This is a genomic window from Polaribacter aestuariivivens (genome assembly GCF_005885675.1).
In the GTDB taxonomy this organism is placed as follows: domain Bacteria; phylum Bacteroidota; class Bacteroidia; order Flavobacteriales; family Flavobacteriaceae; genus Polaribacter; species Polaribacter aestuariivivens.
Map to the genome: position 1 here is coordinate 1 of NZ_VANR01000007.1, position 57,671 is coordinate 57,671.

Genomic DNA, 57,671 nt, shown 5'->3' on the forward strand with positions numbered 1-57,671 from the left:
CCATAGACTTATGTACGCTTCTCCCGTTAGTAATAACGGGAGAGAAACTCTTTTTTTTGTTTTGATTTTTATCATATTATTTTACCATATGTCAACTTTTACAGTTATATTTTAACTGAAAATTTTAGGGTGGTTATAGCATTAGGGCTCACCTCTTCCCATCTCGAACAGAGAAGTTAAGCCTAATAGCGCCGATGGTACTGCATTTATGTGGGAGAGTAGGTCGCTGCCTTTCTTAAATACTGAATCTATTTCAGTATCTATAAGCCTCATATCAAAAGATATGAGGCTTTTTTATTTAATCTATAATTATTTTATTTATAAATTTTAATAAAGTAAAAATTATTTTGTAAAATATTTATCTTAATTTTCGTTATTAGCTTTATACTTCGTTTATTTACAAATATGAAATTATTTATTAGTTTTTTTTTCTTTGTTTTTTTTTCATTTAATTTGAAAGCACAAATTGGAGGAGAGAATGTTTATGAATTTTTGAATTTAGCTACCTCTTCGAGACAAGTTGCTTTGGGAGGAGAAGTTTTAACTTTGTTAGATGACGTAAATCAACCAATTTGGAACCCGAGTACTATTAATTCTAATTTAGATAATCAGCTTTCTGTAAATTATTCTAGTTATTTAGCTGGTATAAATATTGGATCAGTATCTTATGCAAGAGAAATTTCGAAACGCTTTGGAACTATACAAAGTAATATTTCATACTTGAATTATGGAACATTTATTGAAGCCGATGAACAAGGAAATGAAACAGGTACTTTTAATGCAAGTGATATTGCAGTTTCAATTGGATATTCTTATAATATCCCCTATACTAATTTTTTTTTAGGAGCAAATATTAAATTTATTAATTCAAATATTAGTAATTTTTCATCTTTTGGAATTGCTTCAGATTTTGGTATACTTTATTACAGTGCATATAAACCCTTTTCTGTCACCTTAGTTGTAAGAAATTTAGGAACACAAATTAAATCTTTTAATGGACAAAATGAACGCCTTCCATTTTCTGTAGCTCTTGGAGGTTCGTATCAATTAGAATATGTACCTTTAAAGTGGTATGGAACAATAACTAATTTACAGCAATGGAATATTTCTGTTGAAAACCCTTCAAATCAAACCACAGATTTAGAAGGAAATGTAACTAATGAAAATATTGGTTTCTTGGATAATGCCCTCAGACACTTTGTTATTGGTGCGGAATTATTTCCAGAAAGTCTTATTAATTTACGAGTAGGGTATAATTTTAGAAGAGCTGCAGAGTTAAAATTACAAAATGTTAGAACTTTTAGCGGAATATCAATAGGGTTTGGAATAAAAATGAATAGATTTAAATTTAATTATGCATATTCTAAATATCATTCTGCTGCAAATGCAAGTACGTTTAGTTTAGAGATAGATTTGAATAGTGATAGAAGATAATTATTATGAATAATAATATAACAATTGCTGTTGATGGTTTTTCATCAACAGGAAAAAGTACCGTAGCAAAATTAATTGCTAAAAAATATAATTTTATTTATGTTGATACAGGAGCAATGTATAGAGCTGTAACTCTATTTGCAAAACAAAATAATTTTGTTGGTAAGGGGTTTTTAGAGGAAACTAAAATCATTTCTTCTTTAAAAGACATTTCTCTCTCATTTAAATTTAATGAAAAATTAGGATTTGCTGAAATGTATTTAAACAATGTTAATGTAGAAAAAGAAATAAGAACATTAGAGATTTCACAATTAGTAAGTAAAGTTGCTGCAATTTCTGAAGTAAGAAAAAAATTGGTTTCTGAACAGCAAGAAATGGGAAAAAAAGGAGGCGTTATTATGGATGGACGAGATATTGGTACTGTTGTTTTTCCAAATGCAGATTTAAAATTATTTATGACTGCTTCAGCAGAAAAAAGAGCGAAAAGACGTTATAAGGAATTGATAGATAGAGGTGATAAAATTTCTTATGAAGATATTCTTTTAAATGTAAAAGAAAGAGATAGAATAGATTCTACAAGAGATGATTCTCCTTTAATAAAAGCTGATGATGCAATTGAATTTGATAATTCGAATATGGGTATTGAAGAACAGTTTAAAGAAATTTGTACTTTAATTGATAACAAACTTAAAGAAATAAAATAGTTTACAAACAGGTATAGCCCTGATTGAAACGACATCCTTTTTGCTTTTTTAGCAAAAAGATACAGTGAAAAGCAGGAAAAAGCTTCAAACAAAAATTTAAGGAATGTTTAAATACTTATGTGTTTGTAATGAAATTTTCCACTTTGGGTTTTTCATAACATAATTTACAATTTCCTCAGTCATTTTTTCTTTTTTACTCCATTCTGGCTGTAAAAAAAGTTGACATTTTTTACCCACTTTAGCAGCTTCCTGTTCCGCAAAATCAAAGTCTGATTTATTGTGGATAATCATTTTTAATTCATCTGCCTCTCTGTAATTTTCACTTAAAGGCAGTTTTGTTTTTTTTGGCGAAAGACAAAACCAATCCCATTTTCCAGAGAAAGAATACGCACCAGATGTTTCAATATGTGTTTTTATATGGTTTTCTTGAAGCAATTTTGTAATATAATCCATAGACCACATTAACGGCTCACCTCCAGTAATTACAACCGTATTTGCGTGCTTTTTTACATTTTGTACAATTGTATCTGCTAGTGTTGGTGGGTGTAAATCTGCATTCCAACTTTCTTTTACATCGCACCAATGGCAACCCACATCACAACCACCAACTCTTATAAAATAAGCAGCTGTTCCTGTATGTGATCCTTCACCTTGTATTGTATAAAATTCTTCCATTAATGGAAGCATAATTCCTTTGTCTACTAAATCTTGCGTCTTTTTATCCATCTTACTTCTTTGCGGCAATAACTTCAATTTCAATATTTGCGCCACCAACTAAATCGGCTGCAAAGGTAGTTCTTGCAGGTAAATTATCAGTAAAAAAAGTTCGATAAATTGTATTCATTTTATTAAAATCATCAATATTTGCTAAAATTACAGTACATTTTACAACATCATTTAATGTTAAGTTGTGATGTTTAAGAACAGCCTGAATATTTTTGATGGTTTGCTTAGTTTCGGCTTCTATACCACCTTCCGCTATTTTGCCTGTTTTATGATTTTTGCCAATTTGCCCTGTTAAAAAAAATAAATTACCAACTTGAACAGCATCAGAAAAAGGTGTGTTTTGTCTGCTTTTTTCATGAGATTTGTGGTGTTTTACTATTGTTTTTGAATTGTTTTTGCACGAAATATTTATTACTAATAAAAGAAGAAATAAAATTTTTATAATATTTTTCATAAAGTTTTGATTTTCAATCACAAATATAAAAACAATTAATGTAAATTATTTTGGTTGTAAGTACTTAAAAATCAAATGAATTTTGTAAATTTGCACTCCTTTTTACGAGAACAGATTTATAAAAGGAATATAAAATAAAAATTTATAAAAACATCTCTTGTCGTTTTTATCGTTAAAAATCTGAATAACAGCAAGATACAAATTTTATTTTCAGAAATGTCTGAAGAAACAAAAAACACTGAAGAGCAAGTAGAAGCTACTGAAGTACAGAAAACAGAAGCAACTGCTCCAGTTGTTGAAGAAAAACAAGATCCAAAACAATTTTTAGCTGATTTTAACTGGCACAAATACGAACAAGGTATTGAGGCTGTAGATGAACAAAAATTACAAGATTTTGAAAAAGCGTTGGAAGGAACTGTAGGTTTCGTAAATGAACGTGATGTTATTGAAGGAACTGTAATCAGAATTACAGATAGAGATGCAATTATCGATATCAATTCTAAATCTGAAGGAGTTATTTCTTTAAACGAATTTCGTTACAACCAAAGTTTAAAAGAAGGAGATACTGTTGAAGTATTAGTTGATAAAAGAGAAGATTCTTCTGGTCAGTTAGTATTATCTCACAAAAAAGCAAGAGTAATTAAAGCTTGGGAAAGAGTAAACAATGCTCACGAAACTGGTGAAGTAGTAAACGGTTTTGTGAAGTGTAGAACTCGTGGTGGTATGATTGTAGATGTTTTCGGAATTGAAGCATTTTTACCAGGTTCTCAAATTGATGTAAAGCCAATTAGAGATTACGACCAGTATGTAGAAAAAACAATGGAGTTTAAAGTTGTAAAAATCAACCACGAATTTAAAAACGTTGTAGTTTCTCATAAAGCATTAATCGAGGCTGATATTGAATTACAGAAAAAAGAAATCATTGGTCAACTAGAAAAAGGACAAGTATTAGAAGGTGTTGTTAAAAACATTACTTCTTATGGTGTGTTCGTAGATTTAGGTGGTGTAGATGGTTTAGTACATATTACAGATTTATCTTGGTCTAGAATCAATCACCCTAATGAGGTTGTTGAGTTAGATCAAAAATTAAACGTTGTAATTTTAGACTTTGATGATAACAAATCTAGAATTCAATTAGGTTTAAAACAATTATCAGCTCATCCTTGGGAAGCTTTAGATAACGACTTAAAAGTTGGAGATAAAGTAACTGGTGAAGTTGTAGTAATTGCTGACTATGGTGCATTTGTTGAAGTAGAGCAAGGTGTAGAAGGGTTAATTCACGTATCTGAAATGTCTTGGTCAACTCACTTACGTTCTGCACAAGATTTCGTAAAAGTTGGTGATAAAGTAGAGGCTCAAGTGTTAACTTTAGATAGAGAAGACCGTAAAATGTCTCTTGGTATGAAGCAATTACATCCAGATCCTTGGACAGATATTACAACTAAATACCCTGTAGGATCTACTCACACTGGTACTGTAAGAAATTACACAAACTTTGGTGTTTTTGTAGAGTTAGAAGAAGGTATTGATGGTTTAGTATACATTTCTGACTTATCTTGGACTAAGAAAATTAAGCACCCATCAGATTTTGTAACTGTTGGTGACAAATTAGAAGTACAAGTATTAGAATTAGATGTAGAGAACAGAAAATTAAACTTAGGTCATAAGCAAACTCAAGATAATCCTTGGGATGCACATGAAGCTACTTATACAATAGGTTCTACTCACGAAGGTACTATTAAAGAAAAGAATGATAAAGGAGCTGTAGTTACTTTTGCTGATGGCGTTGAAGGTTTTGCACCAACACGTTTCTTAGAAAAAGAAGACGGTTCTAAATTAGAAAAAGGAGATACAGTAGATTTTATTGTAATGGAATTTTCTAAAGAATACAGAAGAGTAGTTGTTTCTCATACTTCAATTTTTAAAGAAGAAGAAAAGAGAAATATTAAAGCTGCTGCTAAAAAATCTGCAGATGTAGAAAAAACTACATTAGGAGATATTGGTGGTTTAGCTGCTCTTAAAGAAAAAATGGAAGCTGGTGCAAAAAAGAAGAAAAAGTAATTTTTCTCTTTTAGTAAAAAGCTAAAATTTAAAATATCTAAAAGCCGATACAAATTGTATCGGCTTTTTTTATGCATTAAAAATTAATCATAATGATTTACGTCTTCGTAAGTTAGCCCTAAATATTTATCAATTATTGCAGTTAAACCAATACCACCTTCTAAAGTTTCTTTAGCAATGTCTAAATGAATTTTTTGGATAGTTGTTTGTGTTTTTAAAGCGTTTAACAACGCTAAAATATTTGCTGGTTTTTGTAATTCTTCTTTCAAATAGTCATTAATAATTATATCATTATCAATTGTAATTTCTTGCTTGCTAAATTCATCAAAAGAACGATTGTTTTGAGATAAAGTATTTAATATTGGATACACTTCTTTAAAATATAGGTTATCATTATTATTTTTGACTTCAATAAAATTATCTTCACAGAAAAGATAAAAATCAATCAACTCAAGGCTTAACTCTTTATTTTTAATTAAAGATTGTTGTCCAGAAGAAACCAATTCTTGATATGTATTGTTTGTATTTGGAAAATTATGTGTAAAAGTTAAAATGTTCAATTTTTCGTTTAAGCTATCAATTTTAATAAAACTCTTTAATCGATTATAATCATTTAAAAGCTTGTTGGCTACATTTATACTGTATTCATAATCTTTAATTTGATCTTTTAAAGCTCCTTTTTGATACTCAATATCTTCAACAACATTTATTAAATACCATTCTTCTTTCTTTGTGTTTTCTTTTTCTTGATTCCAGTTGTTAAACTGTAATGCCAGTAAAATACCAATCATTACCAAGGCAATTTCACCTAAAGCATACAGAGCATATTTCTTAAATTTATTATTATGTATTAAGTGATGTCTAACTTTTCTAAAAATATGAATCATAATTTTTAAATTTAATAATTGAGAGTTTGTTAGGTGTTTTTCAGTTTATATGTATCTGTAAATTTTACAAATTATTGATTTTTATAAACTTACAATTAATAATTATCATCTTCAAAAATATTTCAGCATCCCATCAAATAAAATTATCTTTGTAATTCTTAAAAAACACATATTAATGACATTAATTAAATCTATATCAGGAATTAGAGGAACCATTGGAGGAGAAACAGCCAATAATTTAACACCAATAGACGCTGTAAAATTTGCATCAGCTTATGGCGCTTTTATAAAAAACAGAAACAGTAATAAAAAAAATATTAAAGTTGTTATTGGTAGAGATGCTCGTATTTCCGGAAAAATGATTTCGAGTTTGGTTGCCAATACATTAGTTGGTTTAGGAATTGATGTTGTTGATTTAGGACTATCAACCACACCAACAGTAGAAGTTGCAGTGCCTTTAGAGAATGCAGATGGAGGTATTATCTTAACAGCATCTCATAATCCTAAACAATGGAATGCGTTAAAATTATTAAGCGAAAAAGGTGAGTTTTTAAATGGAGCTGAAGGAGAAAAAATTCTTGAATTAGCTGAAAGTGAAGATTTTGAATTTGCAGAAGTTGATGACTTAGGTACTTACACAAAAAACAATTCTTATTTAGAAAAACATATAAAAGAAGTTTTAAACTTAGAGTTAGTAGATGTAGAGGCGATTAAAAAAGCAAACTTTAAAGTAGTTGTAGATGGTGTAAATTCTACAGGTGGTGTTTTTATACCTGCACTATTAAAAGAATTAAATGTTGAATGTGTTGAATTATATTGTACACCAAATGGACAATTTCCTCACAATCCAGAACCGTTAAAAGAGCATTTAACAGATATTTCTGAATTAGTTGTAAAAGAAAAAGCTGATTTTGGAATTGTGGTAGACCCAGATGTAGATCGTTTGGCATTAATTTGCGAAGATGGTTCTATGTTTGGAGAAGAATATACTTTAGTTGCTTGTGCAGATTATGTTTTAGGAAAATTAGGAGGAGGAAATACAGTTTCCAACCTGTCGTCTTCAAGAGCCTTAAGAGATATTACAGAAAAGCATGGAGGAACATATACAGCCTCTGCAGTTGGAGAAGTAAACGTGGTAATTAAAATGAAAGAAACCAATACTGTAATTGGAGGAGAAGGAAATGGAGGAATCATTTACCCAGCTTCACATTATGGTCGTGATTCTTTAGTGGGTGTTGCTTTGTTTTTATCACATTTAGCAAATCATAACATGTCTTGCAAAGAATTAAGAGATTCTTATCCAAGCTATTTTATGAGTAAAAATAAAATTCAATTAACACCAGAAATTAATGTTGACAAGATTTTAGAAACCATGGCATCTAAATACGCAAATGAAGATGTAAATACAATAGATGGTGTAAAAATTGATTTTCCAGAAGAATGGATTCATTTAAGAAAATCGAATACAGAACCAATTATAAGAATTTATACAGAAGCAAAATCACAACAAGCAGCTGACGATTTAGCAGTTCGTTTCATAAATGAAATTAAAGAAATTATAGCTTAGAAATGTTGAAAACAAATTTAATTTTTATCGTTTTTTTACTAACTTCTCTAACCTTTTTATCACAAGAAAAAGAAGTGAAAAAAACATCAAATAAAGGAAAATTATTTTTTTATTGGGGATGGAACAGAGCAAGTTTTTCAAATTCTGACATTCGATTTCAAGGAAATAATTACGATTTTACATTACAAGATGTAAGAGCAAAAGATAGGCCTACAGATTTTACTTTTGATTATTTTCATCCAACCAAAATAACACTACCTCAAACAAATGTAAGAGTGGGTTATTTTCTTAGTGATAATTATACCATTTCAGTTGGAGTTGATCATATGAAATATGTAGTTGAATCATATCAAAACGTAAAAATTAATGGTGAAATAAATGCAGGAACTCCTTTTGACGGAGTTTATAATAATGATGACATTCAACTTACACACGATTTTTTACGATTTGAACATACAGATGGTTTAAATTATGTAAATGTAGAATTAAAAAGGTTTGATGAAATTGGGCATTTCATTGGAATAAATCATAAAGATTTCCAATTAAACATTACAGAAGGTTTTGGAGCAGGTGTATTATTTCCAAGAACAAACTCAAAGCTTTTTAATCAAAAACGATGGGATGAATTTCATGTTTCTGGTTGGGGAATTTCGGCAGGAGCAGGTTTAAATTTAACATTTTTTAAATACTTTTTTGTACAATCAGATTTAAAGTATGGCTATATAAAAATGCCGAATATAAGAACCACAGAGAACACAGAAGACAAAGCTTCACAAAGTTTTACATTTTTTCAAAAAACAATTGTATTCGGAGCAAAATTCAATATTTAAAATCAAAGTAATGGATTTAGAAAAGTATTTTAGTCAGTTTAGAAAAAACATTGTAGGTATCAATCAAAAATTTAAATCGCCTTATGGAGAACAAGATTTAATTTACACAGATTGGACTGCAAGTGGAAGACTATACCTTCCAATTGAAGAAAAAATGCTCTATAAATTTGGGCCTTTTGTTGCAAATACACACACTGAAACCTCTACATCAGGAGCTGCAATGACATTGGCTTATCACGAAGCAAGAAAAATCATCAAACGTCATGTAAACGCTAATGATAATGATGTATTAATTACGTCAGGATCTGGAATGACAGGAGTTGTAAATAAGTTTCAACGTATTTTAGGTTTAAAAGTTTCAGAAAATTTAAAAGACCATACCACTATTCCAGAAGAAATAAGACCTATCGTTTTTGTTTCTCATATGGAACATCATTCGAACCAAACATCTTGGTTAGAAACCATTGCAGATGTAGAAGTAGTACCTTGTAATGATGAAGGTTTGGTGTGTTTAGAAAGTTTTGAAAAATGCATTAAAAAACACGAACATCGTACTATAAAAATTGCATCTATAACGTCTTGTTCAAATGTTACAGGAATAAAAACAGCCTATCATAAAGTTGCAAAATTAATTCACAGTTATAATGGTTTATGTTTTGTAGATTTTGCTTGTTGTGCACCTTATGTTGATATTAATATGCATCCATCAGAAGAAGATGAATACTTAGATGCAATTTTCTTTTCTCCACATAAATTTTTAGGTGGTCCAGGTTCATCAGGAGTTTTAATTTTTAATAAGAAACTATACAAAAACACCATTCCAGACAATCCTGGAGGTGGAACTGTAAGTTATACAAATCCTTGGGGAGAACATGATTATTTTGATGATGTAGAAATTAGAGAAGATGGTGGTACACCTGCTTTTTTGCAAACGATAAGAGTTGCTTTAGCAATTCAGTTGAAAGAACAAATGGGTGTTGAAAATATTAAGAAAAGAGAAGATGAAATTAATAAAGTTATTTTTAAAACTTTAGAGAGTCTTGATGGAGTAAAAATATTAGCACCAAATCATAAAGAAAGATTGAGTATTTTTTCTTTTTATTTTGAAAAGTATCATTTTAATTTAGTGGTAAAATTATTAAACGATCGTTTTGGAATTCAAACAAGAGGAGGCTGTTCTTGTGCAGGAACTTACGGACATTTTTTATTAAATGTAGATCAAGAAACTTCCAACAGAATTAAAGATCAAATTTTACATGGCTGTAATACCGAAAAACCAGGTTGGGTTCGTTTATCAGTTCATCCTACAATTACAAATAAAGAACTAGAATTTGTTTGTAATGCATTAAAAGAACTCTCTGAAAATATTGAAAACTGGTCAAAAGATTACGAATATCATCCAATTAAAAACGATTATGCCCACAAATCTGTTGCTCCAATTGAGCATCAGTTGGTAAATGATTGGTTTAATTTGTAATATTATTTATTTTATTTAAACTCAGCAGGTACTTTATCTCTATGCTTAAATCTTTTGTGAGACCATAAATAATATTCGGGTTGAGCTAAAATATTTTTTTCTGTCAATTCAGTATATAAATCGGTAATTTTATAATCTTCAAAATCTTTTGGAGTTTCAGTTATTAGTTGAAACTCTATTTCATAATAACCTCTTTTTACTTTTTTTGCAACGTAGTTTATTACTACCAAATCAAATCTTTTAGAAAGCATTTCTGCACCTGTATGCACAGGTACTTTTATATTGAAAAATTCACGCCAATAATAAGTTTTATGAGGTTGTGGAGATTGATCACTCAATAAAATATAAGCACCTCTTTTGTCTTCTGAAAATCTTTTTTGCATTCCCTTAACCATTTCAGAAGTTTTATAACCTCTTACACCAAATTTTTCTCTAGAAGATCTTACGTATTTCTCAAAATATTTATTATTCAATTTGGTATATGCACCATACACATCTATATCTATTACTTTTGCTAGACTTGTAGACCATTCCCAGTTTGCTTGATGTGCACCAACCAAAGCAATATCTCTACCTTGTTTTGTAAATTTATTTACTAACTCTGGATTTTTGTATCTATAACGTTTTAAAATTTCTTTTTCAGAAATTGAAAAAGCTTTTACGCTTTCCATCATCAAATCCATTAAATGTTTAAAGAATTTTTTTCTAATTTTTAATAATTCTTGTTCAGGTTTTTCTGGAAAAGCAAGCTGTAAATTTTCCAACACAACACTTTTTCTGTAGCCAATAACGTAATAAATTAGAAAGAAAAAAAAGTCAGATTTTATATATAAAATTCTCATAGGAAGTTTAGATAAAACCCAAATTATTGGATATGTAATCGCAAATACAATAAACTGCATAATATAGTTTTAGAACTGCAAATATCGTATATAAATTTAAATTGAAAACAGATATTAGTAATCGGTTTTTAGTATGTTTGTAATATGATAGGAAATATGAATCAAGCAGTTTTGTTAATAATCGTAGCAAATGTTTTAGTTTCTATGAAAGGCTTTAATGATTATGCCTTTTTAAATAAATATAAATTTCAAGTAGGTAGTATTTTATCTGGTGAAAAAGTTAGAATGTTAACTTCTGGTTTTTTACATGTAGATTGGATTCATCTTGGTTTTAATATGTATGCTCTGTATTTATTTGGAGGTATAGTTGCAGGCATGTTAAGTACTCCATATTTTTTAATAATTTACTTTGGTAGTTTGTTAACAGGAAGTTTATATTCGTTAATGTTTCATAAAAAAGAACCCTATTACAGTGCTGTTGGAGCTTCTGGAGCAGTATCAGGAATCATATATTCTTCGATATTGTTATATCCAGATATGAGTTTGTATTTACTATTTATTCCAATTCCAATACCAGGTTATATTTTCGGAATTGGTTATTTATTATATTCCATTTACGGAATGAAAAAACAAGTTGGTAATATTGGACATGCTGCTCATTTAGGCGGTTTGATGGGAGGTTTTGGTTTAACATTACTATTGTTTCCATCTTTGTTTTTTGTCAATAAACTAATGGTAGTTTTATTGGCAATTCCAATTTTACTTTTATTAATTTTTGGAGATAAACTTAAAAAGATATAACATAAAAGCTTTTTTATTTTTTTTGAGTTAATCTAATTTTATCTGTTTAGACAAATATTTTTCAATAAATTTTTAGCATAAAAAAAACTCTGTTATTTCTAACAGAGTTTTTTTGAGCGAAAGACCAGGTTCGAACTGGCGACATTCAGCTTGGAAGGCTGACGCTCTACCAACTGAGCTACTTTCGCATGGTAAAGGACTGCAAATATAAAATCATTTTTTATTTCTACAATGTTTTTTTCAAGAAAAAACATAATATTTTTAATAACGTTAAAAATGAAATAGTTAGCAAAAATAGTGGTCTAATAATTATTATTTTAAAGACTTATACATTTATGTGATTAATAAAACTTTGTATCTTAGAAATTTAAAACTACTAAACATTATGAAAAATTTACACCTTTCTTTTTTATTGCTATTTGTTTTCTTTTCAGCATTTTCTCAAAAAAATGACGTTAAAATTACTACAGAAAAATTGACTGAAAGTATTTATATTTTAAAAGGTCAAGGAGGTAACATTGGGCTTTTTGTTGGAGAGGAAAGTGTATTTATGATTGATGATCAGTTTGCACCTTTAACACCTAAAATATTAAGCGCAATTAAAAAAATCACAACAAAACCAGTAAAATATTTGGTGAATTCTCATTGGCATGGAGATCATACAGGAGGAAATGAAAACATGCAAAAAGCAGGTGCGTTAATTATTGCTCAAGAAAATGTTAGAAAAAGAATGAATACAGAATCTCAAGTAAGAGGTAAAGTTAAAAAAGCTTCACCAAAAGAGGCTTTACCAGTAATTACTTTTTCAGATAATATGATGTTACATATAAATAACGATGATATTTTAATTTCACATGTTCATAATGCACATACAGATGGAGATGCAATTATTTATTTTACAGCAAACAATGTAGTGCACATGGGTGATACTTATTTTCAAGGAAAATTTCCATATATAGATTTAAATTCTGGTGGAAATGTAAATGGTGTAATTGCAGCAGCAGAAAAAGTTATTTTATTATCAGATGAAAATACAAAAATAATACCTGGACATGGAAATGTTTCGAATAGAAAAGAATTAATTGAGTACAAAAACATGTTAGTTGATTTGAAAAATAAAATTCAATTAGAAATTAATAAAGAAAAATCTTTAGAGGAGGTATTAAAAAATAAAGAAATAACGAAAGGTTATGATATGTTTAGTGGTTGGATTAACGAAGAAAGAATTAAAACAGCTATTTATAAAAGTTTAGAAGAATAGTAATGTAGTAACTATGAATTTTTATTTTTTTTAAAGGAAGAAGGATTCATTTTTTTTATGTTTTTAAACTGTCTGTTAAAATTAGAAATATTATTAAAGCCAGATTTGTAAGCAATTTCCGCTAGTGTCAAATCGGTATTTGAAATCATTAATTTACTAGCGTTTTCTACTCTTAGCTCATTTAAAAACCTGAAATAACTTTTATTGGTTCGTTTTTTAAAATACTTACAAAAAGCATTTTTTGTCATATTTGCAATTCGGCTAACTTCATCAAGGGTGATTTCGTGGGAAAAGTTATTCATTGTAAACTCAAAAACATTTCGCATTCTATTTCCTTCATTTTTCGTATATTTTTTTTCATAAATAAAAGAAGATAAACTTTCATAATTTGAAGAAGCAGTTTTTTTTAAGATTTGTAATAAAGAGATGAATCTTTCTAATTTAGTAGCTGTTTTTAACTTTAAAAATAGTTTTGCGATACTTTCATCAGAAACTATTTTAAAGCCATGTTTAGCTTGTTTAAAAAAAAGGTTTATTTCATTAAGTTCTTGAAGTTCAAAGAAATGTTCACCAAAAGAATCTTCTGTAAAAAAAAGAGTAATCATGTGAGATTTTTCTGCAAAGTTTTCTAAACTTTCAAAAACGTGTGGTAAATTGCTACCCAAAATAATAATATTTCCTGCTTTGTAATTATTAATAGTATCACCAACAATTAAAGTTCCTTCACCTTTTACAATTAAACTTATTTGAATCTCCTTATGCTGATGGAGTTTGTTGTAAAAAGCAAATTCAATATTCTCTTGAAAAACAAGTGCATCGTTTTTAGGTTTTGGAATTTGAAATGGCAATATCTTCACTTTACAAATATATGCAAATAATAGCCATAAAATATTTTTTATATAATTTTATGGATAATATTGTATCTTATTTGGATAAAAGAAGATTAACTTCTCTTTTTATTTCTAATGTAAATTTGTAAAAATAATTTACAAATACACAAACTATAATAATTATGAGTACACAATGGGATGGCGTAATGCCTGCAGTGTTTACATGGCTAAAAGAATCAAAATCTGGCACTCTTGAAATAGACTTTGATACAACACAAAAACAGGCCGCAGGTATTTTAAAAACTCAAGGAAAAGGTGGAACTAGAATGAGCGGACTTGTAGGTTCTGGTACTTTAGGTGAGAATAGCTACTTGAGCAATAATCAGCGTCTTTCTTTACTTGATTCCCTTTCCGAGGTTGCTAAAGAATATAACGTTCCATTAATTAGTGGAGCTGCAGCAGAAACCAAAGAAGAACTTGCTAAAATCGTTGAAGGACTTGCAACAGTTGGAGTTGATACAGTTATGGTGATGCCACCAAAAACAAAGGCAGTTCCATCTGAAAAAGAAATGTACGAATATTATGCACTTGCAGAAGCAACTGCAAAAGATGTTGGTGTAACAATGATGCCTTATAACAATCCTGATGCAGCTGGTTATCATCCACTCTCAACTGACCTTCTTCTTAAACTTTCTGTACTTCCTAAAGTAACAGCTCTAAAAATATCAACTATAGATGTTTCTATTATTGAAACCTTGATGTTAGAGAACAAAGATTTAAAAGTATTGGCAGGAGTAGATACAGTAACTGTTTTTGCAGGACTTGCTGGAGCAAGTGGTGGAATTACAGGTGTAGGTACTATCTTCCCAAAAGCAAGTGTTACTATGCAAGAATATGTTGTAAATGGAAATTGGGCTGAGGCAAATAAAATTTCTCAGGCTTTAAATTCTTTATCATATCTAGATGCTCAGCCATTACTTATGGAATATCTTAAACTAGCTATGGGAATACATCATAATGATGTTGCAGGAGGACTACGTACTTTTGGTAAAAAATTAACGCAACAGCAAATTGATGATGTGAATGCAAGATATATTTTAGCAAAAGAAAGACTTGAAGCTTTAGACTTAATAAGTTAATCCTTTCAAATACTCAAAAATGGAAAAAGCTTTTTCTATTTAAAGTATTATTGCTAAAGATCTATCATCAAAAAAATAGTTTACAAATGATTAAATTTGAAATAAAACATAAAGAAAATAAGTAATTATGATTACAGGAAAAAACTATATAGGAAATACAACAACAGCAAACGGAAACAAAACATTTAAAACTTTTAATCCGCAAAAAAATACAGAAAATGAGTGGATTTTTACAGAGGCAACTTCTGCAGATGTAAATAAGGCTTGTGAATTGGCAGCAAATGCTTTTAAAGCCTATTCTAAAGTTTCTGGTGCAAAAAAAGCTGAATTTTTAAGAGCAATAGCCACAGAAATAGAAAATTTAGGTGAAGAGCTGCTAAACGTTTATTGTTTAGAAAGTGGTTTGCCAGCAGGAAGAGCAGCAGGAGAAAGAGGTAGAACTTTGGGTCAATTACGAGCATTTGCAAATCATGTAGAAGAGGGGAATTGGGTAGAAGCTACTATAGATACTGCACAGCCAGATCGTGAGCCATTGCCAAAAGTAGATTTAAGAAAAATGAACGTTTCTTTAGGACCAGTCGTGGTTTTTGGAGCTTCTAATTTTCCATTGGCATTTTCTACAGCTGGCGGAGATACTGCAGCAGCTTTAGCAGCAGGTTGTCCTGTAATTGTAAAATCACATCCAATGCATGCAGGAACTGGAGAATTAGTTTCTTCAGCAATTATAAAAGCAGCAGAAAAAACAGGAATGCCCAATGGCGTTTTTTCAAATTTAAATAGTAGTGGAATTGAAGTAGGACAAGAATTAGCTCAAAATCCAAACGTAAAAGCAGTTGCATTTACAGGAAGTTTAAATGGAGGAAGAGCATTGTATGATTTGGCAGCAAAAAGAGACGAACCAATTCCGGTTTTCGCAGAAATGGGAAGTATAAATCCTGTGGTTATTTTACCAAAAGCGTTAGAAAATAGAGCATCAGACATTGCAAAAACCTATGCAGGATCTATCACTTTAGGAACTGGACAATTCTGTACAAATCCTGGTTTAATTTTAGCCATAAAATCAGCAGGACTAACCAATTTTGTAAATACATTAGCAGAAGAAATTGTGAACATAGAACCTTCTTGTATGCTACATCCAAATATTGCAGGAGCTTACGAAAAAAATAAAGAAAAAGCTCTATCTCAAAACGGAATTGACGTTTTAGCTGAACGTTCAGAAAATGTGCAACCTAACTTCGCGAAACAAGTAGTTACTACTGTAGAAGGGAAAACTTTTTTAGAAAACGAAACGTTACATCATGAAGTTTTTGGCCCATATTCTTTAGTGGTTCAATGTGAAAACGAAGCAGAATTAAAGGAAATAACTTCTAAATTAGAAGGTCAATTAACAGGAACTGTAATTTCTGATGATAACGAAATTAGTAATTATGTTGATGTAATTCACGAATTAGAAAATAGAGTAGGTCGTATTATTTTTAATGGAGTTCCAACAGGTGTAGAGGTTTGTCCTTCTATGTTGCATGGTGGTCCTTACCCAGCCTCTACAGATAGTAGATTTACTGCAGTAGGAGTAGATTCAATCAAACGATTTGTAAGACCTTTTAGTTTTCAAGACTGGCCAAACGAATTGTTACCAGCAGCACTTAAAAACGAAAATCCATTGGGAATTTTAAGAATTGTAGATGGAAAATCAACAACAAATAAAATTTAACATATGGATAGTTATAAATTTCTTGCAATCTTTTTATTTTTTGGATTTTTATCCTGTAAAGATGAATCGTCAAGCGAAGTTTTAACGAAGATTATTTCTAAGTACGAAACAAAAATTGACTACGATTTTGATCCCTATACATCTTTAGAAAACACCAATAAATTTCATCAATTAGAAGCAGAAAATGCTCAAAAGTTAATTGATGAATTACAGCAAGTTGAAACTATAGGTTTATCTGAAAACGAAAAGATTTCAAGAGATTTACTACTATTTGTTTTACAAGATAAAATAGATAGAAACACATACAAAATGCACCTAAATCCTATGACAAATGAAATTGCTTTTCATTTGAATTTAGGAAATATGGGTGATAAAACATTAAAAAACAAAGAAGAAGTAAAAGACTATTTACAACAGTTAGAAAACTTACCAGAAAAAATTGATTACAATTTAAGTATTTTAAAAGCTGGAGTAGAAGCAGGTATCTCACAACCAAAACAAGCATATCCAAACTATGCTTTTACGTATGATAAGCATATTGTTTCAGACATTACAAAAAGTGATTTTTACAAACCATTTATAAATTTACCCGAAAATTTATCAGAAGCATTTAAAGATTCTGTTTTGGCGGTTGCAAATGTTAGTGTTCAAAAGAATGCAATCAATCAATATAAAAAAATAAAAACTTTTTTTGAAGAAGAATACTTTCCAAACACCAGAAAAGGGTTAGGAGTAGGAACTATTAAAAATGGGAAAGCATTTTATCAAAATAGAATAAATTTTTACACTACAAGTACACAATATACAGCAGACGATATTCATAATATTGGCTTAAAAGAAGTTGCTCGTATTAAAGCAGAAATGCAAAAAATTATTGACGAATTAGGTTTTGAAGGTTCTTTCGAAGATTTTGTTCAGTTTTTAAGAACAGATGAACAATTTTATCCAAAAACAGCAAAAGAACTATTAATGTTTGCAAGAGATATTTCTAAAAGAATTGATGCAGAATTGCCAAAATACTTTAAAACATTACCACGAAAACCCTATGGTGTTGTTCCTGTTCCAGCAGCAATTGCACCTAATTATACAGGAGGAAGATATTCTGGCTCCAGAAGTGAAACCACTGCAGGTTTTTATTGGGTAAACACCTACAATTTACCAAGCAGAACGTTGTATACAATTCCTGCTTTAACAGCTCATGAAGCAGTTCCAGGACATCATTTGCAAATCTCGTTAAATAACGAATTACCAAAAGACAAAATTCCACAATTTAGAAGAAATTTATATTTATCGGCTTATGGAGAAGGTTGGGGTTTATATGCAGAATCTTTAGCAGATGAAATGGGTATTTATACAACACCTTATGAAAAATTTGGTAAATATACATACGAAATGTGGCGTGCTTGTAGATTGGTGGTAGATACAGGAATACATGCAAAAGGTTGGTCTAGACAACAAGTAATAGATTATATGGCGTCAAATACAGCACTGTCAATTCATGAAGTTACTACAGAAACAGATAGGTATATCACTTGGCCTGGGCAAGCAATTTCTTACAAAATAGGAGAGATTAAAATTCGTGAATTACGTAAACAAGCAGAAAATGAATTAAAAGAAAAATTTGACATAAGAGAATTTCATGAAGTTATTTTAGGAGCAGGAACAGTAACTTTAGCTATTCTAGAAAATCGTGTAAACAATTACATAAAGCAAACATTAAATGAGTAAAAAAACTTTTTTTTGTGTGGATGCACATACGTGTGGAAACCCTGTAAGAGTTGTTGCTGGTGGAGCCCCTAATTTAGTGGGCAAAAATATGAGCGAAAAGCGCCAGCATTTTTTAAAAGAGTATGATTGGATTCGAAAAGGATTAATGTTTGAACCACGAGGTCATGACATGATGAGTGGTTCTATTTTATTTCCACCTCACAATCCAGAAAACGATTTTTCCATTTTATTTATTGAAACTTCTGGCTGTTTGCCAATGTGTGGTCATGGTACAATTGGAACTATTACTATTGCTATAGAAGAAGGTTTGGTAACCCCAAAAATTCCTGGAAAAATAAAGATGGAAGCACCTGCAGGTTTGGTAGAAATCGAATACCAACAAACAGGTAAAAAAGTAGATTGGGTAAAGCTGGTTAATGTAAAAAGCTATTTAGCTGCAGAAAATTTAACGGTAAATTGTCCAGAATTAGGAGAATTAACTTTTGATGTTGCTTACGGAGGAAACTTTTATGCAATTGTAGATCCACAAAAAAATTTTGGAGGAGTTCATAATTTTACCGCTGCAAAAATTGTTCAATATTCACAGATTGTAAGAGAGAATATTAATTTAAAATATCCTAATTTATTTATTCATCCAGAAAATGATACGATTAGAGATGTTTCTCACATGTTGTGGACAGGAGATCCTCTAGACCCAACTTCTTCTGGAAGAAATGCGGTTTTTTATGGAGATAAAGCAATTGATAGAAGTCCATGTGGCACAGGAACTTCTGCAAGATTAGCACAATTATATGCAAAAGGTAAATTAAATGTTGGAGAAGAATTTATTCATGAAAGCTTTATTGGTTCTAAATTTACAGGTAAAGTAGAAGAAGCAACTACGTTGAATGGTAAACCTGCAATTATACCAAGTGTAAAAGGTTGGGCTAAAATTTATGGATATAATACGATTATTATTGATGATGAAGATGATCCTTACGCACATGGTTTTCAAGTAATTTAATATGAGTAAAAATATAGTTGTTATTGGTGGTGGAATTATTGGTGTTTCCACAGCGTATTATCTTCAAAAAGAAGGGTATAATGTAACAGTAATAGATAAATCTAACATGGATTCTGGAGCGTCTTATGTAAACGCTGGGTATATCACTCCAAGCCATTTTATTCCTTTAGCTGCACCAGGAATGATTACAAAAGGCATCAAATGGATGTTTAATGCTTCAAGTCCTTTTTACGTAAAACCAAGATTAGATATCGATTTTTTAAAATGGAGTTTGGCATTTAAAAAATCTGCAACAAAAGCAAAAGTGGAAAAAGCCATTCAGCCTATTTTAGACATTAATTTATTAGGACGAGATTTATATGAAGATTTAAAAAAATCAAACGATTTCAATTTTCATTATGATCATAAAGGGTTATTAATGTTATATAAATCTGATAAAGTGGGCGAAGAAGAATGGGAAGTTGGTAAAAAAGGAATTCAGCAAGGACTAAAAGTCGAACATTTATCTGCAAATGAAGTAGAGCAATTGCAACCTAACACCAACTTAAATATTAAAGGAGGTGTATATTATCATTCAGATGCACACATGACTCCAGGTGTATTTATGAAAGAAATGATTTCATATTTAGAAAAAAACGGAGTTGTATTTTATAAAAATGAAACAGTAACAGATTTAGATGTTTCATCAGAAAAAATTACTAAAATAGTAACAGATAAAAGAGAAATAGAAGTAGATGAGGTGGTTTTAGCAGCAGGAAGTTGGAGCCCACAAATCACAAAAAAATTAGGGTTAAAAACACCAATTCAAGCAGGAAAAGGCTATAGTATTAATGTGAAAAACAATACAAATATTACCATTCCAGCCATTTTATGTGAGGCAAAAGTAGCGGTAACTCCTATGGAAGGTTTCACACGCTTTGCAGGAACTATGGAAATTTCAGGAATTAATAATACCATAAACTCGAAACGAGTTGATGCTATTGCAAACGCCGCACAAAACTATTACCAAAATGTTACAATTTCTAATCAAGAAAAAGAAAACGCAACATGTGGGTTAAGACCTTGTTCTCCTGATGGATTACCTTATATTGGAAAGTCAAATTCTTGTAAAAATTTAACAGTTGCAACAGGTCATGCAATGATGGGTTGGAGTTTAGGTCCTGCAACAGGTAAATTGGTTTCAGAAATTATTGCTGATAAAAAATTATCTTTAGACATTGCATCATTTCACCCAGATAGAAAGTTTTAAAACATGAACAAATTCGGAATTGGAGGTTCTACTCCAGAAATAGAACTAGCTAAAATTAAGCCATTAGCTAATACAGTACAACCTATTCAAAAAGAAGAATACAAGCAAAGAATACAAAAAGTTTGTAAGCTAATGAAGCTAAACAATGTAAAAGCAATGTACTTAAATGCAGGTGCAAATTTATTATATTTTACAGGCACACATTGGAATGCAAGTGAAAGAATGGTTGGTGCTATTGTATTACCAAATGAAGAAGTGCATTACATCGCTCCAGTATTTGAAATAGGAACCATTCAAGATTTTCTTGAAATAGAAGGCAAAATTCATGGTTGGGAAGAGCACGAAAATCCGCAAGAATTATTTTTCAAAATTTTAAAAGAAAATAACGTTACAGAAGGTGAAATTCAGTTAGATGAAATGACTCCGTTTTCAATTTTAGAAGAATTACTAAAGCAAAAGCAATCCATAAAAATTACTACTGCTACCAATTTAATTTCTGAATGTAGAATGATAAAATCATCCGCAGAAATTGCAATTATACAACATGTAATGGACATTACATTAGAAGTTCAAAAAGCAGCAGCAAGAATTTTAAGGGTAGGAATTACAACCAAAGAGGTAGAAAACTTTATTCACGAAGCGCATAAAAAATACGGAGTTTCTTCTGGATCTTACTTTTGTATTGTGCTTTTTGGTGTAGATTCTTCATTTCCTCATGGTGTAAAAAATCCGAAGAATTTAGGAAAAAATGATATTGTTTTAGTTGATACAGGGTGTCAGTTGTACGACTACATTTCTGATATTACAAGAACCTATATTTTTGGTGAAGCTAATGAGTTACAACGTACTATTTGGAACATAGAAAAAGAAACACAACAAGCCGCTTTTGATGCTTCAATTTTAGGAAACATTTGTGGGTCTATAGACGATGCTTCAAGAAAAATTTTAGAAAAACACAATTTAGGTCCAGATTATAAATTACCAGGTTTGCCACATAGAACAGGTCATGGAATTGGACTTCAAATACACGAATATCCTTACATTTTAAGAGGAAATACTACAGCATTAGAAGTTGGAATGACCTTTAGCAACGAACCTATGATATGTGTTCCAAATAAATTTGGTGTTCGTTTAGAAGATCATATTTATATGACAGAAAATGGTGCAAAATGGTTTACAAAACCTGCACATTCTATCGAAAATCCTTTTGGAGTTTAGGTTGGCTATTTCCTGTCAAGATAAAAGATTAATTGTATTTTTATGCAATGGATTTATTCTCTTCAGAAAAAATAAAAAACATACTTCCATTTGATGGCGTTACCAATTATCATGGAATTATTTTAGATAAAAATCAGTGTGATTTTTTCTACCAAAAGTTGCTAGAAACCATTGATTGGAAAAATGACGAAGCCATCATTTTTGGTAAAAAAATAATCACCAAACGTAAAGTAGCTTGGTATGGAGCGTCAGAATTCTCTTATAAATATTCTGGTATTACCAAAACAGCAAATATCTTTACCAAAGAACTTTTAGTACTTAAAAACATTGTAGAAAAAGAAAGTGGTGAGACCTACAATTCATGCTTACTAAACTTATATCATTCAGGAGAAGAAGGTATGGCATATCATTCAGATGGAGAAAAAATGTTAAAGAAAAACGGAGCTATTGCTTCACTTTCTTTGGGTGCTGAACGTAAATTTTCTTTTAAACATAAAGAGACAAAACAACGTGTAGATATTGTTTTAGAAAGAGGAAGTTTGTTAGTTATGAAAGAATTTACACAAACCAATTGGCTACACAGATTACCACCCACAAAAAAGGTTTTTACACCAAGAATAAATTTAACTTTTAGAACCATAGAATTGTAATGTAATCTTTACTTTTGTAGTCAAATAATTTATCCTTGGAAAACAACAATCAACAAACCATAAACCTTAATAAATACATCAGCTCTTCAGGAATTTGTTCTAGAAGAGAAGCTGAAAAATTTATTAATGAAGGTAGAGTCACCATCAACGGAAAACCTACGCAATTGGGCAATAGAGTTGGTAAAAAAGACGTGGTAAAATTAGATGGTAGATTGGTTACACCCAAAAATAAAACGCTATATATTGCCTTAAACAAACCTGTAGGAATTGTTTCTACAACAGATGATAGAGAACCCAATAACATTGTAAAACACATTAATTATCCTGAAAGATTGTTTCCAATAGGTCGTTTGGATAAACCTTCAGAAGGTTTAATTTTCTTGACAAATGATGGTGATATTGTAAACAAAATTTTGAGAGCAGGAAACAATCATGAAAAAGAATATTTTGTTACTGTAAACAAATCTATTACTCCAGACTTCATAGATAAAATGGGGAATGGAATCCCAATTTTAGGAACTGTAACACAAAAATGTTTTGTAGAAAAAGTAGCAGATAAAATCTTTAAAATTGTATTAACGCAAGGTTTAAATCGTCAAATTCGCAGAATGTGTGAGTATTTAGGTTACGAAGTGACCAAGCTAAAACGAACTCGAATTATGAATGTTGAGTTGGGTTATTTGCAAACTGGAGATTGGCGAGAATTAACAGACGAAGAAATGAAAGAAATCAATACAATGATTTCAACATCTTCTAAAACAGAAGAAGCGTCTAAGGTTAAAACCGTTCCAAAAGCATCTAAACCAAAAAGAAAATTGGCACCTTCTAAAAATGATTTTAACAGAAAAAGTGCTTCTTTTAGAAAATCTTCCCCAAAAAATAAGAAAAAAAATAGTTCTTTTTCATCAAAAAAGAAAAGAAGATTTTAGGATTCATCTTTAAGAATCTTTTAGTCTTTCACTTCTTACAATAATAGTATATTTGCCAATAATGACATTCGATTTAAAAATTACCGACCCAAAAAGCAAGGCTAGAGCAGGAGTTATTACTACTGATCATGGAGTAATAGAAACTCCAATATTTATGCCTGTAGGAACTGTAGGAACCGTAAAAGGAGTTCATCAAACAGAACTAAAAGAACAAGTAAATCCAGATATTATTTTAGGAAATACCTATCACCTTTATTTAAGACCAGGTTTAGATATTTTAGAAAAAGCAGGAGGTTTGCATAAGTTTATGAATTGGGATAGAAATATTTTAACTGATTCTGGAGGTTACCAAGTATATTCACTTTCTGGTAGAAGAAAAATTAATGAAGAAGGTGTAAAATTTAAAAGTCATATAGATGGTTCTATGCATTTTTTTACACCGGAAAATGTCATGGAAACACAACGCACAATTGGTGCAGATATTATTATGGCATTTGATGAGTGTACACCATATCCTTGTGAATACAATTATGCAAAACGTTCTATGCATATGACACATAGATGGTTGGATAGATGTATAAACCATTTAGAAAAATTACCTTTTAAATATGGTTTTGAACAAACATTTATGCCAATTGTACAAGGGAGTACTTATAAAGACTTGAGAAGGCAATCTGCAGAATATATTGCAAATTCTGGTCAACAAGCAAATGCAATTGGAGGACTTTCTGTAGGTGAACCTGCAGAAGAAATGTATGCAATGACAGAAGTTGTAACAGAAATTTTACCAGAAGAAAAACCAAGATATTTAATGGGTGTTGGTACACCTATTAATATTTTAGAAAATATTGCTTTGGGTATAGATATGTTTGACTGTGTAATGCCAACTAGAAATGCTAGAAATGGTATGTTATTTACGGCACATGGTTCAATAAATATTAAAAATAAAAAATGGGAGGACGATTTCTCTCCAATTGATGAAATGGGAATAACTCATGTAGATTTATTATACTCTAAAGCCTATTTACGTCATTTATTTGTAGCAAAAGAAATGTTAGGTAAACAAATTGCCTCAATACATAATTTAGGTTTTTATGTTTGGTTAACACGTGAAGCTAGAAAACATATTTTAGCTGGAGATTTTAGAGAGTGGAAAGACAAAATGGTAAAACAAATGGACAATAGACTTTAAATTTAAAAGAATTGAGTAAGTTTATAAAAAATCAAATTACTAAGTGAAAATCATAGATTGGTACATATTAAAAAGATATTTGGTAACATTTGTATTTACCTTGCTAATCTTAATTCCTATTGCAATTGCAATTGATATTTCTGAAAAAATAGATAATTTTTTAGAACATCCAAATTTAGGATTTTACGAAATTTTAGATTCTTATTATAAGAACTTTATAATATACTACACCAATACTTTTATGCCTTTGGCGTTGTTTATTGCAGTTATTTTATTTACCTCTAAACTATCTAACAATACCGAAATCATTGCAATTACAAATGCAAAAGTATCGTTTACTCGTTTTTTATATCCTTATTTTATTGGTGCAACATTAATTACGGTCATTTCTTTAGGAATGAATCATTTTGTAGTTCCAAATAGTAGTAAGGTAAGAAGAGCTTTTGAGAAAGAATATATTAGTAATGCACGTCAAAAAAACGATTTAAAATTCATTTCCGATTTTAGTTTACAACTTACAGATAGTACTTATATTTATTTAAGAAGTTTCAATACAGAAACAAGTGTAGGTTCCTATTTTACCTCAGAAACTTATGATGGTTTAAAATTAAAATCAAAACTGTCTGCAGATAATTTAAGATACAATTCTAAAGACTCAACCTTTAAATTAACAAACTGGAGAAAACGACTGATATTTAATGACAGAGATAGTATTTTTGAAGGAAAAAAAATAGATACAGTTTTTAGTTTTACACCTAGAGATTTAATTTATAAATCAGCTTTATCACAAGAAATGCCTTCAGATGAACTTGTAAGATTTATAAATCTATCTAAAAAAAGAGGTGTAAAAAACTTAAATGCTTATTTGGTTGAGTTGCATAAAAGAACAAGTTTACCAATAGCATCTTACATTCTTACTATAATCGCTGTCGCACTTGCATTTAGAAAAAAAAGAGGAGGTACAGGAGTAAACTTAGCAATTGGAATTGGAATAATGTTTTTGTACGTATTTTTCATGAAAATTGGTGAGGTTCTAGGTTCTGTAGCAGGAGTAAATTCTTTTTTATATGTGTGGATTCCCAATATAATTTTTGGAATTATAGCCATTTATCTCTACATAAATGCAAGAAAGTAGGCTAAAAAACTATTTGCTTTTACACCTTATTGTTTTTATTTGGGGTTTTACTGCCATTTTAGGTGCTTTAATTAGTATTGATGCAATTCCTTTGGTTTGGTATCGTATGTTATTAGCTGTACTATTTATTTTTATCTACTTTTTGTTCAAAAAAAAATCAATAAAAATTGATAAAAGAACCGTTCTAAAATTTTTTTTCACAGGAGTGGTTATTGCATCTCATTGGATTTTCTTTTTCAAAGCTATAAAAGTATCTAACGTTTCAGTTGCTTTAGTAACAATGAGCACAGGAGCTTTTTTTACTTCATTAATAGAACCTATTTTTTTTAAACGAAAATTAAAAGCTATTGAAACCATTTTAGGGCTTTTAGTTATTGCAGGTTTGTATATTATTTTCAATTTTGAGAGCCAATATAAATTAGGAATAATTTATGCATTAATCGCCTCTTTTTTAGGTTCACTATTTGCAGTTTTAAATGGTTTGTTTATTAAAAAGCACGAAGCAGATACCATTTCATTTTATCAACTATTTTTTGGAACAGTTTTCATTACCATATACTTGTTTTTTACAAATGGATTTTCCGTAAGTTTTTTTCAAATTCCAAATTTAGACTGGTTGTACTTAATATTGTTAAGTAGTATTTGTACAGCTTATGCATTTATAGCCTCCGTAAAAGTGATGAAATACTTGTCACCTTACACAGTTATGCTTACAATTAATTTAGAGCCTATTTATGCTATAATTTTAGCATTAATTATTTTCGGAGACAAAGAGCAAATGAGTACAACTTTTTATTTAGGTGCATTTATTGTTTTATTTGTAGTATTATTAAACGGAATTATAAAAAACAGAACCGTATTAAAAGGGAAGTTTAAACAGAAATTGAATAGAAAAAAGTAGTAGGTTTTTGCCTTAAAAAGCAAATTTTATAGTATGTTTGCTATTACAAATAACTAAAATCAAATAACTACAAAATGGAATATTTAGATTTTGAAATGCCAATAAAAGAGCTTGAAGATCAGCTTCAGAAGTGCCAAATTATTGGAGAAGAAAGCGAAGTTGACGTTACAGCAACTTGCAAGAAGATTGAAAAAAAATTAGAAAATGCCAGAAAAGATATATATAAAAATCTAACGCCTTGGCAAAGAGTTCAACTATCTAGGCATCCAAACAGACCTTATACTTTAGATTATATAAGAGCCATTTGCGGAAATACTTTTATGGAATTACATGGTGACAGATCTGTAAAAGATGATAAAGCAATGATTGGTGGTTTAGGTAAAATTGGTGATCAATCATACATGTTTATTGGTCAGCAAAAAGGGTACAATACCAAAACACGCCAATACAGAAATTTCGGAATGGCAAACCCTGAAGGATATAGAAAAGCCTTACGTTTAATGAAAATGGCAGAAAAATTTGGAATTCCTGTAGTTACTTTGTTAGACACTCCAGGTGCATATCCAGGTTTAGAAGCAGAAGAACGTGGTCAAGGTGAAGCAATTGCTAGAAATATTTTTGAAATGACTCGTTTAAAAACACCAATTATTACTATTGTTATTGGTGAAGGAGCTTCAGGAGGTGCTTTAGGTATTGGAGTAGGAGATAGAGTTTACATGATGGAAAATACATGGTATACTGTAATATCACCTGAGTCTTGTTCTTCTATATTATGGAGAAGTTGGGAATTTAAAGAACAAGCTGCAGAAGCACTAAAGTTAACTGGAACAGATATGAAAAAGTTAAAGTTAATTGATGGTATTATTAAAGAACCTGTAGGAGGTGCTCATTCAGATAGAGAAGGAGCTTTTAAAGCAGTTCAAGAGCAAATTATAAGTGCTTTTGATGAATTAAAAGATTTATCTGATGCTGATTTGGTTTCTAAAAGAATGGATAAATATGCAAATATGGGTGTTTATAAAGAGTAAATTTCACTCAGAATAAATAAGTTAAATAAAAAAGCGAAATTCTAAATGAATTTCGCTTTTTTATTTTATTAAAATTTAAAAGAAATATTTAAATACCTAAAGAGGTAAACATTTCTTTTAACCTTGGATCAGAAGGTCTAGGTGCGTTTGGATTTACAATATTTCCATCAGGATCTACCAAAATAAATCTTGGAATTCCTGTGATTTGATATGCTTGTTGAAAAGAATAATCTTCACCAGACCATAACTGTACACCACTCAAATCTTTTTCTTTTACAAAGTTTCTCCATTTTTTTTCAGCAGCTTCCCAAGAACCCCCATTTCTTCTTGCTTCGTCAGTAGAAATACTAACAAATTCAATGTTTTTATTACGATACTCTTTTTCTAGTGATTTTAAATAAGGAATTTGTTGAATACAAGGTCCACACCAAGTTGCCCAAACATCTATGTAAACATATTTTCCTTTGAAAGAGTCAAGTGATTTTTTTCCACCTTTAAAATCTACATAATCTGTAAATTTAGGTGAAGGAGTTCCTTTTGCTGTAGCTTTATTTCTTGCATAAGTTGTATTAAAAAAGTTAACCATTTGCTCAGTTTGTTGGTTTGCCATAATAGTTAAAGAGCTATCAACATCTGAATAAGAATTTAAAATACTATCAAATTTACTTTTGATGTTGGCTACTTTAGTTTTAAAAGCTTCTTCTTCTAACTCTAAAATCAAAGCAGGGTTTCCTAATTTTTGACTTTCTTCAACTTGAGCAATTATAAAGTTACTATTATCAGCACCTTTTCCAGAAAATTGAAAGCTAGTCATAAATTTTTCTGAATCACCATTTAACTTTATATCAAAACCATTTTTTAAGTAAATTGGCGCTCTTTTTGTAGGGTCTGTACTAATAACATATATAGCAGGTTCTGTTACTTTTAAAGTATCGCTAAAAGTGCCATCTTCATTAATAGAAATTGTTTTTACAAGTCCTTTTTGGCTAGAAATTGTAAGGATAGAGTCTTTGTTGTTTTCTAGTTTTCCTGAGAATGATAAGTAGTTTTTTGGGTGTTCTGAAGTGCAAGAAACTATGGCTAATATAGCACAAAATAGAATGCTTATTTTTTTCATTTTAATGTTTTATAATTTGACGCAAATATAGAAATTTAATTAAAGCATATTTTGTAAGTTTTTTTGATTTTAGAAAGATTTAACTTTAAAAATATTATGCTAAAGTTATAGTAAAAAAAAATCCCAAATTTTGTAATTTGGGATTTTCTTTTTTTATGACTCTGTTTCTGTTCTAGTTTCAGGTTTTTTTTCGCCTTTTTCAATATTAATGGTGAGTATGTTTTTGTCCTCATCTAAATCCATAGCTATTGTATCACCTTCAGAAAGTTTGGAGTTTACAATTTCTTCTGCCAAAGCATCTTCTATATATTTCTGTATGGCTCTTTTTAATGGTCTTGCTCCATATTTTTTATCGAAACCTTTGTCAGCAATATAATCTTTTGCTTTTTCGCTTAAGTTTAAAGTATACCCTAAATCAGAAATTCTATGTAATAGTTTGTCTAACTCTATGTCAATAATTGAATGAATATCTTCTCTTTCTAATGCATTAAATACAATAACATCGTCAATTCTATTTAAAAATTCCGGTGCGAAAGATTTTTTTAAGGCATCTTCAATTACAGATTTTGCGTGTGCATCTGCTTGTGCAGTTTTTGTAGCTGTTCCAAAACCAACACCACCTCCAAAATCTTTTAATTGACGTGCACCAATGTTAGAAGTCATAATGATGATAGTATTTCTAAAATCTATTTTACGTCCTAAACTGTCTGTGATATGTCCATCATCTAAAATTTGAAGTAACATATTAAATACATCTGGATGCGCTTTTTCAATTTCATCTAATAAAACTACAGAATATGGTTTTCTACGAACTTTTTCAGTTAATTGCCCTCCTTCTTCATAACCAACATATCCTGGAGGAGCACCAATTAAACGAGAAATGGCGAATTTTTCCATATATTCACTCATGTCAATTCTAATTAAGGAATCATCAGAATCAAATAATTCACGAGCTAGTATTTTTGCCAATTGTGTTTTACCAACACCAGTTTGTCCTAAGAAAATAAATGATCCAATTGGTTTGTTTGGGTCTTTAAGTCCAACTCTATTTCTTTGAATGGCTTTTACAACTTTACTTACAGCTTCATTTTGACCAATAACTTTACCTTTAATTAAATCTGGTAGTTCATGTAATCTATGGCTTTCTGCTTCTGCAACCCTGTTTACTGGAATTCCAGTCATCATAGAAACTACTTCTGCAACATTGTCTTCTGTAACAATTTCACGGTTTAATTTAGAATCATCTTCCCATTGTTTTTGGGCAGAATCTAAAGCAGCTTCCATATTTTTTTCGTCATCACGAAGTTTGGCAGCCTCTTCATATTTTTGACCATTTACAGCTTTTGTTTTTTTATCACGAATAATTTCTAACTGTGACTCTAGCTCTAAAACTTGTTTTGGAACAACTATATTGGTGATATGAATTCTTGATCCGGCTTCATCTAAAGCATCAATAGCTTTGTCTGGAAGATATCTGTCAGTCATATATCTGTTTGTTAATTTTACACAAGCTTCTAGAGCATCATCTGTGTAATTTACATGATGGTGCTCTTCGTATTTACTTTTTATATTGTGTAAAATTTGTATGGTTTCTTCAACAGTAGTTGGATCTACAATTACTTTTTGAAAACGACGCTCTAATGCACCATCTTTTTCAATATTAGTTCTGTATTCATCTAAAGTTGTAGCTCCAATACATTGTATTTCACCTCTTGCTAAAGCTGGTTTTAACATGTTAGAGGCATCTAGTGAACCTGTTGCACCTCCAGCACCAACAATGGTATGAATTTCATCAATAAAAAGAATAATATCGTCATTTTTTTCTAATTCGTTCATTAAAGCTTTCATGCGTTCTTCAAACTGACCACGATATTTTGTACCTGCAACCAAGCTTGCTAAATCTAAAGAAACTAAACGTTTGTCAAATAAAATTCTAGAAACTTTACGCTCTACAATTCTTAAAGCCAAACCTTCAGCAATGGCAGATTTACCAACACCAGGTTCACCAATTAACATTGGATTATTCTTTTTTCTTCTACTTAAAATTTGAGAAACTCTTTCTATTTCTTTTTGTCTACCAACGACAGGATCTAATTTGCCACTTTCTGCTAATAAAGTCAAATCCCTTCCAAAATTATCTAAAACAGGTGTTTTTGATTTTTTTACTGATTTTCCTTTTTGAGGTTGTTCAAACGGATTTGGCTTTTCAGAAGCAAATTCATCATCAGAAGGCGTTTCAGCAATCGGATTGTTAGGTAAATCTGCATCATTTACATGTAGCTGTTTGTACAATGCTTTGGCTTCATCATAATTTACATGATATTTATGTATTAATTTTGTTGTAGGATCATTCTCGTTCCTAAGAATACAAAGCAATAAGTGTGCAGTATCAATTGACTCACTTTGGTATAGTTTAGCTTCTAAAAAAGTAGTTTTAAGTGCTTTTTCTGCTTGTCTTGTTAAATGAAGGTTTTTCTTTTCTGAAGTTTCTGCAAAAGCAGGATTTGCAGGATTAAGCTGTTCCAGCTTTTTACGCAGTAAAATAGTATCTACATCAAATGCAGTTAAAATTTCCATTGCTTTTCCTTCTCCTTTTCTTATCAAACCTAGTAATAAATGTTCTGTTCCAATAAATTCATGCCCTAATCTTAGCGCTTCTTCTTTACTGAAAGCGATTACGTCTCTTACTTTTGGTGAAAAATTATCGTCCATATATATTGTATCTATTGATGTAAATTTAGTCCTTTTTTTTTTGAATAATTACAAAAAAGATGCCAAGGCTGTAAAACTGACAGTTTGACTTTGTTACCAAGTTAAAGAACTATTGAAAATCAACCAAATAAATTAGTGTTAAAAATTATCAAAAAATGTTGATAACTCTATAGAATTGATAAAGGGAATATCTTTGTAAATATTGATAGAAATAGTATCTTGCCTTGTTTTAAAAAAATGAATAAATATTAATAGAAAATATATGACAGAGGGAGAAAAGTTAATTCCAATTAACATTGAAGAGCAGATGAAAGCTGCCTATATTGATTATTCAATGTCAGTTATTGTTTCCAGAGCATTACCAGATGTTAGAGATGGTTTAAAACCAGTTCATAGAAGAGTTTTGTATGGTATGCATGAGTTAGGAATTAAAGCAACTGGAGCGTATAAAAAATCTGCAAGAATTGTTGGAGAAGTTTTAGGAAAGTATCACCCACATGGAGATACATCTGTATATGATTCTATGGTTCGTATGGCGCAAGATTGGAGTGTACGTTACATGATGGTAGATGGCCAAGGAAACTTTGGTTCTGTTGATGGTGATTCGCCAGCAGCAATGCGTTATACAGAGGTTAGGATGCAAAAAATATCAGAAGAAATGTTAGCTGATATTGAAAAAGAAACTGTAGACCATCGATTAAACTTTGATGATACTTTGCAAGAACCTACTGTATTACCAACAAGAATACCAAACTTATTGGTAAATGGAGCTTCTGGTATTGCTGTAGGTATGGCTACTAATATGGCACCACATAACTTAACAGAAGTTATAAATGGTACAGTAGCATATATAGACAATAGAGATATTGAGATAGATGAGTTAATGCAGCACATAACAGCTCCTGATTTTCCAACAGGAGGAATCATTTATGGTTACGATGGTGTAAGAGATGCATTTCATACAGGACGTGGACGAATTGTAATGCGTGCTAAAGCAATTATTGAAGAAGTTAAGGGGCGTGAATGTATAATTGTTACCGAAATTCCTTATCAAGTCAATAAAGCAGACATGATTAAAAAAACTGCTGATTTGGTAAATGAGAAAAAATTAGAAGGCATTGCCAACATTAGAGATGAATCTGATAGAAACGGAATGCGTATTGTTTATATTTTAAAAAGAGATGCAATACCAAACATTGTTTTAAATAAACTTTTCAAATATACTCAGTTACAAACCTCATTTAGTGTAAACAATATTGCTTTAGTAAATGGAAGACCAGAACAATTAAACTTAAAGCAGTTAATACATTATTTTGTAGAACATAGACATGAAGTTATTGTTCGTAGAACAGAATTTGAATTAAAAAAAGCAGAAGCAAGAGCACATATTTTAGAAGGTTTAATTATTGCTTCAGATAATATTGATGAAGTAATAAAAATAATTAGAGCATCTTCTAATGCTGACGAAGCTAGAGAAAGCCTAATTAAGCGTTTTGAGTTAACTGAAATTCAAGCGAAAGCAATTGTAGAAATGCGTTTGCGTCAATTAACAGGTTTAGAGCAAGATAAATTACGTGCAGAATATGATGAAATAATGATTACGATTGCTGATTTAAAAGATATTTTAGCAAACGAACCAAGACGTTATCAAATTATAAAAGACGAGTTACTACATATCAAAGATAAATATGGTGATGAACGTAGATCTACCATAGAATATGCTGGTGGAGATATGCGTATTGAGGATATGATTCCAGATACGAAAGTTGTTGTAACAATCTCTAATGCAGGTTACCTAAAAAGAACTAATTTAGATGAATATAAAGTTCAAAATAGAGGAGGAAGAGGTCAAAAAGGTGCAACAACCAGAAACGAAGATTTCTTAGAACACTTATTTGTTGGTACCAATCACCAATACATGATGTTTTTTACTCAAAAAGGAAAAGTATTTTGGATGCGAGTTTATGAAATTCCAGAAGGTGGAAAAAACACCAAAGGAAGAGCTATGCAAAACCTTATTAATATTGAACCAGACGATTCTGTAAAAGCATTCTTAGTTACTCAAGATTTAAAAGACGAAGAGTACATAAACAGCCATTATGTGATTATGGCTACAAAGAAAGGGCAAGTTAAAAAAACTTCTTTAGAGCAATATTCACGTCCAAGAACAAACGGAATAAATGCAATTACAATTAAAGAAGGTGATGAATTACTAGAAGCAAAATTAACAACTGGTGATAGTCAAGTAATGTTAGCATTGGCATCAGGTAAATCTATTCGTTTTGAAGAAGCAAAAACAAGACCAATGGGAAGAACAGCTTCTGGTGTGCGCGGAATTACTTTACAACATGAAAATGACGAAGTTATTGGAATGGTAGCTGTAAATGATATGGAAAGCAATATTTTAGTAGTTTCTGAAAAAGGTTACGGAAAACGCTCTAGTTTAGAAGATTATAGAATTACAAACAGAGGAGGTAAAGGAGTGAAAACACTAAATATTTCTGAAAAAACAGGTAATTTAGTAGCCATTAAAAATGTAGATGATTCTAATGATTTAATGATTATAAACAAATCTGGTTTAACCATTAGAATGGCAGTGGAAGATTTACGTGTTATGGGACGTGCAACTCAAGGAGTTCGTTTAATTAATATTAAAGAAGATGACAGTATTGCAGCTGTAGCAAAAGTAGTGCATGAAGGTGATGATGAAGAATCTGATCAAGAAACAGAGAATGGCACGGAAATTGAAAATAATACAAACGAAGAGTAAAAATAAATTAAAATAATAAAAAATGAAAAAACAAATATTAGCACTTTCTTTAGGTTTAATGTCTGTAGTTGCTTTTAGTCAAAAAAAAGAATTGAGAGTAGCAGAAAAAGCTATAAAGAAACAAGATTATACTGCTGCCTTAGCAGCTGCAAATTCAGTTGAAGGTATGCTAGAAACTATGGATTCTAAATACAAAGCACAGTATTATTTTGTAAAAGGTCAAGCTTTAGCAGGAAAAAATAAATATGCAGAAGCTGCAGAAGCGTTTAATAAGCTTTTTGCTTATGAAAAAGAAATTGGTAGAGAAAGATACTCAAAGGATGCACAACCAATGCTAAATAAATTAATAGAAAAAGTATCTAATTTAGGAGCTGACTTATATAATAAAGACAAAAACTATAAAGAAGCTGCCAAGAATTTTTATTTAACCTATAAACTAAGTCCAAAGGATACCTCTTTTTTATACAACGCTGCAGTTAGTGCTTCTTTAGCTAAAGATTATGATACCTCTTTGGAATATTATAATGAGTTAAAAGATCTTGGTTATACTGGAATTTCAACACTTTACGTAGCAACAAATAAAGAAACTGGTGCAGTAGAAAATTTGGGCTCCAAAGCAAATAGAGATGCTATGGTAAAAATAGGTCAATATATAAACCCAACTGTTCAAGTAACTGAATCTAAAAAAGCAGAAATTGTAAAAAATATTGGTTATATATATGTAAACCAAGGTAAAACAGAAGAAGCAATTACTGCTTTACAAGAAGCTAGAAAATCAGACCCAAAAGATATTAATTTGTTAATGAATGAAGCGCAAATGTATATCAAGTTAGAAAAAATGGATAAATTTGGTGAGTTAATGAGAGAAGCAGTTGCTTTAGATCCAACAAACCCTATATTATTTTATAACTTAGGTGTTGTAAACGCAAACGAAGATAAAATTGAAGAAGCGATTGGTTATTATAAAAAAGCAATAGAGTTAGATCCAAAATATGGTGATGCATATTTAAATTTGGGTGTTACAATTTTAAATCAACGTGTTGATGTTATTGAAGAGATGAATGAAAACTTATCAAATGATAAAAAATATACAGAGTTAGAAGGTAAGTTAAGGAAAATTTGCAAAGAAGCATTACCTTACTTAATTGAAGCAGATAAAATCAATAGAACAGAAAATACTGTTACTTCTCTTATGAATATTTATGATACTTTAGAGATGACAGATAAAGCAGATGCTTTAAGAAAAGTTTACAAAGAAATGAGAGGAAATTAGTTTCTCTCTTAATTTGGAAAATAAAAAAACCGAAATTTTAAATTTCGGTTTTTTTTATATCATTTTTTTAATGACTCTCAGTTTATGGGTATGTTTTTGTAAATCGGCATTAAAAATTCCGCTGTGATCTAAAGTATCTATTCTAACTTTACCATGTGCGTGTATAATATTATAATCGTTTAAAATAATACCAACATGTATTATTTCACCTTCTTCATTATCAAAAAAAGCCAAGTCTCCAGGTTCACTTTCTTCAATAAAACTTAAAACTTCGCCTTGTGTGGCTTGATCTTTCGCATTTCTTAAAAGATTGTATCCAGAAAGTTTATAAACCATTTGCGTAAAGCCTGAGCAATCTATTCCAAAAGGAGTTTTTCCACCCCATAAAAATGGTGCATTTAAATATGTAAAAGCAATTTTTAAAATTTCACTTTTAGTATTTTTTCCAGAAAAAAAAGCATTTTCGTAAGAATAAGATTGAGTTCCTAAAAGTAAATGACCATCATTAAAAGATGGTAATTGTGATCCAATCGCAATTGTTGTTAATTGGTTTTGTTGATTGGTTACGAAATCTAAAATTTCTCCAGAATAAGTAGGTGTTTCCTTAGAAATCGTATTATAAAAATCTTCTGTAATTTCTAAATATTGTTTATTGTCTATAAATCCTTCAAAATTATCAAAAGCCAAACGAATTTTACTCCAGTTTTTTTGTTTTTCAATAATTTTAAAATGTTCACCAAACAAAACCTGACTTATCATTTCAGACTTGTCAGATTCCTCTGCTCGTATAGGAACAATACTTAAATTACAAATGCCAAATAGCATAAATAGATATAGTTTTTATTAAAGGTTTAAATTCTTTCTATAACCATTGCGCTTGCTCCACCACCTCCATTACAAATTCCGGCAGCACCAATTTTAGCATTATTTTGTTTTAAGATAGAAGTCAAAGCAATAATAATTCTAGCACCAGAAACACCTAATGGATGCCCTAAAGAAACAGCTCCACCATTTACGTTTACTTTTTCATCTGATATTCCTAAAATTTTCATGTTTGCTAAACCTACTATAGAAAATGCTTCATTCAATTCAAAGTAATCCACATCATCAATAGAAATATTAGCTTTAGCTAAAGCTTTTGGTAATGCTTTTGCTGGTGCAGTTGTAAACCATTTTGGTTCATGTGCAGCATCTGCATAACTTTTAATTTTTGCAAGAGGAGTTAGGTTTAATTCTTTTGCTTTTTCAGCAGACATTAATACTAAAGCAGCTCCACCATCATTAATAGTAGAAGCGTTTGCAGCAGTAACAGTTCCATCTTTTGTAAAAGCAGGTCGTAAAGCTGGAATTTTTTCCATTTTTACGTTTTTATATTCTTCATCTTCTGAAAAGATAATAGGCTCTCCACGTCTTTGAGGAATTTCTACAGGTACAATTTCATCTGCAAATTTACCTTCTTTCCAAGCTTCTGCAGAACGATTGTAAGACTGTATCGCAAAAGCGTCTTGCTCTTCTCTAGAAAATTTATACTCTGTGGCACATTCGTCAGCGCAAACTCCCATAGCAACATTTTCGTAAGCATCAACCAAACCGTCTTTTTGCATACCATCTTCCATAGTTATTGGTCCAAACTTAGCTCCATTTCTGGCATGTTGGTAATGAGGAATTGAACTCATGTTTTCCATTCCACCAGCAACTACAATATCTACATCGCCTAAAGCAATAGTTTGTGCAGCTAGCATAATAGATTTCATTCCAGAAGCACATACTTTATTTACGGTTGTACAAGGTACAGAGTCTGGAATTTCTGCATAAATAGCAGCTTGTCTTGCTGGAGCTTGACCCAAACCAGCAGAAACTACATTACCCATAAAAACTTCCTCCACTAAACTTGGAGATAAATTAATTTTATCTAAAGCACCTTTTATAGCTATAGCTCCTAATTTTGTAGCAGGAATGCTTGATAAACTTCCCATAAAACTTCCAATTGGTGTTCTTGCAACCGATACAATTACGACTTCTTTCATAAATTATTTTAAGTTTTCCTTATTGAATTTGTATAGTGCTAAATTAACCAATTTTAATCAATTTTTTGATGAATCTATAACTTGAATTTTCAACCTAATTTTTTTTGCAGTAAGTTTGTTGTTAGAAGATAATTAATATGAGCAGCTTAGTTAATAAATTATATAAAAATAACACGATTATTTATAAAGTAATTTTGTTTTTGTTAACCACTATTGCAATTGTGTATTTGTTTCCAAAAGGTGGGCAATTTAAATATGATTTTAGTAATGGTCAGCTTTGGAAATACGATAATTTATATGCTCCATTTGATTTTGCAATTCAAAAATCAGAAGAAGAAATTTCAACCGAAAAAAAAGAAATTGAAACCAATGCAAAACTATATTTTATTTTTAATTCTGATGTTGTAAATGAAGTTAAAGGAGCTTTTAATAAAAGAATAAATACATTTCAAAAAAGTGACTCTCTATCGCCAGAAATAGTAAATAAACTTAAAAGAATTGGCTTAAAAACTATTGACGAAATATACAAAAATGGTTTTTTAGAAGTAATAAGTCAAGATAGGGTTTCAAATAAAAACGAACTAATTTCTATAAGAAAAGACAATATTGTAGAAGATATCGTTTTTAAAAACCTTTACAACTCTTCAGAAGTTTTAAATATTATTAAAAAAAACTTGGGTATGGAGCCTTATATTGATGAACAAATTCAAGTTTTAGATATTTTATCAGAAATTATTAAACCTAATGTTTTTTATGATGCAGATTTTACCAATAAAATTATTGAAACAGAAATTAAAAATATATCTTATACAAAAGGAAAAGTTTCTTCTGGAGAATTAATAATTTTAAAAGGTGATATTGTTCAAGGTAAAAAATTGGCAATTTTAAATTCATTAAAAAGTGAATCAGAATCAAAGGTTTGGACAGACTCTAATTACAATTGGATTATACTAGGCTATACAATTCTAGTAGCTTTAGCATTGTTAATGCTTTTACTTTTTTTGAAAAAGTATCGTATTGAAATTTATAACAATAACAATACTGTAACTTTTATTTTCTTCAACGTTTTTTCAATGATATTCATTCAAACGTTGGTTATTAAATACAATTCTGATTATTTATACATTGTTCCTTTAAGCATATTGCCAATTATCTTAAAAGCTTTTTTTGATGCACGTTTAGGTTTGTTTACTCACGTTTTAACAATTCTTTTACTTGGTTATATTGTACCAGATAGTTTTGAATTTATTTACTTACATATCATTGCAGGTATTGTTACTATTTTAACTGTTTCTGAATTATATAAAAGAGCAAATTTATTCATATCTGTAGCTCAAATTACTTTGATTTATATGGTTACATATTTCGCTTTTTCTGTAATTAAAGAAGGGAATGCTTCACAAATCAATTTAGACTATTTTATACTTTTTGCAGCAAATGGACTATTATCATTCTTAGCAATAATTTTAATTTATATGTATGAAAAAGTATTTGGTTTGGTTTCAGATGTAACCTTGTTAGAACTTTCAAACACAAATTCTAAGTTACTAAGAGAGTTAAATGAAAAAGCACCAGGTACTTTTCAGCACTCTATGCAAGTTGCCAATTTGGCTGAAGCAGCAGCAAATGAAATAGGAGCAAATTCAATGTTGGTAAGAACAGGAGCTTTGTACCATGATGTTGGTAAAATTGTGAATCCAATGTATTTTATCGAAAACCAAACTACTGGCGTAAATCCTCATAACGATTTATCTCCTAGAGATAGCGCCAAAATAATTACAGACCATGTTATAAAAGGTGTAGAAATAGCAAAAAAATATAATATACCAGATAGAATTATTGATTTCATTAGAACTCACCATGGAACGAGTACTACTTATTTCTTTTATGTGAAAGAAAAAGAACAAAATCCAGATATGGATGTTGATGTCAAAAAATTTAAGTATCAAGGACCTTTACCTTTCTCAAAAGAAACAGCTATTTTAATGATGTGTGACGCAGCTGAAGCAGCCTCAAAAAGCATAAAAAAACCTACAGCTCAGTTAATCAGTAATTTAATTGATAAAATTACAGATAAGCAAATGAGTGACAATCAATTTTTGAACTCCGATATTACTTTAAAAGAAATTGAAACCATTAAAAAAGTAATCAAGAAAAAGTTGATGAATATTTATCATTTAAGAGTAGAATATCCTGAGTAATTTTTTTTATTTAAAATTATAAAAAAAATGTTGGTAAATTGTAATTGTAATATTACATTTGCACTCGCATTTTTAAATAAATGCAATAAGTTCAAAAAAAATTGGAGAGGTGCCAGAGTGGTAATGGAGCAGATTGCTAATCTGTCGACGGGTAACTGTCGCCAGGGTTCGAGTCCCTGTCTCTCCGCAATTTTTGCTTTTATATTTTTTTAGTAAAATATAAAGTTTTTTTCGGGGTGTAGCGTAGCCCGGTCATCGCGCCTCGTTTGGGACGAGGAGGTCGCAGGTTCGAATCCTGCCACCCCGACTAAAAACCAGTAACTTTTGTTACTGGTTTTTTGTTTTAAAATTTATTTTATTTATAACTTTATTCAATGAGAATAAGTGTGAATTTAAGATGATAATTGAAAATATCTCTATAAATCAACTTTGTTTAAATAAATCATATGATTTATATGTTGTTTTAAAAAAATAAAGGCAAAAAAAAAACGAATTGTGAAACACAATTCGTTTTTTGATAATTTTAAATTTGTAGCGAAGACGGGATTTGAACCCGTGACCTCAGGGTTATGAATCCTGCGCTCTAACCAACTGAGCTACCTCGCCATGGTTTTTGCGAGTGCAAATATAAATACTTTTTATAGATTGGCAATACGTGTTTTTAATTTTTTTTAAATGGAATTAATACTTATCTTGTCAACCTAACTAAACAATAATGGAAAAAGTAAAATTTGAATTAGAAGTTCCAATTCATGCCTCGCCAAACATGTTATATCAATATGTTTCTTCGCCATCTAACTTGCAAGAGTGGTTTGCAGACAAAGTAAACTCTAGAGGTAAGATTTTTAGTTTTGTTTGGGAAGATTCTGAAGAATTAGCTGAATTAGTTACAAAAAAATCAGGAGAAAGAATACGTTGGAAATGGGTTGAAAGTGAAGATGATGAAAGTTATTTTGAAATTAAAATTCAAGTAGATCCATTAACAAAAGATGTTTCTTTAATCGTTACAGATTTTGCAGATGATGAAGATGAGGTTGAGGAAGCAAAACAACTATGGGAAAATCAAATAGAAGAATTAAAACATACCATTGGAGCTTAAATCAAAGAATTTTAAAAATATATAAACCAGCATAATTGCTGGTTTTTTTATTTAAAAATCTATGAATTTGTAGTAATTTTGCAATTCTGTAAAAAACAAAAAATGATTAATTTTAACGGTGAATTACTTTTTAAAGAAAATGTACAATTATCCATTAACAATAGAGGTTTTAAATATGGTGATGGTGTTTTTGAAACCATTAAGGTACTAAATAATAAAGTTGTTTTTTGGGAAGATCATTACTTTAGGTTAATGGCTTCTATGAGAATGTTACGAATGAAAATTCCTATGGAATTTACTTTAGAATTTTTAGAAAACGAAATTTTAAAAACTATTGATACGCAAAATAAATCATCAATTTTCAGAGTTCGTTTGAATGTTTATAGAAAAGACGGAGGTTTATACACGCCTAAAACTAACAAAATAGATTATTTAATTGAAGTTTCTGAAAGTAATTATGAAATGAAAAACACTTATCAAATAGATGTTTTTAAAGATTTTTATAATTATTCAGGATTGTTATCTACCGTTAAAACAAATAACAGAATGGTAAATACACTAGCCAGTATTTTTGCAAATGAAAACGAGCTAGATAATTGTATATTATTAAATGAACGAAAAGGAGTAGTTGAGGTTACTAATGGAAATATTTTTATTGTAAAAGGTAATGTAATAAAAACACCAGCCTTAACTGAAGGCTGTATTAAGGGAATTGTAAGAAAAAAGGTAATTGAAATAATTCTAAAAAATAAAGAATTTACGATAGAAGAAACTGCAATTTCTCCGTTTGAAGTTCAAAAAGCAGATGAGGTTTTTATTACCAATGCTATTATGGGAATTCAACCAATAACAAATTATAAAAAGAAAACGTTTACTACAGAGCTTGGAAAAAAACTAAACAATAGTTTAAAAATTTTACAAATTGCAGGTAATTAATTCAAATTAAAGTTTTTTGGTGCATTGGCCCATAACTTGTAATTACCACCTTTTTGAAGTAATTTATCTTTCCAGAGATTTTCTTCATTCAATGTAAAAATATTGTCAAAATCATTTTCGGAAACAAACCAAGAGTTTTCTTTAATTTCGTCTTCTAATTGATTTTTGCTCCATCCAGTATATCCTAAAAAAAAGCGAATATCACTCTCAATTAACAAGCCTTCATTTAATAATTTTTTGAGTTGTTTAAAGTTTCCTCCCCAAAAAATACCATTGGCTACTTCTAAACTACCATCTAATAATTCAGGAATTCTATGAACAAAATATAAATTATCTTGCTCTACAGGGCCACCTTCGTACACATGAAAATTACAATCGACATCAGGAACCAAATCATTTACAGTATACTCTAAAGGTTTATTTAAGATAAAGCCAACAGTACTATTACTTGTGTACTCTGCCAGCAATATAATAGCTCTGTTAAAAGAGTTATCATTTAAAATTGAAGGTTCAGCTACTAATAACTTACCTTTTTCAGGTAGTAAATTTTTCATTTAATTTATTTGATAGGTAAGATAAGAAAAAAATGAAATAAAAAAAACTCTCTTAAAAGAGAGTTTTATATAATTTATGCTTTTTACAAGCTTAGTTTACAGCATCGCTTAAACCAGCTCCAGCTTTAAATTTAGCTACATTTTTAGCAGCAATTTGAATAGTTTTTCCTGTTTGAGGATTTCTACCACTTCTTGCAGCTCTGTTAGATACTGAAAAAGTTCCGAAACCAACTAAAGCAACTTTTTCACCTTTCTTTAAAGAAGAAGTAACGTTACTTGTAAAAGACTCTAAAGCTGCTTTAGCTGCTACTTTAGAAATTCCTGCGTCAGCAGCCATTGCATCGATTAAATCTGATTTGTTCATAATAAATTGATTTTAAAATTATTTAATAATTATTTTTTTGTGCTTAAAAGCTTAACAAATATAGACGGATTGTGGGCTTACGCAAATTTGAGTGCCAAAAAAGTGCCTTTTTGTTAATAAAAGTATATCAATTGTTAATAAACTGAGTGTTGGATTTCCAAAAACTCTAAAAACCTTACGAATAAAGGCTTTACAACATTTTAGCATTTGAAGAAAAAGAATACCCATTTAACAAGCTTTTGGCGTCCATTTTTTTCTTTCCAGAAAGTTTAATTTCATTAATAATAATATAACCCTTAGCAACAGCAACCTTTAACTCTTTTTTGCTAGTAATTATTTTTCCAGCTTTAAAAGTATGGTTTTCTATTTCTTTTTGAATGTCATAAATTTTTGCAGAAACTTCTTCGTCATTATTATATATGTTTGTCCAAGCCGCAGGAAAAGGATTTAGTCCTCTAATTTTATTATAAATATTTTCTAAAGAGTCAGACCAGTCTATTTTTGTGTTTTCAGGATTTAATTTTGGTGCAGATTTTTCTTCTAAACTTGGTTGTTTTGTAGTTTTTACATCTCCTTCTTTAATAAGGTCTACAGTTTTAGTTACCAAATCTGCTCCTAAATGCATTAATTTATCATGCAAACTACCTACAGTTTCTGTATCTTCTATATTTATTTCTTCTTGTAGAATAATTTCTCCAGTATCAATTTTATCATCAATAAAAAACGTAGAAACGCCAGTTTTAGTTTCTCCATTTATAACAGCCCAATGTATTGGAGCTGCACCTCTATATTCTGGTAATAATGATGCATGCAAATTAAACGTACCATATGCTGGCATTTGCCAAACTATTTTTGGTAACATTCTAAAAGCAACAACAATTTGCAAGTTGGCATTTAAGTTTTTCAACTCTTTTAAAAAATCTTCACTTTTTAAATTGGTAGGTTGTAAAATTTTTAAATTTTGAGATAAAGCATATTTTTTTACAGCAGATTCGTTTAACTTTCGTCCTCTTCCTGCAGGTTTGTCTGGAGCAGTAATTACACCAACAATTTTATATTTTTTTTCAATTAAATTTTTAAGAATAGTCACTGCAAAATCTGGAGTACCCATAAAAACAATACGTATGTCTCTCATTTTTTATTTAATTTGAAATTTATTTTGATTTGTTAAAATTATTTTTTCTGAAGCTATAAGCATTCGCAAATGTATTAAAATGTCTTTTTCTGCAATGTTTAATAAAGTACTAATTTCTTTTGAAGATAATTTCTTTTCAACTTTTAAAATTGCAATAATTTTTTCTGGAGTTGTATTTTTTTTGTCTTTTTTTTCTGATAAGCAAACGTCACAAATGTTACATTTTTTAGTGTTTTTTTCGTCGAAATAGGTGAGTAGCTGAATGCTTCTACAAACATCATGATTTGCAACATAATTAAGTAAATCTGTTGCTTTTTTTTCTTTTTGAAGCAAAAACTGTTTCATGTTTTTTGAAAAACGATTAATAGTTTTATCATCTTCTCTCGGAACTAAAAATAAAATAGATGTTTCTGCTTGAACAGGTATATAGTTTACAAACTCTAATTCTTGTAGTTTTTTTAGATTTTCTATCACTTTTTGAGATGTAATACCTGCTTTTTTAGCAATAAAAAATTCATCAATTTTTATTTCACTTTCAAAAAGTCCGCCATAAGTTCTTAGTAAAATACCTATAAATATTTTTAATGCGTCATTTTTATGGCTAAATTTTAAAATATTAGAATGATGCGTAATAAATTGTAAGGTAGATTTTTTGTTGTAATTGTTACTTAGTTCAATGATACCATAATTGGAAATTATTTTAAGTACTGCATCTGTTTTTAAAACAGAAAAATTATATTTTTTTGAGAATTCTAAAATATTAAAATCAAAAGGAGTTGTGGCAATTTCTCCATTTGAAATTCTGAAATATTGGTATAGTTTTTTATGAATTTCCTTTATTTCGGTTATGGTTGGTAATGAGTTAAATAATTGCTCTTTATATAAAGCAATGTCATGATTATTGTATAGTAAAACTGCAAAAGATTTTTTATTATTTCTTCCAGCTCTACCTGTTTCTTGCACGTAATTTTCTATACTAAAAGGTAAATTATAATGTATAACCAAGCCAACATTAGGTTTATCTATACCCATTCCAAATGCATTTGTAGCTACCATAATTGGTGTTTTTTCCTGCATCCAATTATCAAAAGAAATTTGTTTGTGAATTGCAGATAAACCACCGTGATAAAAACTACTTTTAAAGTTGTTTGCATTTAAAAAATTAGCAATTTCTTCTGTTTTTTTTCTGGTATTGGCGTATATAATTGCTGGTGATTTTGTTTTTTTAAAAATTTGAACAAGTCGCTCTAGTTTGTCTTCTAATTTAAAAACTTGGTATGCTAGATTATTTTTGTAAAATGATTTTCTAAAAACTTCAGGAGATTTAAGTTCTAAGTTTTTAGCAATATCTTCAATTACTTTTTTGTTAGCAGTTGCTGTAAGAGCAATAAAAGGAACTTTTGAATTTAGCTCTCTAAGGATTTTAATTTTTCTGTAAGAAGGTCTAAAATCATGTCCCCATTCAGAAATACAGTGAGCTTCATCAATGGCAATTAAGTTTAAATTAATTTCTTTTATTTTTTGCTGTATGAAGGTAGATTGTAATCGTTCAGGAGAAATGTATAAAAATTTAACATTGCCAAACTTGATATTATCAAACAAAGTAATTATTTCATTTGTATCGTTTCCAGAAGGAATTGTAACCGCTTTTATGCCAATTTTTTTTAAGTTTTCTACTTGATCTTGCATTAATGCAATTAATGGTGAAATTACCAAGCAAACTCCTGGTTTTAAAAGTGCAGGTATTTGAAAACAAAACGATTTTCCTGCGCCAGTTGGTAATAAAGTAATAACGTCTTTCTGGTTTACTACAGCAGTAATTACTTCTTTTTGAGGAGCTCTAAATTCAGTAAATCCCCAATATTTAGCGAGTATTTGTTCTGGAGAAATCATAATTCGCAAGAAAGCGAATTTAAAATAAAGTCTGTACGCTCTTTTACGTTTCCAAAAGGTACATTTATAATTTTATACCCTAAATCTTTATATGCTTTTACTAAGTATTCGTCTATAATTACAGACTGTTCAAAGGTTTCATATCGTTCATTATCTGTGGTGTGAATTTCTTTCCACGGCGAAAAATGAAAAATACAATCATACTTATATTTCTTACTTTTTTCAATAAAAGTATTAGGATATGAAGTTTTAAAATAATTCATGTAGGCATGCACATCTGGAATTCCTCTGTCAAAAAAAACAATTTCTTTTTTTGATTGTTCTGCAATCAAATATTGTTTTTCTCTACCTTCAAGTAAAAGTTTACTAAAAAGTAATGGTTCTGTTAAAAAAAGTTGGTCTATCCCTTTTTCTTTTGCCTGTAAGGTTACTTCTCTAGACACTTCTTCCATGCAAAAATAATTTTTAGAAATAAGACTGTTAAGAACTGTAGTTTTACCAGTTCCAGGTCCTCCAATAAGCACTATTTTTTTTTGCATTTTACAAAAATAAATCATTCCCTTTATAAAACTAATTTTTAATGTAATTTTGTGATTTGTTATTTGAAAATAGTTTAATAAATTTTTAAGAATATTATGAGTAAGAAAGACGAATTTTATCGCAAACTAAAAGCTCAACTTGATGACACAACAAGTTTTCCAGCAGACTATTTGTATAAATTTATTGTACCTACAACAAAAAATCAAGAAACAGAAGTGGAAGCACTTTTTAATAACAAAGGTGCAGTTATTACTACAAAAAAGTCTAAAACAGGTAAATATGTAAGCGTTTCAATTATTTTAAAATTAAATACTTCAGACGAAGTAATATCGTTATACAAAAAAGCAGAAAAAATCGAAGGAATTATATCTTTATAATATTGTAATTATGAAAAACAACGTTTTATCAATACTTTTTTTACTATTAACCATTACTTTTTATGGTCAAAAAAAAGAAAAAACATTATTAACTATTGATGGCGAAAAAATAACAGTTAATGAGTTTAAACGAGTTTATGAAAAAAATTTAGACGCAATTGATAACGAAGAATCTAAGGATGTTGAAAACAATTTAGAACTTTTTATTAACTACAAGTTAAAAGTTAACGAAGCTTATAAATTGAAATATGATACTTTACCATCATATAAAAGAGAAATAGAAACCTATAAAAATCAACTTTCAGCACCATATTTGCAAGACACTACTTTTATAGAAACTTTGGTAAAAGACGTTTACTTTAGAACTAAAAATGAAATTAAAGCAAAACATATTTTAGTAAGAATTTCTAGAGACGCAACACCAAATGATACTTTAGCAGCGTTTAATAAAATTACAGAAATTAGAAATAGAATTGTAAATGGAGAAGATTTTGAGAAAATAGCATATGAAACTTCGGAAGATGCTTCAGCTCAAGACGATCCAAAAACAGGTAGAATTGGTAACAAAGGAAACTTAGGTTATTTTTCGGCATTTGATATGGTTTCCGAATTTGAAGATAATGCATACAAAACAAAAGTTGGTCAAGTTTCAACACCTTTTAGAACGCAATTCGGATATCATATTGTAAAAGTTGACGATGTAAGACCCTCACTTGGTGAAATTGAAATTGCACATATCTTGGTTGCAGATACTACCTCTTTAGGAAAAAATAAAATAAACGAAGTGTTTACTAAATTACAGCAGAATCAAAAATTTGAAGATTTGGTAACACAATATTCAGATGATAGAAACACCAAGAAAAATGGAGGTAAATTAAGAAAGTTTAAAAAAGGAAGAATGCTAGCACCTATTGAAAATGCAGCATTTTCCTTAGAAAAAGAAGGTGATTATTCTGCGCCAATTAAAACACGTTATGGTTGGCACATCATAAAACTAATTAAAAAGTATCCAGTAAAATCTTTTGATGAACTTGAAAAAGAGTTGAGAAATCAAATTAAAAAAAGCTCAAGAATGCAGCTTTCGGAAACAGCTGTAATTAATAAGCTAAAAACAACTTATAAAATTACAGAAAATGAAGAAGCAAAAAAAATATTGAATCGAAAGAACCTAAGAGCAATACCAAAAGATTCTTTGCAAAAGGTTATTTTAACAATTAATAACAAACAAATTAAGCAAGAGGCATTCATCAATTACATTCGAAACAGAAGACACAAACCTGTATATTTGTTATTTGACATGTTTAAAAATCAAGAAATACTAACTTATTATAAAGATAATTTGGTATATATAGAACCAGAATATGCACACGTTTTAAAAGAATATGAAGATGGTTTGTTACTTTTTGAACTGATGCAGCAAAAAATTTGGGAAGCTTCTTCTAAAGACACTTTAGGATTGAAAAACTATTTCGAAACCAATAAAAATAAATATCAGTCCAAAGAACTAAAAAATGTCAAAGGAGAAGTAATGAATGATTATCAAAACTTCCTAGAAAAAAATTGGATTGCAGACTTGAGAAAAAAGAGTAAGATTAAAGTAAATAAAAGAGAATTAAAAAAACTAATTAAATTTTACAAAAAAGACTAATGAGATTTTTATTGATAGCTTTTTGCATATTCACACTCACTTCTTGTGATTATTTTACAGTTAAAGAAAAAGAAACTACTTCTTCTGAAATTGTTGCTATTGTTAATACAGATAAACTTTTTAGAGAAGATTTAAAAAATGTTTTGCCCAATAATATTTCAAAAGAAGATAGTATAGTTTTAGTAAAAAGCTACATTCAAGATTGGGCAATCAAAAAGCTTTTTTTAAAGAAAGCCGAAAATAATAGTTCTTTAGAAAGTTTACAAGAAATAGACCTTTTGGTAAACGATTACCGAGAAAGTTTACTAATCAACAAGTACAAAACAGAAATTATTAATCAAAAATTAGATACTATAATTTCTGAAGAAGAAATAGAAACTTATTATAATTTAAATAAAGATAATTTTAAGTTGAATGAAGAATTAGTGAAAGCTAAATATATTTCTTTTGATAAAGATTTAAAAAATGAAAAAGAAATTATAAAACTCTTTCAATCAGATAAAATTGAAGATCAAGAAGAACTAGAAAGAAAGCAATTAAGCTTCAAAATTTACGACTTAAATGACTCTGTTTGGACAGAACTAGATAAGATTTTGTTAAAAGTACCGTTTTCTAAAGAAAATCTGTTAAAAAAAACAAAATTCATTCAAAAACAAGACTCATTAAGTTTATATTTGGTGGCTGTAAAAGACATTCTACCAAGAAACGAAATAGCACCATTAAGTTATATAGAGTCTAAAATAAAACAAATGATTTTACACAAACGTAAAATTGAACTAATTAGAGATATTGAAAAAATAATAGTAAAAGATGCCACAAAAAATAACAATTTTAAAATATATTAAAATACTTCCAGTAATTACTTTTTTATTCATTGGACTGCAAACAACAAATGCTCAAAAGGTAAAAATTGATGGAGTTGCAGTAGTTGTGGGTAAAAACATTGTTTTAGATTCTGATATTGCAAAGTTTAAACAAGAAGTTGAGTTAAGAAGTGAAGGTAAAGTAACATTTACAAAATGCGAAATGTTAGAAGAACTTATGCAACAAAAACTACTTTCACATCACGCAGTAATTGATAGTGTTACTGTAACAGATGATGAAGTAAACATGAGTGTTGAACGAAGTGTAGAGTATTTTGCGAGTCAATTTGGTTCAGTAGACAAAGCAATTAAAGCATATGGTTTTAATGATTTAGATGATTTAAAAGCAGAGTTGTATAATGTTCAAAAAGAAAACAAATTAGTAGAAAAAGAACAAAATAAAATTACTGAAAAGGTAGATGTTACACCAGAAGAAGTACGTTTGTATTACAACGGACTAAAAAAAGATGGTGAATTACCAGAGTTTACTGCAGAAGTAGAATTGGCACAAATTGTTTTAAACGCAGAACCTACAAAAGAAGAAAACGACAAAGTAATTGCAGAGCTAAACCAGTTAAAACAAGAAATTTTAGATGGAGCAAGCTTTAGAATGAAAGCAGTTATTAACTCTAAAGACCCTGGAGTTACCCAAAATGGTGGTAGAATGGAGGTTACCAAAGAATCTAATTATATTAAAGAATTTAAAGAAGTGTCATTTCAGCTAGATTTAAATCAAATTTCAGAACCATTTAAAACAGCTTTTGGATACCACATTATTCAATTGCATGAAATCAAAGGAAACACTAGAGTTGTTTCTCATATTTTACTTCAACCAGAAATTCCTGAAAGTAGATTAAAAGAAACGCAAGATAAATTAGAGTCGATCAAACAAGATATTAAAGATGGTAAAATCACTTTTGATGAAGCCGTAAAAAAATATTCTATGGATGATGATTCTAAAAATAACGCAGGCTTAATTTTAAATCCCTATACAGGAGAATCTAAATTCGATCTAACAAGAATGGACCCAGCTTTTTACGCAAGAGTAAATGATTTAAAAACTGGAGAAATGACGGATGTTTTTTATGATGAAAATAGAGAAGGCTTAAAAATGTATAAATTTATTTTAATGAAAGAAAGAACAGATACACACACTGCAGATATTGTTCAAGATTACGTTAAAATTCAAGATTTAGCCTTAAAGAAAAAGAAAGAAGAAACCATTGAAAAATGGTCTAAAGATAAAATTAAAGATACTTACATTAAAATTTCGGAAGATCACGCAAGTTGTAAGTTTGAAAAAAATTGGAAAAAAGACGCGAATAAATAATGTCAGACGTACAAGCAGTTAAGAATTTAGTTGGCAAATACGAACAACTTCAATCAGAAATAGGAAAAATTATTATAGGACAACAAGAAGCAGTAAATTTTACGTTGCTTTCTATATTTTGTGGAGGTCATTCACTTTTAATTGGAGTACCTGGTTTGGCAAAAACATTGTTGGTAAATACGGTTTCAGAAGCATTAGGGCTTAATTTTAAGAGAATTCAGTTTACACCAGATTTAATGCCTTCAGATATATTAGGAAGTGAAATTTTAGATGAAAACAGACAGTTTAAATTTATAAAAGGACCTATCTTTTCCAATATTATTTTAGCAGACGAAATTAACAGAACACCACCAAAAACGCAAGCAGCTTTGTTGGAAGCAATGCAAGAGCGCAGTGTAACTATTTCTGGACATCATTACAAATTAGAGTTACCATTTTTTGTTTTGGCAACTCAAAACCCAATAGAACAAGAAGGTACTTATCCTTTACCAGAAGCGCAGTTAGATAGGTTTATGTTTTCTATAAATTTAGAATATCCAACATTTCAGCAAGAAGTTCAGGTTGTTAAAAACACGACTTCTAGTTTACAAAATAAAGTAAATTCTATTTTTTCTGGAGCAGAAATTATAGAAATTCAAAACTTAATTCGCAAAATTCCTGTAGCTGATAATGTAATTGAATATGCAGTTGGTTTGGTTGGTAAAACAAGACCAAAATCTGAACAAGCAACAGATTTGGTAAAAAGTTATTTAGATTGGGGTGCAGGACCAAGAGCATCACAAAATTTAATTTTAGCAGCAAAATCGCATGCAGCAGTTCATGGTAAATTTTCTCCGGATATTGAGGATGTAAAAGCAGTTGCAATTCCTATTTTATCTCATAGAATTGTAAAAAACTACAAAGCAGAAGCTGAAGGTATTACAATAGCAAATATTATTACTTCCTTATTATAAGTTGGTTAGGTTTTTTAGAAAACTTCAGGACATTCAACTTTTAATAGTTGACTTTCTGTAGGCAAATTTTGTTCATCTCTAAATTTAAAAATAGCAGGATTTTTCTCGAAGAAAATAATGTCTAAAGAAAACCTGTTTTTCCCATAAATTCCTCTATGAATCATATTGGCAGAAAAAAGTAAAACATCTTTTCTATTTAAAGATAGTAATTTACTGTTTTTAATAGAGTCACTTGGCTTTTTATTGTTTAAAGAGTTTCTTACTTCGTATGCTTCTTTACTATCCCATTTTTTATGAGTTTTTGGTATCAATTCTATACCTAATTCATGCGTAAAAGGTATTCTTACATGAACTATGTTTTGAGATTGAATAGCCTTTTTTTGTTCAATTTCACTCAAACCAGTATACTGTACATCTCTGTGCCAATAATTTTCTTGCTTCTTGTTTTTCGGATCAAAAAAAAGTTGTGTATTTAAAAATGTAGGATTTTCAAACTCTAAAAGCTTCACGAGTTTTTTTTGTGCAATAAATTTAAATAATGTGTCTTTTTCGCTATTATTTAAATACTTAGAAGAAGTGATGCTGTGACTGTTAATTGAACCTTCATTATAGTAACTAGCGTATTCTTTTAACCAATGATTATGAAATTTCACAATAATAGGTTCTATTTTTAAAAGCTCTTTTTCTTCAAAAAAGTTTGGATAAAAGCAGTAACCATCTTTTGTGTAATTTCCTTTTTTCATTTGTATAAATGTAATAAAAGAATTTAAACTAAGTTCGTTTGCTTATTCTTAGAGAATATTTATTCTTCTTCAGAAAAGTTTTCAAAAAAACTAAACACATTTCCTCCATACCTTTTATCATATGAGTGATTTTCGTGTTCAGATAAATCTGTATGTTTAGAGTGCTCAATAATTAAAACTCCACCTTCGTTTAAAATATTTCTTTCAAAAACAATTGCTGCAATTTTTAAAAATTGTTCTTTTTCAAAATCATAAGGTGGATCTGCAAAAATAACATCCGCTTTTAAGGGTGTTTTTTCCAAAAACTTATACACATCACTTTTATAAGTGTTTATATTAAATTCAAACTCTTTAGAAGTAGTATTAATGTATTTTACACAATTATAATGTGCATCAATTGCAGTAATGTTTTTAGTTCCTCTAGAAGCAAATTCATAGCTTATATTTCCTGTTCCAGAAAATAAATCTATTACACTAATACCATCAAAATAAAAGTGGTTATTTAAGATGTTAAATAACGATTCTTTTGCCATGTCCGTTGTTGGACGAACTGGTAAGTTTTTTGGAGCAGATAAACGTCTTCCTTTAAATTTTCCTGAAATTATTCTCATTAACCTAAAAGTATAAAATTAGCGTGTTTTTGCAAATCTAACTTATTAAAAATGGTATTGTTGCTTTCTAAAAAAGAAACGTTTTTAATATACTTATAAATCAGTTTATAAATATCAGATTCTACTGAAATTTCTCCTGTTAAATGCAGTGGAAATTCGTTTGTATTTAATTGTAATTGTTCTGCAACAAACAAAACATAGTATAAGAAATCTTCTTTTGAATGGTATGTGAAAGAATTAGAAAGTATTAGTTGTTTTTTTTCTAAAACAACAATATCTAGTGTTGTTTTAGAAACGTTTACAAACATTGCTTTTTGCTCTTTATTGTTTTTTTGGGTAAACTTATCTATCAATAAAGTATTATGATGTTTGTATTCGAATTCGCCAAAATTATTGAACAAATAGTTGTTAATATTTATGTACGGAACAAAAATATTTTTAGCGTCATTACTTTCCAAATCGTCAAAGGCAATAAAATCGGTGGCAAGAACTTTAATGTTAAAGTTTAAATAAGAGGTTAAGTTTTTCTCATTAAAATACTCATTAGGTACAATTGTAAAAAGATTGTTTTGATGTATTACTTCAACATTATCAAAATCTTGTTGTAGGTGAGTATCATTTTTAAAAATAGCTTCAATTTCAGATAATAAATTTTCTGGATTTTGCTGAGTTTTTTCAAACTGATACGCACAGAAATGTATATCTTTTTTTGATATACTATCTTTGATAGAAAAAGAAAATCCATCCAAATTAAATTGGATGGATAAAATTTTATTTTTGGTGTTTTTCAAAATAGGTATGCTATTCTTCTTTTTTCTTACGGTCTTTTTTGTCGTAAAATGGTGGCCAATTTCCTCCAGTTGTAACTTCATCTAAAGAACCTACAGAAATATACTCTCCTTTAATTTGATCAGTAGCAACTGCTTCTAATTCTTGTTTAATTAAAGATTCATCCATTCCTTTTAATAATTCTTCTTTAGGAGTTTTAACTAAAAATGTTGGTACCACTAAACCTTGTACTTTTTCAACAGTTCCAATTTCAACTTCAAACTCTTTTCCATCTGTACCAGGAACCTGAAACATGTTTTTATAATCTCTGTCTTTAAAGTATTTTAAAACAGGCTCATACCCAATAGTATCAGTTACTCTTTTTTCAACATCTACAGTAATACCACCACCTTTGTTTATAGTTTCTACAACTGTTTTTGTATTTGTTAAGGCTAATTTAGCAGTATCAATAAAACGGATTAAACCAGCTTTGTCTTTAGTATAAGTACCTGTAGATTCATAATGCTTTACTTGAGCATCTCTAATTATTTTTAATTTATCTACAACTTTAGCATAAATTTTAACTTTATTTTTGTTGAAATTAATTGGTTCCATGATTCCGCTATAAATCTTGAATCCAAGAAAAATGGCTAAAAACAATAATAATAAAGAAGCTAACCAACGTAACTTTAAAGGTAAAAACTTAACTATAACAATAGCTAAGAGAACAGCTACTAATACTGCAGCTAAAATCATTCCTAATAATTCCATTCTTGATGTTTTTTTTAATAGTATATACGCAAATCTACAATTTTTTTTTAATGATAAAAATTTTTATTTACAAATCGACGTATCTTTGATGTTTAAATTTATTTATGATTGAAAAACCAATAGATTTTAATAGAGAATTAGTTAAAAAATTCCCACATCAACCAACTTTAAAACAAGAAAAATTACTACATCTTTTAAGTGATTTTATATTCGATAAAGATAAAGATGCGCTTTTTTTGTTAAAGGGTTATGCAGGTACAGGAAAAACAACAACTATTGGAGTTTTTGTAAACAGTTTACGTTTTGCTGGCAAAAGAGCAGTGCTTTTAGCACCAACAGGAAGGGCTGCAAAAGTTATTGCTTTATATTCAAAAAGAGCTGCATTTACGATTCATAAAAAAATTTATTTTCCCAAAAAACAATCCAATGGTTCTATAGATTTTGTATTGCAAACAAATAAGCACACAAATACTATTTTTATTGTAGATGAAGCTTCTATGATTCCTGATGGAAAACAAAATAAAAATTTTTTCGAATCTACCTCACTTTTAAATGATTTAATCAATTATGTATATTCTGGTAAAAATTGTAAACTTATTTTTATTGGTGATACAGCGCAATTACCTCCTGTGAAGTTAAAAGTAAGTCCTGCTTTAGAAAAAGATGCTTTAACATATGAATATCAAAAAAATATTACTGAAATTGAACTGAATGAAGTAATGCGTCAACATGAAAATTCAGGTATTTTAGCAAACGCTACTAGTTTACGATTGTTATTACAAAACGAAGGTGATACTTTTAAATTTGATGTTGATTTTCCAGATATAAAAAGATTGCAAGATGGTTATGATATTGAAGACGCTATTGTAACTGCATATGAAAATGATGGAGTAGAGGATACAGCATTTATTGTTAGGTCTAACAAAAGAGCAAATCAATACAACCAACAAATAAGATATAATATTAGAGGGCAAGAAAATGAAATTTCAGCAGGAGATTATATTATGATTGTTAAAAACAATTATTATTGGTTAAATGAATCTTCGGAAGCAGGTTTTATTGCAAACGGAGATATTTGTAAGGTTTTAAAAATTTTTTCTATTAAAAAATTGTATGGTTTTAAATTTGCAGAGGTTGAAATAAAAATGATTGATTATCCAAACATGCAACCTTTTGAAACGGTTTTACTTTTAGACACTTTAACAAGTGAAAGTCCGTCTTTAACATACGAAGAGTCTCATAAATTATACGAGGCAGTAAAAGAAGATTATGCACATGAAAAATCAAAATACAAACAATTTTTAGCGATTAAAAATAACAAGTATTTTAATGCGCTTCAAGTAAAGTTTTCATATGCAATGACTTGTCATAAATCACAAGGTGGTCAATGGAAAACGGTTTTTGTAGAGCAACCTTATTTACCAGAAGGTGTTTCAAAGGAATATTACAGATGGTTATATACAGCAATAACAAGAGCTCAAGAGAAATTGTATTTAATAGGTTTTAAAGACGATTTTTTTACAGAATAATAGAATTATCTCAATAAATAACTAACATTAATAGAACCGTATTTTTGTCCGTTATCAAATCGCAAACCTTTAGACTTATTCGTATTGTAGTTAAACGTATATCCCCAACTAAAACGATTGGATGTAAATTTAAAGCCAATTTCTAAATCAAAAACTATAGGAACAAGTTCGTTTGTAACTTCGCTATTTTTATTTAAGAAACTACCTTGTAAAGTAGCATCGTAAACAGCATATCTAACAGATGGCTTTATAAATATAAAAGATTCAATTTCTCTAAAAAATCGAGTGTTTTCATCATTAATATTTGTTTTAAAAGCAATAGAGTTTGCTATATTTTGTAAAGGTTCAAAGCCAATTCTAGCCATAAAACCTGTGGTTATATTTGTATAAACAGTACCTGCATTAGCATTATTTATCCAAGAAACATCAAAAGCTTTAGAGCTTGTTTTTAATAGCTGTTTATTATAAGTTACACCAAAGTTTAAAGCCAAAGCATTTTTAATTTGATATTGCCACCCAATAGCTTTTCTAAAACCATAAATATCATGAATAAAATCTTGTAATTCTTTGGCATAAGCATTAGAACCAATGACACCTAATTGACCAGTAATTTTTAAATTTTTATTGTTTTTATAAACATTTTCAAAACCAAAACTTCCGTACAAATAACCTGAAAAAGGTCTGTCATGATCATTCACAGAAAGCACAATTGCTTTATATGGAGTGTACATTTCATGTCCAATGCTCCATTCTAAAATTCGTTTTTCTAAATTTTCTTTTTTCTTTTTAGAAAGATACCTAAAAGACAAAAACATTCCATTAGTATAATATCTGTCGTTTTTTAAAGAAGTATATAAATCATTTTCTGTAATAAAACTTATTTCTTTAGAAAACTTCTCTTGAGACAATAAATTTAGAGCTGTAAAAAGAAATATAAACAAGATATTTTTTTTCATAGAGAGCAAATATAAAAGAATATGGAATAACTTTTATAAATTGATGCTTTTTTAACTTCCTAAATAAAAAAAAGTAGTTATTTTTAGACCAAGAAATAAAGATAGATGAATACAAAGAAAGGGCTAAATGTAGAAGATTTTCAAAAAGTAGATTCTAATAAAGAATTGTTAGAAGTAATTAAAGATAAAAGTCAGCTTTACAATAAAGTAATTAAAACGCTTTCATATACTGAAGAGTTAAGGTTGCTACAAATTGAGTTGGTAAAACTACAAAGATGGATATCTAAAGAAAATAAAAGAGTTGCTGTTGTTTTTGAAGGTAGAGATGCAGCAGGTAAAGGCGGAAATATTAGAAGATTTATGGAGCATTTAAACCCAAGATCTAGTAGATTAGTTGCCCTAAATAAACCTACAGAAGTAGAAAAAGGACAATGGTATTTTCAGCGTTACATAAAAGAACTTCCAAACCCAGGAGAAATTGTTTTTTTTGACAGAAGTTGGTACAACAGAGCAGTTGTAGAGCCAGTGATGGGTTTTTGTACGGAAAATCAATATAAAGAGTTTTTAGTACAAGTTCCAGAGTTTGAACATATGATGTATGAAGATGGTTTAATTATCATTAAATTTTGGCTTTCCATCACCAAAGACGAACAATTAAGGCGTTTTGAAGAACGAAAAGAAAACCCTTTAAAACGTTGGAAATTTAGTCCTGTAGATAAACAAGGACAAATTCTTTGGGACAAA

General features: G+C 29.5%; 51 protein-coding genes, 4 tRNA genes and 1 rRNA gene (1 of these 56 running past the window's edge). 35 read left to right on the forward strand and 21 right to left on the reverse strand.

Going from position 1 to position 57,671, the window contains the following annotated elements:
* The first annotated feature begins 125 nt into the window (after nt 1-125).
* From rrf to cmk, 3 genes are all read left to right on the forward strand, one after another.
* Nucleotides 126-235, forward strand: a 5S ribosomal RNA gene (gene rrf / locus FDT66_RS12425).
* A gap of 170 nt (nt 236-405) precedes the next feature.
* A complete protein-coding gene (gene porQ, locus FDT66_RS12430) occupies nt 406-1,434 on the forward strand; it encodes a type IX secretion system protein PorQ (protein WP_138537033.1) in 1,029 nt (342 codons plus the stop codon).
* 5 nt (nt 1,435-1,439) lie between these two features.
* The gene (cmk, locus tag FDT66_RS12435; RefSeq protein WP_138537035.1) at nt 1,440-2,138 is read left to right on the forward strand and encodes a (d)CMP kinase; all 699 of its coding nucleotides are present in this window, start codon (nt 1,440-1,442) and stop codon (nt 2,136-2,138) included.
* 96 nt (nt 2,139-2,234) lie between these two features.
* On the opposite strand, the gene FDT66_RS12440 is transcribed toward cmk, so the two are convergent.
* Together FDT66_RS12440 and FDT66_RS12445 are read right to left on the reverse strand one after the other, a co-directional pair.
* On the reverse strand, nt 2,235-2,864 hold the full coding sequence (locus tag FDT66_RS12440) for a 7-carboxy-7-deazaguanine synthase QueE (protein WP_138537037.1): 630 nt from the start codon (nt 2,862-2,864) through the stop codon (nt 2,235-2,237).
* 1 nt (nt 2,865) lies between these two features.
* Nucleotides 2,866-3,318, reverse strand: coding sequence for a RidA family protein (locus FDT66_RS12445; protein ID WP_138537039.1), 453 nt, complete (start codon nt 3,316-3,318; stop codon nt 2,866-2,868).
* Between the two features lie 216 nt (nt 3,319-3,534).
* Between FDT66_RS12445 and rpsA the strand changes: the two genes are divergently transcribed.
* On the forward strand, nt 3,535-5,379 hold the full coding sequence (gene rpsA / locus FDT66_RS12450) for a 30S ribosomal protein S1 (RefSeq protein ID WP_138537041.1): 1,845 nt from the start codon (nt 3,535-3,537) through the stop codon (nt 5,377-5,379).
* Between the two features lie 83 nt (nt 5,380-5,462).
* On the opposite strand, the gene FDT66_RS12455 is transcribed toward rpsA, so the two are convergent.
* Nucleotides 5,463-6,266, reverse strand: coding sequence for a DUF6090 family protein (locus FDT66_RS12455; RefSeq protein ID WP_138537043.1), 804 nt, complete (start codon nt 6,264-6,266; stop codon nt 5,463-5,465).
* 175 nt (nt 6,267-6,441) lie between these two features.
* On the opposite strand from FDT66_RS12455, the gene glmM reads away from it, so the two are divergent.
* The 3 genes from glmM to FDT66_RS12470 are packed head-to-tail and all read left to right on the forward strand — an operon-like array spanning nt 6,442 to nt 10,140.
* Nucleotides 6,442-7,833 carry a phosphoglucosamine mutase gene (gene glmM, locus FDT66_RS12460; protein ID WP_138537044.1) on the forward strand — a complete coding sequence of 464 codons (1,392 nt, stop codon included), beginning with the start codon at nt 6,442-6,444 and terminating at the stop codon, nt 7,831-7,833.
* A 2-nt stretch (nt 7,834-7,835) separates the two neighbouring features.
* Nucleotides 7,836-8,663 (forward strand): hypothetical protein, encoded by an 828-nt coding sequence (locus FDT66_RS12465; protein ID WP_171032384.1) that lies wholly within the window; start codon nt 7,836-7,838, stop codon nt 8,661-8,663.
* Between the two features lie 10 nt (nt 8,664-8,673).
* Nucleotides 8,674-10,140 (forward strand): aminotransferase class V-fold PLP-dependent enzyme, encoded by a 1,467-nt coding sequence (locus FDT66_RS12470; RefSeq protein WP_138537047.1) that lies wholly within the window; start codon nt 8,674-8,676, stop codon nt 10,138-10,140.
* 11 nt (nt 10,141-10,151) lie between these two features.
* On the opposite strand, the gene FDT66_RS12475 is transcribed toward FDT66_RS12470, so the two are convergent.
* The gene (locus FDT66_RS12475; protein ID WP_138537049.1) at nt 10,152-11,042 is read right to left on the reverse strand and encodes a lysophospholipid acyltransferase family protein; all 891 of its coding nucleotides are present in this window, start codon (nt 11,040-11,042) and stop codon (nt 10,152-10,154) included.
* A 96-nt stretch (nt 11,043-11,138) separates the two neighbouring features.
* On the opposite strand from FDT66_RS12475, the gene FDT66_RS12480 reads away from it, so the two are divergent.
* Entirely contained in the window at nt 11,139-11,783 is a 645-nt protein-coding gene (locus tag FDT66_RS12480; protein WP_246034871.1) for a rhomboid family intramembrane serine protease, read from the forward strand.
* Nucleotides 11,784-11,898: 115 nt separating this feature from the next.
* Here FDT66_RS12480 and FDT66_RS12485 read toward each other — a convergent pair.
* Nucleotides 11,899-11,971: transfer RNA gene (locus tag FDT66_RS12485), tRNA-Gly, on the reverse strand.
* Between the two features lie 197 nt (nt 11,972-12,168).
* Between FDT66_RS12485 and FDT66_RS12490 the strand changes: the two genes are divergently transcribed.
* Complete coding sequence (locus FDT66_RS12490; protein WP_138537053.1) at nt 12,169-13,044, forward strand: MBL fold metallo-hydrolase; 876 nt, start codon at nt 12,169-12,171, stop codon at nt 13,042-13,044.
* 11 nt (nt 13,045-13,055) lie between these two features.
* Here FDT66_RS12490 and FDT66_RS12495 read toward each other — a convergent pair whose 3' ends face one another.
* The gene (locus tag FDT66_RS12495) at nt 13,056-13,901 is read right to left on the reverse strand and encodes an AraC family transcriptional regulator (protein ID WP_138537055.1); all 846 of its coding nucleotides are present in this window, start codon (nt 13,899-13,901) and stop codon (nt 13,056-13,058) included.
* A gap of 155 nt (nt 13,902-14,056) precedes the next feature.
* Between FDT66_RS12495 and FDT66_RS12500 the strand changes: the two genes are divergently transcribed.
* The 12 genes from FDT66_RS12500 to FDT66_RS12555 all read left to right on the forward strand — a co-directional run bounded on the left by FDT66_RS12500 (nt 14,057) and on the right by FDT66_RS12555 (nt 27,757).
* Nucleotides 14,057-15,013, forward strand: a complete 957-nt coding sequence (locus FDT66_RS12500) for a dihydrodipicolinate synthase family protein (RefSeq protein WP_138537057.1) — start codon at nt 14,057-14,059, stop codon at nt 15,011-15,013.
* Between the two features lie 127 nt (nt 15,014-15,140).
* Entirely contained in the window at nt 15,141-16,724 is a 1,584-nt protein-coding gene (locus FDT66_RS12505) for an aldehyde dehydrogenase (NADP(+)) (protein ID WP_138537058.1), read from the forward strand.
* 3 nt (nt 16,725-16,727) lie between these two features.
* The gene (locus FDT66_RS12510) at nt 16,728-18,452 is read left to right on the forward strand and encodes a DUF885 domain-containing protein (protein ID WP_138537060.1); all 1,725 of its coding nucleotides are present in this window, start codon (nt 16,728-16,730) and stop codon (nt 18,450-18,452) included.
* A complete protein-coding gene (locus FDT66_RS12515; RefSeq protein ID WP_138537062.1) occupies nt 18,445-19,455 on the forward strand; it encodes a 4-hydroxyproline epimerase in 1,011 nt (336 codons plus the stop codon). Before FDT66_RS12510 ends, FDT66_RS12515 begins: the two co-directional genes overlap by 8 nt.
* Before the next feature lies 1 nt (nt 19,456).
* Nucleotides 19,457-20,704 carry an NAD(P)/FAD-dependent oxidoreductase gene (locus tag FDT66_RS12520; RefSeq protein WP_138537064.1) on the forward strand — a complete coding sequence of 416 codons (1,248 nt, stop codon included), beginning with the start codon at nt 19,457-19,459 and terminating at the stop codon, nt 20,702-20,704.
* A 3-nt stretch (nt 20,705-20,707) separates the two neighbouring features.
* On the forward strand, nt 20,708-21,922 hold the full coding sequence (locus tag FDT66_RS12525) for a M24 family metallopeptidase (protein WP_138537066.1): 1,215 nt from the start codon (nt 20,708-20,710) through the stop codon (nt 21,920-21,922).
* Nucleotides 21,923-21,969: 47 nt separating this feature from the next.
* Nucleotides 21,970-22,572: an alpha-ketoglutarate-dependent dioxygenase AlkB family protein gene (locus FDT66_RS12530; protein WP_138537068.1), complete on the forward strand. Its 603-nt coding sequence runs from the start codon at nt 21,970-21,972 to the stop codon at nt 22,570-22,572.
* A gap of 35 nt (nt 22,573-22,607) precedes the next feature.
* A complete protein-coding gene (gene rluF, locus FDT66_RS12535) occupies nt 22,608-23,501 on the forward strand; it encodes a 23S rRNA pseudouridine(2604) synthase RluF (protein ID WP_138537070.1) in 894 nt (297 codons plus the stop codon).
* 61 nt (nt 23,502-23,562) lie between these two features.
* Nucleotides 23,563-24,693, forward strand: a complete 1,131-nt coding sequence (gene tgt / locus FDT66_RS12540; RefSeq protein WP_138537072.1) for a tRNA guanosine(34) transglycosylase Tgt — start codon at nt 23,563-23,565, stop codon at nt 24,691-24,693.
* A 43-nt stretch (nt 24,694-24,736) separates the two neighbouring features.
* The gene (locus tag FDT66_RS12545) at nt 24,737-25,828 is read left to right on the forward strand and encodes an LptF/LptG family permease (protein WP_138537074.1); all 1,092 of its coding nucleotides are present in this window, start codon (nt 24,737-24,739) and stop codon (nt 25,826-25,828) included.
* Complete coding sequence (locus tag FDT66_RS12550; RefSeq protein WP_138537076.1) at nt 25,815-26,729, forward strand: DMT family transporter; 915 nt, start codon at nt 25,815-25,817, stop codon at nt 26,727-26,729. The genes FDT66_RS12545 and FDT66_RS12550 overlap by 14 nt, the downstream gene beginning before the upstream one ends.
* Before the next feature lie 74 nt (nt 26,730-26,803).
* Complete coding sequence (locus FDT66_RS12555; protein WP_138537078.1) at nt 26,804-27,757, forward strand: acetyl-CoA carboxylase carboxyltransferase subunit alpha; 954 nt, start codon at nt 26,804-26,806, stop codon at nt 27,755-27,757.
* Nucleotides 27,758-27,845: 88 nt separating this feature from the next.
* Here FDT66_RS12555 and FDT66_RS12560 read toward each other — a convergent pair whose 3' ends face one another.
* Together FDT66_RS12560 and FDT66_RS12565 are read right to left on the reverse strand one after the other, a co-directional pair.
* Nucleotides 27,846-28,874 carry a TlpA disulfide reductase family protein gene (locus tag FDT66_RS12560; RefSeq protein ID WP_138537080.1) on the reverse strand — a complete coding sequence of 343 codons (1,029 nt, stop codon included), beginning with the start codon at nt 28,872-28,874 and terminating at the stop codon, nt 27,846-27,848.
* A gap of 153 nt (nt 28,875-29,027) precedes the next feature.
* Nucleotides 29,028-31,586: an ATP-dependent Clp protease ATP-binding subunit gene (locus FDT66_RS12565; RefSeq protein WP_138537082.1), complete on the reverse strand. Its 2,559-nt coding sequence runs from the start codon at nt 31,584-31,586 to the stop codon at nt 29,028-29,030.
* A gap of 262 nt (nt 31,587-31,848) precedes the next feature.
* Here FDT66_RS12565 and gyrA point away from each other — a divergent pair, with 262 nt between their 5' ends.
* Together gyrA and FDT66_RS12575 are read left to right on the forward strand one after the other, a co-directional pair.
* Nucleotides 31,849-34,356, forward strand: a complete 2,508-nt coding sequence (gene gyrA / locus FDT66_RS12570) for a DNA gyrase subunit A (RefSeq protein ID WP_138537084.1) — start codon at nt 31,849-31,851, stop codon at nt 34,354-34,356.
* 22 nt (nt 34,357-34,378) lie between these two features.
* Complete coding sequence (locus FDT66_RS12575) at nt 34,379-35,629, forward strand: tetratricopeptide repeat protein (protein WP_138537086.1); 1,251 nt, start codon at nt 34,379-34,381, stop codon at nt 35,627-35,629.
* Nucleotides 35,630-35,683: 54 nt separating this feature from the next.
* Here FDT66_RS12575 and FDT66_RS12580 read toward each other — a convergent pair whose 3' ends face one another.
* Both FDT66_RS12580 and FDT66_RS12585 read right to left on the reverse strand, forming a co-directional pair.
* Nucleotides 35,684-36,454, reverse strand: a complete 771-nt coding sequence (locus tag FDT66_RS12580) for a C40 family peptidase (RefSeq protein WP_138537088.1) — start codon at nt 36,452-36,454, stop codon at nt 35,684-35,686.
* Nucleotides 36,455-36,480: 26 nt separating this feature from the next.
* The gene (locus FDT66_RS12585) at nt 36,481-37,656 is read right to left on the reverse strand and encodes an acetyl-CoA C-acyltransferase (protein WP_138537090.1); all 1,176 of its coding nucleotides are present in this window, start codon (nt 37,654-37,656) and stop codon (nt 36,481-36,483) included.
* A 137-nt stretch (nt 37,657-37,793) separates the two neighbouring features.
* On the opposite strand from FDT66_RS12585, the gene FDT66_RS12590 reads away from it, so the two are divergent.
* The 3 genes from FDT66_RS12590 to FDT66_RS12600 all read left to right on the forward strand — a co-directional run bounded on the left by FDT66_RS12590 (nt 37,794) and on the right by FDT66_RS12600 (nt 40,164).
* Nucleotides 37,794-39,857, forward strand: coding sequence for an HD family phosphohydrolase (locus FDT66_RS12590; protein ID WP_138537092.1), 2,064 nt, complete (start codon nt 37,794-37,796; stop codon nt 39,855-39,857).
* Nucleotides 39,858-39,960: 103 nt separating this feature from the next.
* Nucleotides 39,961-40,044 (forward strand) — tRNA-Ser (locus FDT66_RS12595).
* 45 nt (nt 40,045-40,089) lie between these two features.
* Nucleotides 40,090-40,164 (forward strand) — tRNA-Pro (locus FDT66_RS12600).
* 225 nt (nt 40,165-40,389) lie between these two features.
* Here the strand turns inward: FDT66_RS12600 and FDT66_RS12605 are convergent.
* A tRNA-Met gene (locus FDT66_RS12605) sits at nt 40,390-40,463 on the reverse strand.
* 109 nt (nt 40,464-40,572) lie between these two features.
* Between FDT66_RS12605 and FDT66_RS12610 the strand changes: the two genes are divergently transcribed.
* Nucleotides 40,573-40,956, forward strand: coding sequence for an START-like domain-containing protein (locus FDT66_RS12610; RefSeq protein ID WP_138537094.1), 384 nt, complete (start codon nt 40,573-40,575; stop codon nt 40,954-40,956).
* 102 nt (nt 40,957-41,058) lie between these two features.
* Nucleotides 41,059-41,892 (forward strand): aminotransferase class IV, encoded by an 834-nt coding sequence (locus FDT66_RS12615; protein ID WP_138537096.1) that lies wholly within the window; start codon nt 41,059-41,061, stop codon nt 41,890-41,892.
* Here the strand turns inward: FDT66_RS12615 and FDT66_RS12620 are convergent.
* From FDT66_RS12620 to FDT66_RS12640, 5 genes are all read right to left on the reverse strand, one after another.
* Nucleotides 41,889-42,446: a YqgE/AlgH family protein gene (locus FDT66_RS12620; RefSeq protein WP_138537098.1), complete on the reverse strand. Its 558-nt coding sequence runs from the start codon at nt 42,444-42,446 to the stop codon at nt 41,889-41,891. The genes FDT66_RS12615 and FDT66_RS12620 overlap by 4 nt on opposite strands.
* 91 nt (nt 42,447-42,537) lie before the next feature.
* Nucleotides 42,538-42,810, reverse strand: coding sequence for an HU family DNA-binding protein (locus tag FDT66_RS12625; RefSeq protein ID WP_138537100.1), 273 nt, complete (start codon nt 42,808-42,810; stop codon nt 42,538-42,540).
* Between the two features lie 190 nt (nt 42,811-43,000).
* A complete protein-coding gene (fmt, locus tag FDT66_RS12630) occupies nt 43,001-43,945 on the reverse strand; it encodes a methionyl-tRNA formyltransferase (protein ID WP_171032385.1) in 945 nt (314 codons plus the stop codon).
* A 3-nt stretch (nt 43,946-43,948) separates the two neighbouring features.
* A complete protein-coding gene (locus FDT66_RS12635) occupies nt 43,949-45,838 on the reverse strand; it encodes a RecQ family ATP-dependent DNA helicase (RefSeq protein ID WP_171032386.1) in 1,890 nt (629 codons plus the stop codon).
* Complete coding sequence (locus tag FDT66_RS12640; RefSeq protein ID WP_138537102.1) at nt 45,835-46,377, reverse strand: AAA family ATPase; 543 nt, start codon at nt 46,375-46,377, stop codon at nt 45,835-45,837. The genes FDT66_RS12635 and FDT66_RS12640 overlap by 4 nt, the downstream gene beginning before the upstream one ends.
* 96 nt (nt 46,378-46,473) lie before the next feature.
* On the opposite strand from FDT66_RS12640, the gene FDT66_RS12645 reads away from it, so the two are divergent.
* From FDT66_RS12645 to FDT66_RS12665, 5 genes are read left to right on the forward strand one after another with little or no spacing between them, the layout of a single operon-like run.
* Complete coding sequence (locus FDT66_RS12645) at nt 46,474-46,755, forward strand: DUF493 family protein (protein ID WP_138537104.1); 282 nt, start codon at nt 46,474-46,476, stop codon at nt 46,753-46,755.
* A gap of 10 nt (nt 46,756-46,765) precedes the next feature.
* The gene (locus FDT66_RS12650) at nt 46,766-48,403 is read left to right on the forward strand and encodes a peptidylprolyl isomerase (RefSeq protein WP_138537106.1); all 1,638 of its coding nucleotides are present in this window, start codon (nt 46,766-46,768) and stop codon (nt 48,401-48,403) included.
* Nucleotides 48,403-49,248 carry a hypothetical protein gene (locus FDT66_RS12655; protein WP_138537108.1) on the forward strand — a complete coding sequence of 282 codons (846 nt, stop codon included), beginning with the start codon at nt 48,403-48,405 and terminating at the stop codon, nt 49,246-49,248. Before FDT66_RS12650 ends, FDT66_RS12655 begins: the two co-directional genes overlap by 1 nt.
* Nucleotides 49,214-50,596 (forward strand): peptidylprolyl isomerase, encoded by a 1,383-nt coding sequence (locus FDT66_RS12660; RefSeq protein WP_138537110.1) that lies wholly within the window; start codon nt 49,214-49,216, stop codon nt 50,594-50,596. The genes FDT66_RS12655 and FDT66_RS12660 overlap by 35 nt, the downstream gene beginning before the upstream one ends.
* On the forward strand, nt 50,596-51,549 hold the full coding sequence (locus FDT66_RS12665; RefSeq protein ID WP_138537112.1) for an AAA family ATPase: 954 nt from the start codon (nt 50,596-50,598) through the stop codon (nt 51,547-51,549). The genes FDT66_RS12660 and FDT66_RS12665 overlap by 1 nt, the downstream gene beginning before the upstream one ends.
* 14 nt (nt 51,550-51,563) lie before the next feature.
* On the opposite strand, the gene FDT66_RS12670 is transcribed toward FDT66_RS12665, so the two are convergent.
* From FDT66_RS12670 to FDT66_RS12685, 4 genes are read right to left on the reverse strand one after another with little or no spacing between them, the layout of a single operon-like run.
* Nucleotides 51,564-52,292 (reverse strand): phytanoyl-CoA dioxygenase family protein, encoded by a 729-nt coding sequence (locus tag FDT66_RS12670; protein WP_138537114.1) that lies wholly within the window; start codon nt 52,290-52,292, stop codon nt 51,564-51,566.
* A 59-nt stretch (nt 52,293-52,351) separates the two neighbouring features.
* Nucleotides 52,352-52,903 carry an RsmD family RNA methyltransferase gene (locus FDT66_RS12675; RefSeq protein ID WP_138537116.1) on the reverse strand — a complete coding sequence of 184 codons (552 nt, stop codon included), beginning with the start codon at nt 52,901-52,903 and terminating at the stop codon, nt 52,352-52,354.
* Nucleotides 52,903-53,694 carry a DUF3822 family protein gene (locus tag FDT66_RS12680; protein WP_246034873.1) on the reverse strand — a complete coding sequence of 264 codons (792 nt, stop codon included), beginning with the start codon at nt 53,692-53,694 and terminating at the stop codon, nt 52,903-52,905. Before FDT66_RS12680 ends, FDT66_RS12675 begins: the two co-directional genes overlap by 1 nt.
* 10 nt (nt 53,695-53,704) lie before the next feature.
* Entirely contained in the window at nt 53,705-54,442 is a 738-nt protein-coding gene (locus FDT66_RS12685; RefSeq protein WP_138537120.1) for a hypothetical protein, read from the reverse strand.
* 104 nt (nt 54,443-54,546) lie between these two features.
* Between FDT66_RS12685 and FDT66_RS12690 the strand changes: the two genes are divergently transcribed.
* Entirely contained in the window at nt 54,547-55,971 is a 1,425-nt protein-coding gene (locus tag FDT66_RS12690; RefSeq protein ID WP_138537122.1) for an ATP-dependent DNA helicase, read from the forward strand.
* 5 nt (nt 55,972-55,976) lie between these two features.
* On the opposite strand, the gene FDT66_RS12695 is transcribed toward FDT66_RS12690, so the two are convergent.
* Complete coding sequence (locus FDT66_RS12695) at nt 55,977-56,927, reverse strand: lipid A deacylase LpxR family protein (protein WP_138537124.1); 951 nt, start codon at nt 56,925-56,927, stop codon at nt 55,977-55,979.
* A 105-nt stretch (nt 56,928-57,032) separates the two neighbouring features.
* Here FDT66_RS12695 and ppk2 point away from each other — a divergent pair, with 105 nt between their 5' ends.
* Nucleotides 57,033-57,671, forward strand: partial view of a polyphosphate kinase 2 gene (ppk2, locus tag FDT66_RS12700; RefSeq protein WP_138537126.1) — the 5' portion only. 219 nt of this gene lie beyond the right edge of the window; 639 of the gene's 858 nt are visible here — the first part of the coding sequence; it begins with the start codon at nt 57,033-57,035; the stop codon falls past the right edge of the window.

Bases quoted from the DNA above. Each gene is read 5' to 3' on its own strand.
- porQ (WP_138537033.1), top strand. From the start codon at position 406: ATGAAATTATTTATTAGTTTTTTTTTCTTTGTTTTTTTTTCATTTAAT.
- cmk (WP_138537035.1), top strand. From the start codon at position 1,440: ATGAATAATAATATAACAATTGCTGTTGATGGTTTTTCATCAACAGGA.
- FDT66_RS12440 (WP_138537037.1), bottom strand. From the start codon at position 2,864: ATGGATAAAAAGACGCAAGATTTAGTAGACAAAGGAATTATGCTTCCA.
- FDT66_RS12445 (WP_138537039.1), bottom strand. From the start codon at position 3,318: ATGAAAAATATTATAAAAATTTTATTTCTTCTTTTATTAGTAATAAAT.
- rpsA (WP_138537041.1), top strand. From the start codon at position 3,535: ATGTCTGAAGAAACAAAAAACACTGAAGAGCAAGTAGAAGCTACTGAA.
- FDT66_RS12455 (WP_138537043.1), bottom strand. From the start codon at position 6,266: ATGATTCATATTTTTAGAAAAGTTAGACATCACTTAATACATAATAAT.
- glmM (WP_138537044.1), top strand. From the start codon at position 6,442: ATGACATTAATTAAATCTATATCAGGAATTAGAGGAACCATTGGAGGA.
- FDT66_RS12465 (WP_171032384.1), top strand. From the start codon at position 7,836: ATGTTGAAAACAAATTTAATTTTTATCGTTTTTTTACTAACTTCTCTA.
- FDT66_RS12470 (WP_138537047.1), top strand. From the start codon at position 8,674: ATGGATTTAGAAAAGTATTTTAGTCAGTTTAGAAAAAACATTGTAGGT.
- FDT66_RS12475 (WP_138537049.1), bottom strand. From the start codon at position 11,042: ATGCAGTTTATTGTATTTGCGATTACATATCCAATAATTTGGGTTTTA.
- FDT66_RS12480 (WP_246034871.1), top strand. From the start codon at position 11,139: ATGAATCAAGCAGTTTTGTTAATAATCGTAGCAAATGTTTTAGTTTCT.
- FDT66_RS12490 (WP_138537053.1), top strand. From the start codon at position 12,169: ATGAAAAATTTACACCTTTCTTTTTTATTGCTATTTGTTTTCTTTTCA.
- FDT66_RS12500 (WP_138537057.1), top strand. From the start codon at position 14,057: ATGAGTACACAATGGGATGGCGTAATGCCTGCAGTGTTTACATGGCTA.
- FDT66_RS12505 (WP_138537058.1), top strand. From the start codon at position 15,141: ATGATTACAGGAAAAAACTATATAGGAAATACAACAACAGCAAACGGA.
- FDT66_RS12510 (WP_138537060.1), top strand. From the start codon at position 16,728: ATGGATAGTTATAAATTTCTTGCAATCTTTTTATTTTTTGGATTTTTA.
- FDT66_RS12515 (WP_138537062.1), top strand. From the start codon at position 18,445: ATGAGTAAAAAAACTTTTTTTTGTGTGGATGCACATACGTGTGGAAAC.
- FDT66_RS12520 (WP_138537064.1), top strand. From the start codon at position 19,457: ATGAGTAAAAATATAGTTGTTATTGGTGGTGGAATTATTGGTGTTTCC.
- FDT66_RS12525 (WP_138537066.1), top strand. From the start codon at position 20,708: ATGAACAAATTCGGAATTGGAGGTTCTACTCCAGAAATAGAACTAGCT.
- FDT66_RS12530 (WP_138537068.1), top strand. From the start codon at position 21,970: ATGGATTTATTCTCTTCAGAAAAAATAAAAAACATACTTCCATTTGAT.
- tgt (WP_138537072.1), top strand. From the start codon at position 23,563: ATGACATTCGATTTAAAAATTACCGACCCAAAAAGCAAGGCTAGAGCA.
- FDT66_RS12550 (WP_138537076.1), top strand. From the start codon at position 25,815: ATGCAAGAAAGTAGGCTAAAAAACTATTTGCTTTTACACCTTATTGTT.
- FDT66_RS12555 (WP_138537078.1), top strand. From the start codon at position 26,804: ATGGAATATTTAGATTTTGAAATGCCAATAAAAGAGCTTGAAGATCAG.
- FDT66_RS12560 (WP_138537080.1), bottom strand. From the start codon at position 28,874: ATGAAAAAAATAAGCATTCTATTTTGTGCTATATTAGCCATAGTTTCT.
- FDT66_RS12565 (WP_138537082.1), bottom strand. From the start codon at position 31,586: ATGGACGATAATTTTTCACCAAAAGTAAGAGACGTAATCGCTTTCAGT.
- gyrA (WP_138537084.1), top strand. From the start codon at position 31,849: ATGACAGAGGGAGAAAAGTTAATTCCAATTAACATTGAAGAGCAGATG.
- FDT66_RS12575 (WP_138537086.1), top strand. From the start codon at position 34,379: ATGAAAAAACAAATATTAGCACTTTCTTTAGGTTTAATGTCTGTAGTT.
- FDT66_RS12580 (WP_138537088.1), bottom strand. From the start codon at position 36,454: ATGCTATTTGGCATTTGTAATTTAAGTATTGTTCCTATACGAGCAGAG.
- FDT66_RS12585 (WP_138537090.1), bottom strand. From the start codon at position 37,656: ATGAAAGAAGTCGTAATTGTATCGGTTGCAAGAACACCAATTGGAAGT.
- FDT66_RS12590 (WP_138537092.1), top strand. From the start codon at position 37,794: ATGAGCAGCTTAGTTAATAAATTATATAAAAATAACACGATTATTTAT.
- FDT66_RS12610 (WP_138537094.1), top strand. From the start codon at position 40,573: ATGGAAAAAGTAAAATTTGAATTAGAAGTTCCAATTCATGCCTCGCCA.
- FDT66_RS12615 (WP_138537096.1), top strand. From the start codon at position 41,059: ATGATTAATTTTAACGGTGAATTACTTTTTAAAGAAAATGTACAATTA.
- FDT66_RS12620 (WP_138537098.1), bottom strand. From the start codon at position 42,446: ATGAAAAATTTACTACCTGAAAAAGGTAAGTTATTAGTAGCTGAACCT.
- FDT66_RS12625 (WP_138537100.1), bottom strand. From the start codon at position 42,810: ATGAACAAATCAGATTTAATCGATGCAATGGCTGCTGACGCAGGAATT.
- fmt (WP_171032385.1), bottom strand. From the start codon at position 43,945: ATGAGAGACATACGTATTGTTTTTATGGGTACTCCAGATTTTGCAGTG.
- FDT66_RS12635 (WP_171032386.1), bottom strand. From the start codon at position 45,838: ATGATTTCTCCAGAACAAATACTCGCTAAATATTGGGGATTTACTGAA.
- FDT66_RS12640 (WP_138537102.1), bottom strand. From the start codon at position 46,377: ATGCAAAAAAAAATAGTGCTTATTGGAGGACCTGGAACTGGTAAAACT.
- FDT66_RS12645 (WP_138537104.1), top strand. From the start codon at position 46,474: ATGAGTAAGAAAGACGAATTTTATCGCAAACTAAAAGCTCAACTTGAT.
- FDT66_RS12650 (WP_138537106.1), top strand. From the start codon at position 46,766: ATGAAAAACAACGTTTTATCAATACTTTTTTTACTATTAACCATTACT.
- FDT66_RS12655 (WP_138537108.1), top strand. From the start codon at position 48,403: ATGAGATTTTTATTGATAGCTTTTTGCATATTCACACTCACTTCTTGT.
- FDT66_RS12660 (WP_138537110.1), top strand. From the start codon at position 49,214: ATGCCACAAAAAATAACAATTTTAAAATATATTAAAATACTTCCAGTA.
- FDT66_RS12665 (WP_138537112.1), top strand. From the start codon at position 50,596: ATGTCAGACGTACAAGCAGTTAAGAATTTAGTTGGCAAATACGAACAA.
- FDT66_RS12670 (WP_138537114.1), bottom strand. From the start codon at position 52,292: ATGAAAAAAGGAAATTACACAAAAGATGGTTACTGCTTTTATCCAAAC.
- FDT66_RS12675 (WP_138537116.1), bottom strand. From the start codon at position 52,903: ATGAGAATAATTTCAGGAAAATTTAAAGGAAGACGTTTATCTGCTCCA.
- FDT66_RS12685 (WP_138537120.1), bottom strand. From the start codon at position 54,442: ATGGAATTATTAGGAATGATTTTAGCTGCAGTATTAGTAGCTGTTCTC.
- FDT66_RS12690 (WP_138537122.1), top strand. From the start codon at position 54,547: ATGATTGAAAAACCAATAGATTTTAATAGAGAATTAGTTAAAAAATTC.
- FDT66_RS12695 (WP_138537124.1), bottom strand. From the start codon at position 56,927: ATGAAAAAAAATATCTTGTTTATATTTCTTTTTACAGCTCTAAATTTA.